We start from the raw sequence: 41,687 nt of genomic DNA on the forward strand, positions 1-41,687 counted from the left end.
GAATCACTCGATGCTCGGTATCATCCGCCTGAAACTGGTATAGCTTTACGAGAATCAAGCAACCATCGTGGCTAAAGGGGGCATGACTAAAGCCTTCAGAGTTTCGAAAATAGGTGCCTGCAGGGAAGTCGCCGGTCTGATCGGAAAAAACGCCCTGCAACACCAGAATCTCCTCCCCTTTGGGGTGCCCATGGGATGAAAAGGCCGCTCCCGGATCATAACGGACAATACTGGTCGCGTGCCCTTGTTCGGCTTCTTCCCGAGCCAACGGTTTTCGCCAGACACCCGCTTTCGGGCTAGCAACCCAAGACTGTAGGCGAGTCTCTATCGTGACTGACTGGGTTAAATCCATATTCAGCATAACGGCTCCGGAAATCATTTCAAAAACGGTCATGCAGTATACCTGAGAAAACATGGGGCGAATGCTATCACTCGCTTTGCTAATTAGGCCCCCAACAACTCTTATCGCATGAGTGCGATCGATGCATCAGCGGTGGACAGCGGCCTACTTTTCATTTTTTAATTGAATATCGTCCACAGTTTGATGATATTTGCTGGAGTTCATCTTGACTCTTGCAGCAACCAGCGTCACATTGAAGTTAATTAATAGACGAGCGCCGGTTAACATCATGCTTCACCTTGATACCCACGAAATAATCAAACAGCTTGCTGATCTGACAAGTGCATTGTCCACTGAAAAGGATCATATACTGCTGCTGGATCGGATTATTCTTGGCTGTATGTTTTTGACCAATGCCGACGGGGGAACGCTCTATACCGTTGATGAAGAAAACGAGAACCAACTTCATTTCACTATCCTCCATAACCGTTCACTAGGGATACATAGCAAACCAAAGCATCTACCCACCGTTGAGATCTATAATGCTCAAGGTCAAGCCTCTAAGCTTGTTGTCGCACAAACCTTTGTTTTGCAACAAACCATCAATATTGAAGACGTTTATCATTCGGAAAAATATGATTTTTCCGGTACCCGCAAATTCGACAAACAACTTAATTATCGCTCACAATCATTTCTTTGCGTGCCACTGGTGGATCACGAAGGTGAAATTATCGGTGTTCTTCAGCTGATCAACGCCATGGATGCCAATAATCAGGTGATGACCTTTCCTCAAGAGCAACAACACCTGGTGGAATCACTGGCCTCTCTTGCCGCTACGGTGTTGACAAAACGTCGGCTGATTGATGCTCAGCGAGAGCTGTTTGAGTCCTTCATTAAATTGATGGGGCGCGCCATTGACCATAAGTCACCCGTAACCGGCAAACACTGTGAGCAGGTACCCGAGATTGCTATGTTACTGGCTGAGGCGGTTAACAACAGTGATAAAAGCCGTTATTCAACCGTTCAGTTTAATGAGCAAGAGATGTATGAACTTCGTATTGCCGCTTGGCTACACGACTGCGGCAAAATAACCTCGCCCGAATACATTATCGACAAGGCCACTAAATTACATACGATGTTTGATCGTATTGCATTACTCGAATCACGCTTTCGTGAATATAAGCTGCAGCTACAGCTAAACCATTTCAGAACCCTTCCGACGCTCTCCGCCACCGAAGCGGATCTCGCGGAGCAACAGTTACAACAACACTGCCAGACACTCGATGACGATATCGCTTTTCTACGTCAAAGTAATACGGGCTCAGAGTTTATGATTGATGACGATGTGGCCCGTATACAGCAGATCGCCAAGATCACTTGGATCGATGATGACGGCCATACACGCTATATGTTGACCGAGGATGAAGTCGAAAACCTTTGTATCCGCAAAGGCACGTTACTGCAAAGTGAAATTCAGGTGATGCGCGACCATATCAAGGTCACCATCGATATGTTGGAGTCCCTACCTTACCCAAAGCACCTCGCTCAAGTACCTGAGATTGCTTGTAATCATCATGAACATTTGGATGGCAGCGGCTACCCTAGAGGGCTAAAAGCAGAGCAACTCTCCGTCCGCGCCAGAATTATGTGTATCGCGGATATATTTGAAGCACTGACCTCGCCAGACCGCCCCTATAAGAAAGGGATGTTACTCTCACAAGCGATGAATATTATCGGCAGAATGGTAGAGGATGAACACCTCGATGCCGATCTATTTAGCGTTTTTGTGGAAAGCGGTGCCTACATAGAATATGCCAACCGACATATGGCCCCACGACAGATTGATACGGTTGATATAACAACGCTTCCAGGGCTTATCCAGTCCGCTTGAAAGAACACTGTTATTTTTCCAAATGACTAAACACAGCATCCCAGCTTTCGCCCTCAGAACTATTCTCTAGGGCAGCAAGCCTATCGAGATACAGCTGCACGACACTGTCTTCAGGATTTTCCGCTAACCATTGTAAAAACAATCTCCTCGCTTCTTCCCAATGACGTTGCTGATAACTCATGACCGCTTGGTTAAACATCTCAACTTGATCCACGAAAGAGGACTCCGCCAAGGCTTGCTCCGCCATCGGCTGAAACAGCTCCACCGGTTCGGAACGTCCCTTTACTCGCACTCGATCAATATAGCGGTAGATATAACTGGGCGAGCGCGTCGCTAAATCACCACTGACCAACAGTGGACAACCATAATACTTCGTCAGAGACTCCAATCTTGATGCTAAATTCACCGCATCCCCCATCACGGTATAGGCCATCCGAAACTCAGATCCCATATTACCAACACTAACCGTACCGCAATGTAATCCAATACCAATTTTTACCGCCGGCAATCCCTCGGCCAACAACAACTGATTCACCTTTGGCAGCTGCGACAACATCTGCCAAGCCGTATCGAGACCATGCTTGGCATGCGCTTCATCCGGTAACGGGGCTCCCCAGAAAGCCATCACCGCATCACCAATATATTTATCCACGGTGCCGCGCTGTTGATGAATGATACGGGTCATCTCCGTCAGGTAGATATTCATCATTCGGGTCAACTGCTGTGGCGTCAATTGTTCTGATATCGGTGTAAAGCCCCTAATATCCGAGAAAAAAATGGTCATATCACGGGTTTCACCGCTAAGGTGAATAGCTTTATTTTGGCGACCTAACTCACGTACGATTTCAGGTGGAATATAGTGTCCAAACTGACCCGCCAACAGCTTCATATTTCGGGTTTCAAAGAAATAGCCGGTCGTTTGCTGAAACAGATAGAGAATGAAGATTAGAAACAGGGTGTATCCCAGTGGAATAACCCAGAGCAGACTCTGCCAAGCGTAGAGGTTAAAGCCGACCAAACTAGCACTCCAAACTAAGGTAATTAGCGTGGAAAACATCACCGAACTGCGGGGAATCAACAGCGATAGCAGAAGTCCGCTCATCAGTATCTGTATAATCTCAACCCCAAGGGTATAGTCTGGCTCACTGCTGATCCGATCATCCAATAACCCCGATAGAATATTGGCATGCACCTCGACACCGGGGTAACGACTGCTGACGGGAGTCACTCGCAAGTCGAGTAACCCCGCGGCACTGGTGCCAATCAGTATAATTGCTCCACTAAGTTGCTCTGGCTCAGCGAGTCCGTTCATCACATCCGTTGCAGAAATATAGGGAAAACTCCCCTGTCCCCCCCGATACGGCACCAACAACCCACTCGCACTATTCACGGGAATCTGCTGCCCCGCTGCATTAATGGCCACCAACGCTTGATGTTCACCGGTCATATCTGACTCAAACTCAGGTATCACCTGCTGCTCTTCAAACAGAGCAAGCCACATCGCTAAAGAGAGCGAGGGATAATACTGTCCTTGATAGCGTTGTAACATCGGCACCCAACGGTAGACACCGTCGCTATCCACCATCGGGTTATCAAAAAAACCACTGTAAGCTTGCTGACTTTGTAGCGCATCCACGCTGGCGATAACACCTTTCGCTTCAGGTATCGGTTGCTCATCCAATAGTTCATTTGGGCCAATGACAGATACACCCGGGGCGCCCACCCTCAGTTCACGGTCACTTCGATCAAACGCATAACCTAACACCACTGGACGATCATGCATCGCATCAGCAAGGCGCTGATCCGGATTAAGCTGCTGTAACAATGAATCCAGACTTAGGGTAGTTTTTGCATCCAGTAGTAACCGACTCAGTTGCTTTAGGTCAATCTCACTATCGGCTTCAGAAAACACCATATCAAAACCCACAATCGCCACACCGTAATGATCAAACAGTTGATCCAGCAATTGCGCCAGCTTAACCCTATTCCAGGGCCATCGCCCCTGTTCAGCAAGGCTTTTCTCATCCACATCGATGATAACGATACGCGGATCTTGATCACCCTTTGCAAAGTGTCTTAAGCGTAGGTCATAAAGATCATATTCTAGTTTTTGCAGCAAGGCGGGTCGATTGTTCTGAATGACGGGATACAACATCAGCAGTGTCAACATAATGCCTAGCAATGTCCGGATTCTACGCTGTTTCATAAGTCATTCCGATTGAGAATAATAAACCAAGACCTAGACACTAAAGTACCTCTTGGCCAGACATCGATAAGACACTTATCATAGCCTGCAAACACCTCAGGCCGTAACAATTCGTTCTTTTTATTCGATTAATAGAGTCAACGACTATAAGGATGCTGCTCCCTTGTGCTATAAACATACGATTGACGCTATTTAAATCAAACATAGACGTCAACGTAACCGGAGATGAAAGTGAAAATTGAAATTCTGGGCTGTAGCGGCGGTATCGGTCAAGGACTGAAAACCACCACCTTTTTGGTCGATGATACTCTGCTATTAGACGCTGGGACGGGGGTCGAACTATTAACCATGGAGCGGTTACTGAATATTCGCGATGTGGTGATTACCCACGGTCATCTCGATCATATTATTGGCTTACCGCTGATGATTTCAACGATTTTTGATCAACACCAAGCCCCCATCAATGTATATGCATTACCAGAGGTCATTACCGCCCTTAAAGAGCATATATTTAACTGGACCATCTGGCCTGACTTCACCACCCTGCCAGAAGAAAACCCGATTATCAGACTACATTCAGTCAATGTTGGCGACATCCTTAACCTGCAGGGTAAAGTCATTGAAGTGATACCGGCAACACATCCGACGCCGACAGCGGGTTACTTAATTAAAGAGACGGCGCACAGTTTTCTGTTTACCGGCGACAGCGGCCTTAACAAGACTCTTGCTACACTCCTGAACCAACATCAACCCGAGCTATTGATTATCGATGTTTCTTTCGCCGATGAGTCCACCCCTTTAGCTGAGCAGAGTGGTCACCTCACCCCGGCGATGTTAGCGCAGCAACTGATGTCACTTGAGTACACGCCTCGGATTGCCATTACTCACCTAAAACCTGGCGTTGAAGATCGCATCATACAACAGTGCCATCGATTACTACCCAATCAGCAGATAGACCGCCTAAAGCAGGGTGAGGTCATCACCCTGCGCTAGTTCATCCCTAACGTTTATCACGACTGAATGATTTAATGGTCCACGGGAACAGGTCCAGCAGCAACGGGGACAGGCCCAGCATCTTCCAATAAAGCAGTCCCCACCACAGTAATATTCTGATCCGCAGCGCTTGTGCCTGAAGCGCCATAACTGGTCACGGCCCCCTCCGCCTGAGAACCCACAAGGTCAAAGGTTAGCTGACCACTCATATTGGTATCGATACCATCCTCGGTACACTGACCACCGCTACAGCTACCTGCTAAGGTCAATTGACCTCCTTGAAGCACCGCATCTAAATCGGTCTTTACACCGGCCTCTTCCGTCAGGTTATAGATACGTATCCCCGCGCCATCATTGATTTCAGCATTAATATTCACCTGTTCAATCTGCTGAGCATCCCAATCAACCATCACATAGGTGCCGGAAGCATAGCGTCCCGCCAGCGCGTCGCCGGAATCAAATGCAACTAACGAACCGGTAGCCCCTGTATCAATCTGAGGAGCGGTTAAGCTGGTTGATTCACTCGTATGGATATACAGATAGGAACCACTGCGTGCTTTGACCAGCTCAGCCAGTTCTGCAGGGGTGGTTAAGCTATCACTGTACATAAAGTGAAAGTCACCAACCAAATCTTGCTCTTTACGATTTTCAGACAAATGAAAATCTGAATCCCAACGCCCCCAAGTCACATTGGCACCGCCTAACTCCAGTGTTCCATGTTCAGATAGAACATCAAGATCTTCTGTCGTACTCACTACACAGGGCGAACAGGCATGATTGGTAATGTTTGGCTGAGCCGCGAAATGTATAATATCGGTTACAATGTCACCACTCTCTGTACTGCTATCGATACGAATAGCCGAAGGTTTACGTGAAGTAACATCAGCGATGACCGAACCATTCCCCGCCGACACCCCTTTCGAATCACTATCTCGAGTAAACGCAACAGCCACTAAAGAGCCTTCCGGTGCACGACCAGTACTACCCACTAAATCATCGGCAAGCTGTTCGATAGTGGCTTCAATCTTCGTACTTCCCGTTGGTGTAGTGTTGTCATCTTCCTGAGCACTTTTATGTAACAGGTAATCGCCTGTACGTCCGCTAGCCACACTTTTCTTAATCGAGCCATCTGGCTTAATAGTGGCGCTTTCGCCTGCACTCACGAGCGCTTGCCCAACCGCTGTTTCAACCTCAATAGCGCCTTCAATGGTTTCGCAGTAGACCCCTTCTGGCGTATATTGCACGCCATAATGCGTACCGCGAATACCGATAGTCGCTACAGTGGTCTCAAGACGGTAGTTCTCCTGCTTCGATTTACCAATCTGACCAGAAATGGTGCGCATTCCACCTTTAAGCAACTTAAAGATCGCTTTCCCTTCTTCTGGCTGCTGTTGGTCAAACTGATAGGCAGCGATGTGAAACTCAGAGGACGGTTTCAATGCCAAGCGAGAATGGTCGCTAAATCGTAACTGCAACCGACCTTGATGCCCAGTCGTGAGCAAGTCATCGGCATAAATCTCAGAGTGCCGCTTCAACACGCGCTCACTGCCATCCGCCGCCTTAGCGATATTCTCACCAACACTTAAAATAACGCTGCCAACAACCTCTGCGGCACTGGCTAACCCCGAACAGAGAAGCAATACAACGGTAAAAAATAGAGATCTCATAGCCTACCTCACTTGAAGCTATAGCGTAGACCCAGCATAGTCTGCTGACGGTCATACTCATATAGCTCAATATTCGAATTGGCATGACTCAAACTATAGCCTGCCAATAGGGTCCAGTTGTTTTCAACGGCCCACTCAAGATTAAGATTGAAGAGGGTGTAGTCATCCTGTCGTCGCACCTTATACAACCAATCCTCTCCTTTATAACGACTCGACTGGTAGGTTAATGCCGGTGTTAATGTCAGGTGATCACTAAGAGTTAACTGTACGCCAAGGTTCGCTCCCCAAAAGAAACGATCTACTTGTGCATCTGCGAGTATTCCTGCGGTATCGGGCGTCTCCTGACCGACGAAGGTACCGGCAAACCAGAGCGGCTTCCAACGGCTATTACCTGATAGTAGATAGTTGCCTCCCAGATAATACTGGGTCCCATCCTTCCAATTTGAGTCAGCATAGTCCAGCGAGCTAACCCCACCGTATAAGCGCCACTGTGATTGTTTATCGAGTTGATGGGTCCAATGACCATTAACCCCCAGTAAATCACGATAGCCTTCATCATCACGGCTAAAATGCTGCCAATTTACACCGACACGATAGTGATTATTTTGCTGTGCCCAGCGATGCCCCACCGAAGCCGACAGAGTACTGTAATCCTGCTCTGTCTCGTCATCGTACGCACGGAAATTCCCACTCAGACTCACATCCAGCATGCGATTAGCAGCATATTGATGCTCAACGGACGTGCCTAGTTTCACTCGATTAAACAGATCGCCCTGCCCTAGAGCATCATCACTCAAGGTAACAATGTCAGTCTGGGATTCAGGACCGGAATTGATATTGCTATCATAACCGTGCCACACTTCGACGTACCCCTTCACCTCGGTAATGGGGTACTGCTGCTGGTCAATCAGATTAAGGTATTTAACAATCCGGATACGTGCATTATCCGGCGGATTACGCAGTAATACCGCCTCAAACAGCTCTTTAGACTTATCGAACTGCGCTAGCAGGTAGTATGCTCGGGCGAGTTCGAGTGATACGAGCGGGTTGTCGGGTTCGAGAAAAGCCACACGTTCTAGTGCGAAGATCCCTTCACTGATATTGCCACTATCGATCGCCGCGACCCCGTATTGAAAATCAAATACCGGATCGCCTTCTAAGTCATCGACATAACTTAGCGCCAGGTCATAAGCTTCGTTAGAACGTCCTGCTTCCAGTAAAGCTTTAACCTGTTCAGCCCCGCTAGCAGAAGCCACTCTATCTAAGGCATAGCTATGGCTGCAGGACAAAATCGTTAACAATGCAATGCCTGTCAGTTTAATCAAAGTAGCCTCTCCAAAATTCGGGCACCATAAACGTTAAACAACGACAATAGTCACTGTATAGCGATTAACTATAGAGAAAAAATAAAATAAATTAACCTTGTTTATGTGATTTCTAACTATTTTTCACACAAGCGGGCTTAGGCAGCTAAGCTAAAAGGACTGTCGTAGGCTAAAGGATGGGCCGATCAAGCCATTCATCAAAACCACGGAGCCAACCATGCAAGCCTCAGCCGATCATCGTTTAAGCCGTATAACAGATAACGGCGACACACCCTGCATACGCAATTGCTGCCTCAATGAACAGGACATCTGTCTAGGGTGCTATCGAACACTTCAAGAGATTTTAGCTTGGCATAATGCTAGCGCGACCGAAAAAGAAACTATTTTGGCCCACTGTCAGCATCGACGACAGCAGCGTCTACAGCGTTAATTGCTCTACCTTCTGACGAATATCCGCATACCGGAGCGCTTCGCAACAACCAAAACCACTCAACTGCCGTACTTTATTACGCGCAAACAACGGCACACTGATGCCCGCCAAAAAACGGCACTGAGTATCCAGCGTAAGATGAGTGGATAGGTGTTGGCGTAATCCTGCTAAGTCACTCATCAGCTGTTGATCGGACGGCCACTGTGGCGATTGCGAATATTCAAGCCTTACCGATTGGCCTCGACAAGAGGAACAATGACCGCACTGTTCAGCACTTTGATGATCATCAAAATAAAGCGCCAAACTACGACTCAAACAACGATCCAATTCAAAAAACTTCACTAATGCTGAAATTCGGGCGATCTCTTTATGTTCTTTATCAATAAAGTAATCATAGAGTTGCTGACCCAAAGCGGGCTCTGCTAACCGTTGTTCATTAACCTGAAAGACCTCGGTCACCTTTTTCGTTTCCAGCTCAAGCACTCCTTGCTCCTGCAGATAATCTAAGGCAGCCACCACCCGTTTGCGATCACAGTGATAGCCCTGAAATAGAGCCTCAAAGGCCAACGTACCCCACACTCGTTTGAACTGAGTATGGGCAAATACCGCGGTTAAAAATGCTTTTCGTTCACCATGAAAACGTTCGAGAATCTGCGCCTGCGGTTGCAACAGTTTATATTTGAAATCAGCAAAGTACGCATAGAGCGGCTGCACCACACCGAGTAATTCCAACTGCACCAACAGTGTTTTCATGGGTAGCTGACGGATATTACTGGCCGTCGATAGCGCGTTGAGTTGCAGCTCCCACTGTCCGTTTTGAGACTCGCGACGAATATTATTGAGGACAAACTCAATCCCCTCTAATTCAGGAGTATCACCATAAACAAAATTCTCTACCGTATTCAGACCGTCCAGATTGGCGAGCGTAATACAGTTGGATGGCAATCCATCGCGGCCCGCACGGCCGATCTCTTGACTGTAGTTTTCGATCGATTTAGGCAGATCATAATGAATAACAAAACGGATATTACTTTTATCGATCCCCATACCAAAGGCAATGGTCGCGACCACCACATCTAGGCTTCCAGCCATAAAGTCCGATTGAATCCGTTGCCGCTTTTGATCTTCAAAACCGGCATGATACGCCGATGCCCGTACCCCCTGTTGAACCAAAAAGTCAGCCACCTGCTCGGCACTGTGTTGCAAGGTAACGTAGACAATACCCGGCCCCTGCTGCTGTTTAATGAGTTCAATCAAGCGAGCATTTTTATCCACGCTGGCAACCGATAAAACAGTTAAATCAAGGTTAGGCCGATAAAAGCCGGTCTGAACAATATGATCTTCCGTTATGGCAAACTTATGGGCCATATCCAACTTTACCTGTTGCGTGGCCGTGGCCGTTAACAACAGCACCAGCGGAATATTCAAGGCTTCGCGGTAAGCCGGTAATTTCAGATAATCGGGCCGAAAGTTATGCCCCCATTCAGAAATACAGTGCGCCTCATCGACCACCAACATCGATACCGGGATCGATTGGATAAACTGACGGAAACGTTCATTTTTAAATCGCTCCACCGACACCATCAGGATTTTAGTGGTGCCATTGCGCACATCACTCATCACCTGCCGATTCTGTTCTGGCGTCAGGGTTGAATCAATACTCGCCGCGGGAATCCCTTTTTTGGCAAGAAAAGCTAATTGATCTTTCATCAACGCCAATAATGGCGACACCACTAAGGTTAAATGAGGCAGACAGGTTGCGGTAAGCTGATAACACAGTGACTTGCCTGAGCCGGTAGGGAAAATAGCCAGCGAAGACTCTCCTTGTAACAGCTGACGGATCGTCTGTTCCTGTCCGGGTCTGAATTGATCAAAACCAAACCATTGCTGCAAACTTTGCGACAAAGAATCGGGAAGCTGTGCTGACATAATCCGTTCCTGCTTTTACTGACGAAAGAAAAGTCTCAGAGTATACCCTTGATCATCGTAGATCGGTTTCTACAGCCAAACTATTTTCGTGATCACCGCTAGTAGCAAATGCAACAAACATAAAAAAGGGAGAGCATATAAATATGCCCTCCCAACAAGGTGATCCAGAAGGATCTGTGTTTCAAGACTAGACAGGCTTAGAGGAACCTGCCAAATAGAACTGAATCTCCTAGGCTAAAACGTTCAGCCCACAGGTAAAGCAATCAAACGGGCCAGCTCTCCACCCGTTCGACCATACAACTCATCACTCGTCCCTGTTAGGGATTAAGCGACAATCATGCCTTCACGGGTAACAAAGTCGAGCGTCTCATCCAACGCTTTACCCAGTTTCTCGACCATCTCATCGATCTGCGCTTCATTAACGATTAATGGTGGGCAGAATGCTAGAGAGTTACCGGCAACCGCCCGGGTAATCATGCCGTGGTTCTGACAGGCCTGTACCGCAAAGTAACCCGCCGCGCCATCATTGAAGGCTGCACCGGTTTTCTTATCGGCCACCATTTCCACGGCACCAACCATACCCGCACCGCGAACTTCACCTACCAGCGGATGATCTCGGAATTCACCCAGACGTTTCTGCATGTATTCACCGATCGTCGCCGCATGACCAAAGATATTATCTCGCTCATAAATCTCTAGCGTCTTCAGCGCAACGGCCGAAGCAACCGGATGACCGGAATAAGTAAAGCCATGACCAAAGGCACCCACTGCAGCGCTCGGTTCAATCATCGCCTCATACATATCACCGCGAATCGCCGCCGCACTGATCGGCATATAAGCAGACGATAACTGTTTCGCCATCGACATCATGTCAGGTTTTTCGATACCCACGGTGGTACAACCAAAGTCATTACCCGTACGGCCAAAACCGGTGATGACTTCATCGGCCCAGAACAGGATATCGTACTTATTCAGTACCGCCTGCACTTTCTGATAATAGCCTTTAGGTGGCACAATCACGCCGCTAGCGCCGGTAATCGGTTCTGCAATAAAGGCCGCAATCGTATTCGCGCCCTCTTTCAGTATCAGCTGTTCTAAGTTGTTAACGATACGGTCAACAAACTGCTCTTCAGATTCACCTGGCAGTGCACCACGGTAGTAATGCGGCGCATCCGTCCGCAGAATACCCAGCGCCTCGAACGGCAGATCAAAATAGGTATGGTTAGCATGCAAACCGGTCAGGCAAGCAGCCGCCAAGGTCACACCATGGTATGAACGTTCACGGGCAATAATCTTAAATTTTTCAGGCTTACCAATGGCGTTGTTGTAATACCGCAGCATCTTAATCTGACTATCATTGGCATCACTACCCGAGTTACCAAAGAATACTTTGGCATTCTCAACCGGCAGCATGGCGGTTAGCTTATCAGCCAGATCCATACCCACCTGATGGGTTTTACCACCAAACATATGGGAAAAAGACAGTTGCCCCATCTGCTCAGCGGCAGTGTCGATCAGCTCACGATTATTATAGCCAAGCGAGGTACACCACAGGCCAGCAAGACCTTCGAGGTACTGATTACCTTCACTATCATAAACATAAGCACCATCTCCCCGCTCCATCGTCAGCGTTTCAGTGGCTTTAAAATTGGTTGTTGGGTAGATCATATTACTCATAACGCGTCTCCACTATGCGCAGCTTATCGCTGTAATGCGCCAAAACAGATGTACTTAGTTTCCAGATAATCATCCAGACCATATTTAGAACCTTCACGGCCCTGACCAGACTCTTTAACACCACCGAAGGGAATGACTTCCGAACTGATCGCCGTTTCATTCACACCGACCATGCCGTAATCCACCGCTTCAGATACTCGCCAGCTACGCCCCATACTCTCGGTATAGACGTAAGCCGCTAAACCAAATTCCGTATCATTAGCCATCCGTATCGCATCCGCTTCAGTACTAAACTTAAAGACCGGCGCAACAGGGCCAAAGATCTCTTCGCGGAACACCCGCATATCCTCAGTCACATTGGTCAAGACGGTCGGCTGATAGAAACATGCGCCCTGTTCACCCGGCTGACCACCAATAACGACCGTCGCCCCCTCTTCAACGGCGTTTTGCACTTTAGAATGGATCTCTTTAGCCGCTTTCTCAGTAATCACCGGGCCGTGTGTTGTCGCAGCCTCAAAACCATTACCAATACGGAACTCACTGACGGCCGCACTGAATTTTTCCACGAAAGCATCATAGATACCTTCTTGCACTAACAGACGATTGGCACAGATACAGGTCTGGCCTGAGTTACGATATTTCGCTGTCAGGGCACCGGCAATCGCTAGATCGAGATCGGCATCATCAAAAATAATAACCGGCGCATTACCGCCCAGTTCCATCGAGGTACGCTTAACCGTATCGGCACACTGTTTCATCAGCAGCTTACCCACCGGTGTAGAGCCCGTGAACGTCACTTTCTTAACCGTGGGGTTAGAGGTCATCTCACCGCCAATCGCCGGTGCATCCATGCCGGGTAACACACTAAACAGTCCTGCTGGCAATCCAGCGCGGTTTGCTAGTTCCACCAGCGCCAGCGCCGATAGCGGTGTTTCCGCTGCAGGTTTCAATACGATAGCGCAACCAACCGCTAGGGCGGGTCCTGCTTTACGGGTAATCATGGCATTCGGGAAATTCCATGGCGTAATGGCTGCCACCACACCGACCGGTTGTTTTACCACCACACCGCGACGATCCGACGGCGTAGGAATAATATCGCCATAAACCCGCTTGCCCTCTTCGGCAAACCATTTAACGAAAGACGCACCATAGGCCACTTCACCACGGGATTCCGCCAGTGTTTTACCCTGCTCTGCAGTCATAATAACGGCCAGGTCTTCGGTATTATCAACAATCAGCTGATGCCACTTTTCCAACACATCACTGCGGCTCTTTGCCGGCAGCGCTTTCCATTCGATCATAGCGCGATCAGCTGCCGCGATAGCGCGACGGGTTTCATCGGCGCCCACGCTGGCAACATCAGCCAAATGCTGACCGGTAGCCGGATCTGTTACTGCAAATGTTTCACCCTTGTCACCATCAACCCACGCACCATCAATAAAGGCCTGAGTTTTGAGTAACGATGAATCTTTAAGTTGTATTGTCATGCTTTCTCTCCGGCAGGCAGTAGCTCAGCCAACTGCGTTATAGCTATATTTATAGATCGACAAGACTATTGCTTATATAATTACTTATAAATATTTACATTTGCATATACAAATGTAAAAAACATCACGATCAAAGGTCTTCATATGGGACGCAGAAAAGCAGCACTCACCGGTCAACTGGCCGATATGGATCTTCGCTTACTCAAAGTATTTAAAGCCGTGGTTGAGTGTGGCGGCTTTACCCCCGCAGAGATTCAATTGAATCTAGCCAACTCAACAATTTCTAATTACATCTCCGACTTAGAAAAACGTTTAGATATGCGTTTATGTGAACGAGGCCGCGCCGGATTCTCGCTGACCGAACAGGGCCAGACGGTGTATAGCGCAACCATGGAACTACTCAGCGCCATTGATCAATTCAAAAACACCATCAACCAAAGTCACAACCGCATTCTCGGCGACCTTCACCTCGGTTTTGCCGAACATATGCTCGGCGCGCATAACTCCTCAATCCTCAAAACCTTAAATCTCTTCTCGGATAAAGCGCCTGATGTGAAAATCCGTATTAGCACTATGAGTTCTGATGATGTGATCTCGGCATTATTCAATCAACAGGTCGATATCGGCATCACCGTCACCAGTCAACCCTACCCCGAACTGACCACCATGAAGTTGTTCGATGAAGAGATGCAGCTCTACTGCTCCCAAGACCACCCTCTATTTGAGCGGACCGATGAGATTGATCCCGCCGAGTTGCGCCAATACCGTTTTGTTGAATCCCCTAGACTGATGCCCGGTAGAGAGATACATCCCGACATGAAGCTCTGGAATAAACAGGCTAGAGCACACCACCAAGAAGCCCGGGCCACATTAATTCTCAGTGGCCACTATCTGGGCTTTCTGCCACGTCATTTGGTAAGCAATTGGCGACTCGAAAAAGAACTTCGCCCGCTGCTTACCGAGCGTTATAGCTACACCAACACCTTTCGCGCGCTATGGCGTAAGCGGCAACAGAATCAACTCATCATTCAGCTATTTACCGACTGCTTAGCCGCATCAACTATCTGACTCGTCTGTACGGACAATAAACACGGAACAAGGCGCATGACGCACTACCCGTTCGGCATTAGAACCGATAAAGTAACTGCTGATCCCCGGCTTACGGGCCATCATGACAATCACATCGGAATTCATCTGCTTGGCAGTAGCCAAAATTTGATCATGCGCCGTGCCATCACGATAGAGGGATTTAACCTGAATATTATCAGGCAGGTCACTCAGTAAGTTTTCCATCGCTTCAAGGGCTTCTTTGCGATGCCCCTGATGCACACTTTTATCAAATTGCGGATCACCGGCACCGTGAACAAAGCTCTGATCAACATAGAGCAGATTCAGCTGTGCAGGTTTTCCCTCTGCTAATTTCGTAGCAATCTGAGCTAACTCAACCACCTGCTCTTTATGCGACAGATCCAGCGGAATAAGAATATTTGTAAACATGTTGATACCTCACCCCATTACTAAATTAGGTAACCAAAGCACAATCTCTGGAAACACCATGCAAATAATCAATACGGTTAAATTCAGCAGGATAAACGGCGTCACCGATTTATAAATTTCCGACATACCGATACCCGCAGGCGCGATACCTTTAAGATAGAAAAGAGCAAAACCGTAGGGGGGCGTCTGAACGGCAATGAGAATATTTAGAATCATCAATACGCCAAACCAAATCGGGTCATAGCCCAGAGAAACAGCGATAGGCGTAAACAGTGGTGCGCACATCAATACAATGATGAACTCATCAATAATAAAGCCCAGTAACAGCATAATCAGCTGAAACATAATGATGATCATAATAGGCGGTAGATCTAACTGCCCAGTGAAGTCGGCCACCATACTCTGCACTCCCATCAATAGATGAAAGTTACTGAAGACTGACGCACCAAAAATAATCCACATCGCCACGCTGACCAAAGTCGCGGTCTGAAAGCCTGATTGTAAAAACATATCGACTTTAAAACGTTTAAACAGAATCGCCAGTACAATTGCACCAACCACACCAATAGCTCCCGACTCGGTCGGTGTCGCTATGCCGGTAATGATGCTGCCTAAGACCGCTACAATGAGCAGCATAGAGCACAAACCATCTCGGGCAATACGGAATTTAGCTTTACCTTCAAGCTTTACAATATCTTTGTTATCCATATCCCGTGGCGCACGCTCGGGAAACAGCCAACAGCTAATAGCCACATAAAGCACCATCATCACCACCGTTAGCAATGCGGGCACCATCGCGCCTAAAAACATCCGACCAACTGAATTCTGCGTTGAAGCGGCAAACATGATCATCGGAATACTGGGCGGAATCAGGATACCCAAACCACCACCGGCCATAATCACCCCAAGCGCTAAGCGTTGGTTATAGCCCCGCTCAAGCATCGGTCGTAGCGCAATACTACCGGACGTCATAATCCCTGCGCCGATAATGCCGACCATTGCCCCAATCATAGAGCAAACACCGATAACACTAATCGCCAATGACCCTCTCACGCGACCAATCAGCATCTGGCTGAAGTTAAACATTGCATCGCCAATACCAGACTTCGTTAACAACTGCCCCATATAAATATAAAGGGGAATTGCTAACAGAATAAAACTGAAATAAGTCGACTCAAGCGTGGTTGGTATAACATTAAAAATGCCATCGCCCCAGGTCATATAACCCACGGCCATCGCAATACCACCCAGTGACAAACCAACGGGGGCACCCAGTGCAAAAAACACCAAAATACATAACAGAAGAACTATGGTTAACAGCTCAATTCCCATCATTATTCTCCTCAATAAGCGCCTGACCAGTCAGAAGAAAATACAGCTCTGCCAACATATCTCTTACAAACTGGGCAATAAACAGACCACAGGCAACCATCATCATGACCCAGAAGTGAAACATTGGCGGAGCCCACTCACTCTGGCGGCGATAATCAAACTCAATCGCTTCTTCATACTTACCGATACTCATCATCACAATGATGACTAGGAAGAAAATAGCTAACGAAAACGAGATCAGATTAAATACACTGCGAGTTTTATGGGAAACTTTAAGATAAAGAATATCCACATTGATATGCGCACGCTGCTGTTGTGCATAAGCGCCACCTAAAGCGGCTAAATAACCAAACATAAACAACGATAGATCAAACGCCCAGACGGTTGGCTTACCCAACACGTAACGAGAGAAAACTTCGAAGGCGACAACCAAAGCCAACACCGGCATGATAAACGCCGCCGCTCGGCCTGCTTGCCGTACTATCCAATCGATAGACAGACAAAAATTTATCAGTATTGTTTTAAGCATGAAAATACCTGCAACAAAAAAGGGGCGCGATTGCCCCTTTTAACTTATTCAAAATGCCTTACTTGCGGGTTGCACGCAGGATATCGATCAGCTCTTTGCTGTACTTATCCTTTGCCGCATATTCATCCCACAAACCGGCACCGGCTTCAGTCCAGGCTGCTTTGTCAGCTTCACTTGGCTCAGGGCTCCATTTGAGACCTTTCGCTTCCATCTCAGTAACCGCTTCAGATTCCCATTGACGAGACAGACGCAGTTGATCAGCAGCATGTTGCTCTGTTGCTTTACGCACAACAGCCTGCAGATCTTCTGGTAGTTTTTTCCAAGCATTACGGTTAACAACAATTGGCAACACTTGAGCACCGGCTAACGGCAAGCGATACATGTACTTAGCCACCTCAACATGGTTACCATCACGGTGATCGATCATGTTACTACCGATAGAACCATCGATAACACCGGTGGCCAATGAGGTGTATATCTCACTCCAAGCGAGTGATACAGGTGATGCACCCAAGTTACGCAGGAATTTACCATAAGCACCCGGTGCACGAATTTTAAGGCCTTTAAAGTCGGCTACCGATTTAATTTCGCGCTTAGTTAAAACATATACAGGTGGCTGAATGTAAGGTTCAAGCCATACCAGTCCTTGAGAACCGTAGGCTTTAGTCAGCACTTTATCCCAACCTTTATCGTGGAACAGTGACTGCAGTTCAGCAGGATCATCCGTACCACCGGGCAGACCGATTTCAACCACACCGGCAGGCAACTCACCAGCATGCATAGACTGGAACGGTGCACCCATGGTGATCAGGCCGGACTTAACCGCCCCCAACAGACCGCTAGTGCCAACACCTTCGCCGGAGTAAAGTACCTGAACCTTAATACGCCCTTCAGAGCCTGTTTCGATATTCTTCGCTAGACTCTCATAAACATCACCAAAAGCGGTGCCACGACCATAAAGGTTACTAAAGCGCCAGTTATACTCTGCAGCGGAGACATCAGCAGCAAGCGTGCTAAGACCTAGCGTAACCGCTAAAGCCGATGTCGATAGTGCTTTCTTAAGGTTTTTAATCATTATTGACCCTTATGCTCAAATATTTATGTCACGCATTAAACGTTTTGTGGCGCCATTTTCACAAATTACGAGCATAGAATAAATCATAAAAATCCCACCTTTACGTTGAATTTTCTTTACGTAAAGCCTAGTATTAAATATAAGAAACAAAACCCAAATAAGATCAACTCAGCTGAACCTCGGTAAAATAACGAACATGACGAAATTTGCACTTGGACAGCTCGGCGATATTGAAATCAAACAACTCAAAATCTTTAAATCAGTGGTTGAGTGTGGTGGGTTTTCCGCCGCAGAAGCCGTGCTCAATATCAGCCGTCCAACGATTAGCAACCACATTGCAGCCCTTGAAAAACGCCTCAATATCACGCTGTGTAAACGGGGCCGAGCCGGTTTTAGTCTAACGTCTGAAGGTAAAGTCGTTTTTGATCAAACCACGCTCCTACTCCATAACTTAGAACAATTCAGAAGCACCATTAACAATCTCGGTGATCATCCGGCAGGAAGACTCAAAATAGCCCTAAGTGACACTTTCAGCACAGACCCACGTTTTAAGCTGGCTGAAATATTTCGTCACTTTTATCATCAAGCCCCGGATGTCGAACTTGAGGTCGAAGTCGATCACATGAGAATCATGGAAAAGCTCGTACTCAATAATCAACTCGACATTGCCATGATCCCCTACCACCGAAAGTTTGAAGGACTTAACTACATCCACCTCTTTACCGATGAAAACTACGTTTATTGCGGTAAAGACCACCCCTTGTTCACACTCCCTGAAGAACAGATAACAGAACAGGTTATCAACGGTTATAAACTCATTCATGCGGGACTCAAGCCTCATGAAGAGGTTTACCATCAACTCGCGCAGATGAATCTTGCGGGAGCGTCTTATCACTATGAATCGCGGATCGCGATGGTTCTTTCCGGCTGTTATATCAGCTTTCTGCCAGAAAATGTTGCGCAACCCTATATTGAACAGGGCCTGTTAAAAGCGGTGGCGAAAAAGAGTAAACATTTTCGTCTAGGCGTGGCCGTTATTACCAAAAAATCGGCTCAACCAAACCGTGCCAGAGACATGTTCCTGCACGCCATCAGAATGATTCACCAAGACACAGAAAACCCACCACCTTACTAACGCTCCTCTAACTTGTTCTGCCCCATCACCAGCTATCTATCCCCTGATAGGTATAGCGTACCGCCCCCGTAAACAATTATGGTAGATCCTTAATCAAAGCTGAGGCTGCATTGGCATGTCCTTAGTTATATCAGCAATACCCTCACTGGGTCCGTAATACAGGGTTTCTCTATGGCAGCTCCATCACACACCACGTCATACTATGCCGCTTCAGCAAACGACAAAGCGTTTCGGGCACCATTGAATAATCATATCAGTGCCGATATCTGTGTTATCGGCGCGGGTTTCACCGGCATGTCATCGGCCTTACATCTCGCTGAACAGGGCTTCAACGTTGTCGTTTTAGAAGCCAGCCGTATCGGCTTTGGTGCATCCGGTCGCAACGGTGGCCAGATTGTTCATAGCTATAGCCGTGATATAGATTTTATTGAAAAAAATTATGGCCATGACACCGGCCGTGAGATGGGCAAGATGGCCTTTGAGGGCGGACAGATCATCCGTCGGCTGGTACAGCAGTATCAGATCGACTGCGACCTTAAAGATGGCGGTGTGTTTGCAGCCTGCAATAGCAAACAGCTGCAAGAGATGGAACATAAAAAAGCCCTCTGGGAAGCCCATGGGCATACACAACTGGAAATGCTGACCGCTGACAGCATCCGTGACCATGTTGGCTCAAGCCGTTATGAAGGCGGTTTACTGGATAAGAGTGGCGGCCATTTCCATCCGCTTAATCTCGTACTCGGGGAAGCCGCGGCGCTAGAGAGCCTAGGTGGTGTGATCTACGAAGACTCCGCGGTTACCCGTGTCGAGGAAGGCGATAAAGCCGTCATTCATACGGAAAAAGGCTCGGTAACAGCCGACTTTGTGATTGTCGCTGGCAACGCTTACCTCGGTGGTTTAATTCCTAAATTAGAGCAAAAAGCGATGCCTTGTGGTACTCAGGTCATTACCACTGAGCCCCTGAGCGAAGCTCAACAACGCGAACTGTTACCACAAGACAACTGCGTTGAAGATTGTAATTACCTGTTGGATTATTTCCGCTTATCCGGTGATGGCCGACTGATCTATGGCGGTGGTGTCACCTATGGTGCTCGCGAGCCGGATAAGATCGAATCATTGATCGTTCCTAACATGCTGAAAACCTTCCCTCAGCTGAAAGGTGTTAAGGTCGATTATGCTTGGACCGGTAACTTCCTCCTGACCTTAATGCGCCTGCCTCAGTTTGGCCGTATCGGCAAGAACATCTACTACGCACAGGGCTACAGCGGCCACGGTGTCACCAGTTCGCACCTGGCGGGCAAAGTGCTTTGTGATGCTATTAAAGGCCAATCAGAACGCTTCGATATTTTTGCCGGTCTGCCACAATACCCCTTCCCCGGTGGACGGGCACTACGCATCCCTTATACCGCTATGGGCGCTTGGTATTACAACCTACGTGACAAACTGGGAATCTGATCCCACGTAAGCAGAGGTCTCAAGCTCCTATTGAAACCTCTGTTTAAACACTTGCACGTAATATTGCCATCATACCGACGTGTATGAGTGCTACAGCTGAATGACACAAAGGTTCTCGTCGGGTGAGGCGGTCAATCCTTGATCGGTTATCTCAGCATATTCCCATACAGCGATGCCTCGCAAAATACTGTATGACAGCTATTGGTCACACGTTGCAACAAGACATATACGATACATTTATAACGATAAAAAAGGTGCTATATGAGTACTGAGATCGCCCAAGCGAACATCATTAACAACCCCGAATTTCATCTCAAAACCCGAAGCCCACAGAAATGGCTGATTTTCTTTGCCGCAATCATGGCTTTTTTCACCTACCTCTCGACCCAACATGTCGATGGTGAATCCTATGGTTTTTACAGCCTATTACCTGCCATTCTGATTCTCTGCGTGGCCGTGATTACCAAAAAACCATTAGAATCTATTTTTGCCGGAATTATCGCCGGATTACTCCTGCTGGATCCCACCCATATCGTTAGCGGGCTCGGCGACTTATCGATGTCGGTGGTGATGGATGAGACTATCGCTTGGATTGTCTTGGTATGCGGCATGATGGGCGGTCTGATCAATATGTTAGAACGGGGCGGCAGCGTACTCAGCTTTGGCGAGATACTCGCCAAACGAATTACCACTAAACGCGGTACTATGCTGACGACCTGTACATTGGGCATCATGGTGTTTATCGATGATTATCTGAACTCTCTTGCGGTATCGGCATCGATGAAAAACCTAACCGATCGCTATAAAATCTCCCGTGAAAAACTGGCCTTTCTGGTCGACTCTACCGCAGCACCGGTCTGCATTCTGGTACCGGTTTCAACTTGGGCCGTTTACTTCGCCGCCCTACTAGAAGAAAACGGAGCGGTTGCCGAGGGCAAAGGGATGTCCCTCTATATCGAATCGATTCCTTATATGGTTTACGGCTGGGCCGCGTTACTGGTTGTTTTTTTAGTCGCGATGGGTGTGCTCGGCGATTTCGGTGAGATGAAAAAAGCGGAACAACGTGCCCAAGCCGGTCAACCCATTCCCGATGGTATTCAGCAAGATGGCTTCGATACCTCCGCCTTAAAAAAGACTACTCCCGTCATCGGTTTGCTCAATTTCTTACTCCCCATGACGGTGTTGGTGGCTGCCAGTGTTTATTACGGTATCGATCTATTACTCGGTGCGCTAGTGGCATCAATGTTCACCATGGTGCTGTATTTCTGGCAGCGCTTGCTGTCATTTGATCAGCTAGTCAACTCCATGCTCGACGGCTTTAAAGTGATGCTGCACCCTATCGCGGTGGTGTGCGCCGGTTTCATGGTGAAAGAGATCAATGATCAGCTCGGCATGACCCCCTATATCATCGATTCTCTGACGCCCTACCTATCAAAAGAGATGTTGCCCGCACTCGTGTTTGCCTCTATGGCGATGGTTGTGTTTGCCACCGGTTCGAGCTGGGGAGTTTTTGTCGTTTCGCTACCCATCGTTATTCCCATGGCAATTAGCATGGATATGTCGATGCCACTCACCGTAGGCGCGCTACTCTCCGCCTCGGCCTTTGGTAGTCACGCCTGTTTTTTCAGTGACTCTACCGTACTCTCCTCTCAAGGATCCGGTTGTACGCCGATGCAACACGCGTTAACCCAGATCCCCTATGCACTGATTGGCGCGGCAATGGCTTTTCTATCCTTGGTCGCCCTAGGGTTTATGCTCGCCTAAACAATGGCACCATTAAATAGCAGTATATAAACATGGAGGCCTCGGTCTCCATTTAAGTGTCAACCGAAACGCTGCACCACTATATTGACAAGGATTTCCAATGCTTATTCGATCATCACGTACAGCGCAGCTGCTACTACTGTTAGTCTGTTTTATCTGGGGCGCTGAATTTGTACTGATCGATCTCGCCATAGAAGAGATACCCACTCATACCTTTAATGCCATCCGTTTTCTATTAGCGGGAGTATCGCTGATTCCCCTGCTTTGGTTTAACCGGCAACAACTCATCAACATCCGCTGGTTACCACTCTGTGGGGCCAGTGCCCTGCTTGGTTTTTTACTCTTTATCAGCTTCTACGCCCAGACAGAGGGGATGCATTACACCTCGGTATCCAATGCGGGCTTTATCACAGGGTTGAACGTGCCCTTAGTTCCCTTATTGGGCTTTCTGCTGTTTCGCATCAAGGCCTCCATGGCTGTGTGGATCGGTATGATTATCGCTACGGCGGGGCTTTATCTGTTAACCATGGGTGATAAATTGGAGTTCAATCAAGGTGATACGCTGGTACTGGTATGTGCCTTTGGCTTTGCCGTTCATATCTTGCTAACCGGCCGCTTTGTTGATTCGCTGCCGGTGATCCCCTTGAGTATCCTGCAGTTACTCGCCGTAGCACTGTATAGCAGCATTGCCGCTTGGGTTAGCCCTGAGCCTGCATTTTATCATTCAGGTACAACGCCCCTGAGTTGGCAGGATCTGGCGACGAACCCTCTCATTATCAGTGCGGTGCTGATTACCGGCCTTCTGGGCACCGCCTATGCCTACTGGGCACAATCTGCCTGTCAGCAGATACTCGCGTCTCATCAGGTGGCGCTGATCTTTGCCACCGAACCGGTATTTGCCTGCCTCTCCGCCTGGTTATTCTTGAATGAACAACTCGGCACACTGGGGTTGATCGGTGCGGGCATGATTATTGCCGCGATGCTGATCTCTGAACTCGGTGATCGCCGAGGTCGTGTAACGTTAGAGCCGCTCGATCAAAGTACCTCGATAGCACCAAAATCATAACAAACAGATATACTGGCACATCAATAAAGATCGAGCGCTGCCCTCTGAGCTGGAGCTATCGATCTTGTATCACGTCGCATCAGATAATATCTTCGTTTCACGGAGGTTCAGGTATTCCTCATGCTATTGCGCCGGCATCGTCTCCCCTTGTCGGCCCTGAACGATGCCAGAACTCCATTTTTCCGCCGAGTTATTCAACACTTTTTGCAGCCGATCAAAGAATATCTCGAGTTCAGCGGCCTTCAAGGTTTGGCTTTTAATCTGAAACATCAACTCACGTCTTAAATCACACAGGGTGTAATAGGTTGTCCGCTCATGAATCCAAAGCTCATCGGCCTTACGCAGCCCCTCTAGGGACGCGAGAATACCCGCAGTGCCTGAAAAAACCAGAATAGCGACATTCAGATGGGTAGCATAGGCGGGTAGGTAAAGCGCTAATCCAGACAGCAATGACAACATGCCCGTCAAACCAAAAGAGCCATAACGCAATCGTCGATGCAACGTCTTATGCGCTTTAGAATTATGCCGAAACATCTCAATTTTTTTATCGAGTTCATCCACTAGAAACTGTTGCTGCTCCATTGCGCTTACCCCCTAGGGCTGGTTGTAAAAACAGGCTTATTGAACCTCAGTGAAACAATTATCTAACAGGCTGCCATGCGTATTTAAAAACACCTTAGGGTTTCACGCCCAAGCTGATCAAAAATCGAACAGTAGCTTAATAATAGTTCAGAGTTGAATAACCGGCCTGTCAATTCAAAAATAAGCGTGGCTCAACGGGTGGGTTTCATCGTCACTTACTCAGCAGAGAGTTGCAGTAAAAGAAAGTACAGTCATCAGTGTTTGTCGGCATACAATTGATCTAGGTGACTAATCTCACGACTCATCTCGCGCGTGATGTTGATCAGGAATATCATAAACATCTCAGGGTATTGCTCGCAGAGCTTATGAAATAGCTCAGTACTGATCTCAAGCAGATAACCTTCTTTTTCCACCACGGCATCACCTCGGCGAGTATGTAACCCGATCATACCAACAAAGCCGATCTGCTCACCCTCGTCATAAAGACGTATCGGTATACTCACATCATCTTCAGGGCGATGTTGATAGAACCGTACCGCGCCTTTAATAATAATGTAAAACTGATCAGACAGATCATCGATACTAAATAACCGATCCCCCGGTTTCACCGATAAAAGCGTCCCCTGCTGCAGTAAGAACTGCAAACTCTCTTCAGATAGAGCGCCAAACATCGATAGTTTACGACAGAAATCTTGCGGATATTCCCGTTCAAGCTCAGCAAGCGAAACGGCCTTCATAATATGTGTCCGTAATCATTGGGCTGCCACGAATATGGCAACCGTAAATAGTCAGGTCATTATAGAATAGAAAACCAGCCGAGAAGATACCTATGAGGTGATAAGCAATGAAAAAATTAGATTAAAAACAGCAAAAACGATGACAAGAACAGCCGATATAGCATAAGCACTAGGGCTCACGCCTCGGCCTGATCAGCTTTATCTTACTGGCCTTATGACCGACCTTACTCACTACCTTATTAATTACCCTATCGCGTCGACTTGATCGACCGTTTCAATCAACAATTTCAGCATCTTACCAATGTTGGCCTCACTGATCTCTCCCATTAACGAGGGGTTTGCCAGCGCATAGACATAATCTTCAATCGCTTCAGCATGAATATCGGCGCGACAGTCGATAAACAGTGCCCACTCTTCAAGATCATCTGCGGTAATTTCAGCGGCCAGATATTTGCCCAGCACAAGGGTCAAATGCTGTTCGGTGGCCACCACCGGCTGGCTGTCCGCCTTCGACATTGCGGCTAAACAGGAAAATGCCTGCTCTCTGCGTTCGCCGAAACTGAGAATCTGATGCAATGATTCAATGCTGTTCATTAATTGTCCATATCCCCGTTACAAAATGTCTCTTCATGGCTGACGAACCCGCATAAAACTGGCGAAACGAGGCACGCCCTTTGCGCTCACGCCAGTGTACTTATAGGTAACGATACTGCCAATCGCCGGTGGGTTCTTCCGTTGTTGATCGGTAAAACCACTGCCGAGTTTAAAACGAATACCCGTTGGCGTTTCAACCAATAACGCCCCCAACATACCGGTATACTTCCCCTTACCGGGCTGATGCCCAATCACCTTCGCCTCTGCATCTTGCCAGAGTTTCAGCTTGAGCAGATCGGTACTACGTCCCTCTCTATAAAGCGCATCTTGATGATGCAACATCAACCCTTCGCCGCCCTCGGCAACGACCTGTTCCAACCAAGCCATTAAGGCACTATCACTGCTAACTCGGCGCTGTTTTATCAGTTGAATCCAGTCTTGGTCAACCGCTTGCACAATATTCCTGAGTTGCCGTAAGCGCTGCGTAAATGTCCCTGATGCATGGGGCAGATCAAACAACATAAATTTCACCTGACGCCAGCTATCTACCTGCCGTTTATTTACCTGACGTGTATTCCCTTGGCTTAGTTGGTCATCTTTCGATCCACTTCTGACCAGCGCAGACACGGCTTCAAACTGCCCTCGCCTCATCCACAACTCACCATCCAAAGGCTGTGCTGGCAAGCGCGCAGTAAACCATGCCGGCGCATCAATGGGATACCCCTGTCGAGATAATAACCGTTTACCATCCCAATACCCCCGCACCCCATCCAACTTTTCACTCACCCAATAGTCAGTGATAGCAAGACCCTTATGGTAGACCGTTGCCAATTGTAGTTTAGGTTTATCGGCAAAGCTTTTATCAGCCAAACCAAGAGAAGTTACCAATAGACCGATGAGCAGCAGCCCATGAAAAGAGATAAAGCGATTACGGTTTAACGTGAAGCCCGAGGGCCATCCGGTGCGCTTACAATTGAGAGGGAAAGCAATAGCTTGGCATCGCTTGCCAATGAGAGGAAAGTTCATGCGGTACATCCTTGTACTGTGTTTTTAAGCAGTTTTTCATAAAGCAAAAAACGATGCAAATAGCGAACTAGAGATTAACTAAACATCCCTCGGCAAACGAATCCCAAGCTTTTTCATGCGTCTATAAACCGTTGGCCGAGATATCCCTGATTGTTTAGCAACAGCAGAAATGTTCCACCGCTGCTGACGGAGCATATTAATCAGTATTTGCTGCTCGGATTTAGCATCGGCCTTTTCTAACAAAGGATCTGACAAAGTCTCTGGCGACAACGTTGCTGTGTAACTCGGGTTTAATACTTGCATGGGTAAAGCAAAAGTTGGTTTATCCAATCGACCAGCAATGCACTCTTCCGGTAAATGGTAGACGGTGATCTCTCCCTCTTTGCAAATGGCTTCGGCAAACGTCAGCGTGTTAACTAACTGCCTGATATTACCTGGCCATGCGTAGGCCAGTAACGCGCTCATCGCATCGGCACGTAGTCGTGCGGCGGGATTAATACGTTTTAATAACAACTTGATTAGATAGTGCTTGTCGACTCGCGCTTTTAAAGCGGGTAGTTTTAAAGTTTCACCGTTTAGCCGGTAGTAAAGGTCTTCTCTAAACAATCCGTCAGTAATGAGCTGCGTCAAATTACAATGCGTGGCCGCAAGTACACGGATATCAATATTCACCGGCTGCGATGCGCCAAGGGGTAATACTTGCCCTTCGGCTAATACCCGTAATAAACGACTTTGTAACTGTAACGGCATATCACCTATTTCATCTAAAAAGAGCGTACCGCCATTGGCCTCTTGAATGAGGCCTTTTGCTCCTTTCACTCGCCCCCCAGTAAAGGTTCCCGGCGCATAACCAAACAGCTCACTTTCGATTAATGATTCAGGAATAGCGGCGCAGTTAACGGCCATAAAAGGCTGATCTGACCGATGGCTTGTGGCATGAATGGCTTTCGCGAGCACCTCTTTACCCGTGCCCGTTTCACCTAAAATAAGCAGGCTAACATCACGATGGCGTAATCGCTTAGCTAAGCTAATCGTTTGCCGCATGGCGGGATCATCGGCACATAGCTTATCTAACGGTGGGACTGACTCGTCTTGCGAAGCGATAACGTCTGATACATTCAATTGGCTTGAGGTCTTCGTCCTTGGCTCAATCAAAATGCCGTATAACATCTGCTGAGTGCACGATACCCGAAACGCACGTACGCCATCTTTACTTTCGTAAGTGATGGATAAGATATCCCGCCACTGGCACGCCAATAAATCGGGTAACGAAATCGAATCTTTTGAGATGGGCTGATATTGCGCCAGCAAAGCACGACCCGCGGTATTAGCCGCAAGGATATTCCCTTGCTCATCTAAGGCAAACAATAACTGGCCATTGACCTGAACCAGCTCACGGGATTGATCACACTTAAAGATTAAACTGTGGCGATAGCGCCGCAAGAAGTAGGCATCTTCAATCAGACGTGCATACAGCTGCGTTAGGTGTAAGGCAAAGTTTTGGCTTTCAGGCGTACGGGAGGAGTTTAAGGCGGAGATATCCAATACCGCCAATAACTGTCCGGATGGATCTTTGATCGGTGCTGCCGTGCAGGTTAGGCCGATATGCGAGCTATCGAAGTGATCAACGCGGTGGCAAGTCAGTGCTTGTTGCTCTTGTATACAGGTACCTACCGCCGAGGTACCCGCGTATTGCTCACTCCAATCAGCACCCAAATAAAGCCCAGCTTTATGTAAGCGGTCGTCATCATGCTTATTACCTAAAAATTGAACGGTAATCCCCCGATGATCGCTTAACAACAGTACGTATCCAAGGCCAGAAATTTGCGTGTAGAGCTGTTCGACACCCGCACGCGCGACGTTCAAAAACTCATCTACCGAATCTTGATGCTCACGCAATGTTTGATGTGTGACGATACGCGCCGGTCTGGGCTGACTGGGATCTAAACCATATTCTGTTAAACATCGCTGCCACGAACGCCCAATCAACTCATGAGTGGGCGAGTAACTTTTATTCGTTGTCTGGTGCCCGCCATAGCTGAGTATGGTATCTATATGACGACGCTGACTTGCGTTATTCATGCCTATTCCTTAGCCCGTGACTGTTATTTTTATTTCACGATCCCACCGAGTCTACCGTTGAAAAGAGGCATTTTCTATACTTCTTTCAGGGGTGTATCTAGCCTCACCTTCGGTCGCCAAATGCACTCAATTGTGTGGTGTAAGCAGCAGAAAATCGTTAACTGAACAGGTTTACAACTGTAACGTTCATTATCATCACGCGTTACAGCTGTTAGGTGTTCGCATTACAGCTGTAACACTCGGCGAGAATCTCAAATTTAACTTATCTCACTCAAAACATATCCAACAAAGAAAAATTAAACATATAAATCAAACAGTTATCTCACATTAAAATAAGCATTGCTGATACTGGCACGCTTGCTGCTATATCTCCTAAGTCAACGCAGCACAAAAAAAACAAACTGCACTGGAGATAGTTATGACCAATACTGCACTAACCGCTACTCATAAACCCACCCTTGACGCTGTCGCATGGGTAGAACAGTTAGCCGCTACACTCAGCTCTACTTCACCCGCTGACGCCGCCTCTTTATTTGAAGAAGATGGATTCTGGCGCGACCTAGTTGCCTTTACATGGAACATTAAAACCATGGAAGGCCGTAACGCTATCAGCGACATGCTCGCCGCCACTATGACCGACGCGGCACCCAGCAACTGGAAAGTTGAAGAAGACGCCACCGAAACCGATGGCGTAGTCGAGGCATGGATCACCTTCGAAACGAACATAGCGAAAGGTCGTGCCTATGTGCGGTTACGTGATGGTCTCGCATGGACCTTCCTTACCACCATGACTGAGCTAAAAGATTTTCCGGAAAAACGTAACAAGCTGCGCCCTAAAGGCGCTGAACACGGCGCGAATAAAAACCGCCAAACGTGGCTCGAAAAACGTCAGCATGAAGAGGCTAATTTAGGTTACACCGAACAGCCCTACTGTTTAATTATTGGTGGCGGCCAAGGTGGGATCGGGTTAGGCGCACGCCTTCGCCAATTAGAAGTGCCCACCATCGTGATTGATGCGTTACCTAAGCCGGGTGATACATGGCGTAATCGTTATAAGTCACTCTCGCTACACGATCCTATTTGGTATGACCACATGCCTTACCTCCCCTTTCCTGAAAACTGGCCCGTATTTACCCCTAAAGACAAGGTGGGTGATTGGCTAGAAATGTACACCAAGGTCATGGAGCTAAATTACTGGGGATCAACCCGCTGCACACATGCAAAATATGATGAGGATAAGCAAGAGTGGACGGTAGAAGTCGATCGCAATGGCGAAAAATTAACGCTGCACCCTAAACAGCTGGTACTGGCAACCGGTATGTCAGGCATTCCCAACATGCCAGATATTCCGGGTATGGATACCTTTGAAGGCGAGCAACATCACTCTAGCCAGCATCCCGGTGGCGAAGCCTATAAAGGTAAAAAATGCATCGTGCTGGGCGGTAACAATTCAGCCCATGATATCTGCTGTGCTCTCTGGGAAAACGATGCCGATGTGACCATGATTCAACGCTCATCGACACATATCATCAAATCAGATTCGTTGATGGAGCTGGTGCTAGGTGGTTTGTACTCTGAAGAAGCGGTTGAAAATGGTATGACGACCTACAAAGCCGACCTCACCTTTGGCTCGGTTCCGTTCAAGATCATGCCGCAGTTTCATATTCCTGCCTATGAAGCCGTTGCAGAGCGCGATGCCGAATTTTACCAACGCCTAACCGATGCGGGTTTCTTACTCGACTTTGGTGAAGACGGCTCAGGCCTATTCATGAAATACCTACGTCGTGGATCGGGTTATTACATCGATGTAGGTGCATCCGATCTCGTTGCCGACGGTGAAATCAAACTCAAATCCGGTGTGTCGATTGCCGAAGTAAAACCGAAATCGGTTGTTCTTACCGATGGTACAGAGCTAGAAGCAGATTTGATCGTGTACGCGACCGGTTACGGATCGATGAACGGCTGGGCCGCTAAAATCATATCCCAAGAAGTCGCCGACAAAGTGGGTAAATGCTGGGGCTTAGGCTCCGATACCGCGAAAGACCCAGGCCCATGGGAGGGTGAGCTACGCAACATGTGGAAGCCAACTCAGCAGGAAGCACTGTGGTTCCACGGCGGCAATTTACACCAGTCCCGCCACTACTCACAGTACCTATCACTGCAAATCAAAGCCCGCATGGAAGGCATCGATACGCCGGTTTACGGGCTGCAAGAGGTGCACCATCTAAGCTAATCCTTGTGACACTTTGGCAGCGGTAATCGCTGCCTTTTTAATTAAGCCGCGGCTCTAGCAAAACCTCAGTAAACCAACCCAGCGCAAGCACTTGATCGCCTGATGAAATCGTGAATATCCGTGAACAATTCAATATGTCACGAGGTGTATTTGCACGCTTGCTTCACACCCCATCTCGTACCCTAGAAAACGGGGAACAAGGGCTAAGTGGTCAACTAAAACGCTAACTGCAAGTTAAATCGACAGTGATTATTTTGTTTTTTTAGCTTGATCAATAAAATCATTTAAGTAGTCAATATGCTGTTCGTTGTTACGCACACCGACAAAGATCTGTTTATGAATACCCTCCTCACCAAAACGAATGCTCTTAATAGGCATTGATTTTGAGTACTCATCCACGAGCCAACCCGGCAAAGCACAAACACCTCGGCCTGCAGCGACCATTTGCAGCATGATTTCAGTTGTTTCAATGTTTTTGTGTTTTTTGACTGAACACTTGGCTGGATTAAGAAATTGACTGAAAATATCAAGCCTTAGCGGCTCAACAGGATAACTAAATAACACTTCTTCGCTTAGCTGCTCGGGTAATACAAACGCTTGCTGAGCTAGTTTGTGAGATGCAGAAACGACGAGCCTATGTTCATAATCAAATACAGGAATATAGTCTATATTAGGTTTAAAAAGCGGATCGGGTGTAATAAGCACATCAATTTCGTAACTCAGTAATGCGCCTAAAGCGCCAAACTGAAACGCCTGCTTTACGTCAATATCGATGTCTGGCCAATGCACTAAATATGGCTCAATGACTCTCAGTAGCCATTGATAACAAGGATGACACTCCATGCCTATACGTAGCGACCCCAGTTCACCCTTGGCAATTTGATTGAGTAATAATTCAGTATGAACAAACTGGGGTAATACTCGATTGGCAAGCGTTTGAATGTGCTCTCCCGCAGCGGTAAGACGCAAATTTCGACCATCTATTTTCCAGATAGGCGTAGACACTTGGTTTTCTAATTTTTTGATACTGTGACTTAACGCAGATTGCGATAAGTGCAACGAATTTGCCGCCTTGGTTAGGGTGCCATGTTCTTTTATGGCGGTGAGTATTTCTAAGTGGATCCTTTCCAACACAGGCTAGTTCCTATCTTTCATTTAGCTTTAATGATGATCAATATTCATTGGTTGATGAAATCATATCATTTTATCAATCAAACACCTTTATTTACTATCAGGTTGGAAATGACTAATTATAACAATACGTTAGCTTAGATTCAGCTAAAGCTGAATTTATCAGGTAGGCTAGCGCGGTTGTTTTACTTAGAAACCTAAAACGGAGGTTGTAATGACCTCGTAAATTGACTGAAAGGTCTTTGTTGTGATCAAAAATAGAAGTAATAATGAATGAATACCATTGAATTTATAACCAGTAATATCTCTACTTTATTGGCTCTCGTTGCCACCGGTGTATTTGCAGGCATTTTAGCGGGCTTACTCGGCGTCGGTGGCGGGATTGTCATTGTACCGGTGTTGTTTTTTTTGTTTCAGGGTTTTGGCGTATCCCCAGAATCTGCGATGCTCGTGGCGACAGCAACCTCTTTGGCCACCATAGTGCCAACCTCTATTAGCTCAATTCGTTCTCACAATCAAAAAGGCAATGTGGACTTTAACCTGCTTAAACGTTGGGCTGTATTTATTCTGATAGGCGTATTACTGGGGAGTTGGTTAGTCACCCGCGTTGATGGCAGTATGCTCACTCTATTGTTTGGGCTGATCGCGGTCTTATCAGCACTCAATATGCTGTTCAGAACCGGAAAGTCAGCGTTGTATGAAAAACTGCCGGGTGCAACAGGCCAAACCGTTATGGGGACATCCGTCGGCTTTTTCAGTTCGATGGTGGGTATCGGTGGCGGCACTATTTCGGTTCCACTACTCACCCTGTATAACTACCCTGCCCACAAGGCCGTGGGTACTGCCGCAGCAATAGGGTTAATTATTTCATTACCGGGTGCACTCACCATGTTGATATTGGGTAGTACGCCCATTGATGCTCCAGCGGGTACATTTGGCTTAGTCAATCTATTCGGCTTTGCGTGTATTGTGCCGCTAACGGTATTATTCGCACCGGTAGGGGCGTCATTCGCAGCCAAACTCGATGCCGCAAAACTGAAAAAAATCTTTGCCTTTGTCCTCCTGTTTACGGGCTTACGCATGTTAGCGCAACTTTTCCTATAGGCTTTATTGTTTATTCCGTTAAACAGTAAAGGCTAGTAAGGATTCATATACTCAGTGCAACGGGAGTTAAACCTCATGCCACAGGTAACCAGACTAAATAGGGTGTTTAGCTCATTACCTGTGGCTGCTATTGATAACGCTACTGTCTAACTATTGCTTAGCTATTGCTTTAGTTACGCTGCGAGCTCTTTAGCGATCAGCTCTTGGCGGATGATCTCTGCACCCGCACTGAGCGCAGCTAACTTAGCGTTTGCGACATTACGCGCTAAAGGAGCCATACCACAGTTAGTACATGGGTAGAGTTTGTCAGCATCAACATACTTGAGCGCTTCTCGTAAGGTATTAGCGACCTCTTCTGGGGTTTCAATAACATCGGTTGCCACATCTATGGCGCCCACCATCACTTTTTTACCACGGATAAGCTCAAGCAGTTCCATTGGCACATGAGAGTTATGACACTCTAACGAGATAATATCGATATTCGACTTTTGCAGTTTTGGAAACACTTCTTCATATTGTCGCCACTCAGAACCTAAGGTTTTTTTCCAGTCCGTATTGGCTTTAATGCCATAGCCGTAGCAAATATGTACAACCGTTTCACATTTTAGTCCCTCAATGGCTCGCTCTAAACAAGCGATACCCCAATCATTAACCTCTTCAAAAAACACATTAAATGCGGGCTCATCAAATTGGATAATATCAACCCCTGCAGCCTCTAGCTCCTTGGCCTCTTGATTGAGGATTTTGGCGAATTCCCAAGCCAGTTTTTCACGACTTTTATAATGATCATCATAAAGCGTATCGATCATAGTCATGGGGCCAGGCAAAGCCCATTTTATCGGCTTATTGGTTTGCTGGCGTAAGAACTTAGCATCGTCAACAAACACCGGTTTTTGACGAGAGACGGGACCGAACACAGTAGGAACACTGGCCTCATAGCGATCACGAATTTTCACGGTTTCACGCTTTTCAAAATCAACACCGTCGAGGTGTTCAATAAAGGTAGTGACAAAGTGTTGTCGCGTTTGCTCGCCATCACTGACAATATCAATACCGGCATGCTGCTGTTCTTGTAAGGCGACCCGTAAAGCATCTTGTTTACCTTCAATTAACTCCTCACCTTGCAATTTCCAGGGAGACCAAAGTGTTTCCGGTTGAGCAAGCCAAATAGGTTTAGGTAAACTACCCGCAGTTGAGGTAGGTAATAATTTTTTCATAATAAATAATGCCGTCTATTTAGGTTGATGATTGAACGTATTTCTTAAGCGTAGTTAGCAGACCATTGTTCAAGCACAGTTTGGTATGGCTTAATTAAGTTCTCTTCAGTAAATTTTCCCTGCTCATTAGCCAGCTGACTACGCTCTTCTCGATCATAAATAATGTGAGTGACTGAATGATCTAGGTTATTCAAATTAGGTTTATAAAGCTTTCCCGCAGGCGCATTGGCATTATAAATCTCAGGACGATAGATTTTTTGGAATGTCTCCATCGTACAGATGGTGCTTATCAGCTCAAGATTAGTGTAATCATTCAATAAGTCACCAAAGAAGAAAAATGACAAAGGCGCTACACTGTTTGGTGGCATAAAGTAGCGAACATTTAAGCCCATTTTTTTGAAATACTGCTCAGTCAAAGAGGATTCACTTGGCAGGTATTCAATACCTAATATCGGGTGCTGATTTTCAGTTTGATGATACGTCTTGTTATCCGACACACTGAGACAGATAACCGGTAGTTTATTAAAGTTTTGTTTATAAACATTTGAATTAACAAAATGCTGAAAGAGCTTGCCATGCAGTTCGCCAAAGCCATCAGGAATACTAAATTCAGGCTGGTTTTTATTATGATTTCGCAGTAATACACTAAAATCATAATCGCGTACATAAGAGGAAAAGTTATTCCCCACCATACCTTCTATACGTTTGTTCGTTTTATGATCAACAATAATTGTTTTCAATATTTCGATCGATGGGAAAGTATCGCCACTGCCTTTAATGTCCAGATCAACCGAAATGATTTCAAGTTCAACCGAGTAACGATCTCCTTTGACGTTATCCCAATTTGCTAAAGCATTAAAACGATTATTAATCATCTTTAAGGCGTTGCGTAAGTTTGCTTCACGGTAGCTTCCTCTCGCCAAATTAGCAAAGTTCGTCGTAAGGCGCGTATCGTCTGAAGGCTGATAGCTTTCATCAAAAGAAGTGCTCTTAATCGTAAATTCAAAGTCTTTTTTCATGATTACCTAGTATCCATTTATGTAATAAGGCTGAGTTTATTGCTTAACGCTTGGGGCCTTCTGATTGTCCCTGTCAGCAGTCATCACAGTATTTTGCGGTTTATACCTAAAGACTTATTCAAACCACGTGTCGTACTGTCTAAAGGTCAAAGCAGAATGTATTTTATACTTGGTTGTTAATATGAATAAAATTGATTTGATTTCATTAACGTATGATATATGTTCATATATTGCTTTTACTTGTCCGTTTTACTGCATTCCTAAGGCATATAAGAACAAGCCCCACGAATTAAGCGGGTTGAACAAATGCGGATATCGGCCATTCCATCCCTACTCGCTTTCTGCGCCGGGCTACGTTCTCCGGAACCGGCGCACTGACCTTCGATTCTGACCATCGGCCCTACTCTGGGTATATTCGCCAGCACAAACAGCATCGCCAGCTTGCTGTTACTTTTCGACCAGTCAATATGGGAAGTGCATAATCAAGGAGTAATCAGGGAGCGCATTGTCGAGTGACAAGCGTGTAAACAGTTGCGTAACAGAGATCGGTACAGAGTAACGTCCCTTTTAGGTTGCTCATGCTGCACGACGCCGCCCAAAGTAAGCGTGCCAAGCATCATCAGCAAAGAGTATGGATGCGCCAGTCTCTCGCCTAAAGCGATAACCTAACACCAGAGCCTAAACCCCCAGTAAAAACCCATCAGACACAAAAAACCGGTAGACGCGTAAACGGCTACCGGTAAATCGAAGATCATCAAGAGGCGCTGTATAGAGCCGCCTCTTTGATAAGCGAGTCAGCAGGATTGCCCTGCTGGTTCAGTCTTAGCTTGGGAAGGCGAACGAAACACCTTCACGGACACCACTGGAAGGCCAGCGCTGTGTGATCGTCTTACGCTTGGTGTAGAAACGTACCGCATCCGGACCATAGGCGTGCAAATCACCGAACAGTGAACGCTTCCAACCACCAAAGCTGTGGTAAGCAACGGGCACTGGCAATGGTACGTTAATACCGACCATACCCACCTGAATATTGTCTGAGAAGTAACGTGCCGCTTCACCATCACGGGTAAAGATACAGGTACCGTTACCATACTCATGATCATTGATCAGTTGCATCGCGTCTTCCATGGTATTAACACGGACAATCTGCAATACAGGGCCAAAGATCTCAGCCTGATAGCTTTCCATATCCGGCGTAACCCCATCAATCAGCGTTGCGCCGACAAAGAAGCCATTATCATAACCTTCAACCACAGGGTTACGACCATCTACGACAATCTTAGCGCCATCCGCTTCAGCACTATCGATAAAACCATTAACTTTAAGCTGATGGGCACGGGTAATGACTGGTCCAAAATCGTTATCACTGTTGCTGAATGCACCCACTTTCAACGGCGCCATCGCAGCCTGCATTTTAGCAACGAGTGTATCTGCCGCTTTATCGCCAACAGCGACGGCTACCGACAGTGCCATGCAACGCTCACCGGAGGAGCCAAACGCAGCACCCAACAGTTGATTGACCGCGTTATCCATATCCGCATCTTGCATCACGATCGCATGGTTCTTAGCACCACCCAAAGCCTGACAACGCTTACCGTTGGCATTAGCTGTGCTATAGATATATTCCGCAATCGGCGTAGAACCGACAAAGCTCACCGCTTTTACTCGGCTATCGGTCAGCAGCACATCAACCGCTTCTTTATCGCCGTTAACCACGTTGATCACGCCTTTAGGCAGACCCGCTTCTTCTAGCAACTGAGCGATAAACAGAGTGGACGATGGATCACGCTCAGACGGCTTCAGGATAAAGGTGTTACCGCAGACTATCGCCATAGGATACATCCACAGCGGCACCATGGCTGGGAAGTTAAACGGCGTAATACCCGCCACTACACCCAATGGTTGAAACTCACTCCAAGAATCAATACCTGGGCCAACATTGCGGCTGTGCTCGCCTTTTAGTAGTTCTGGTGCACCACACGCATACTCGACATTTTCAATACCGCGCTGTAACTCACCCGCCGCGTCATGGGAAATTTTACCGTGCTCTTCACCGATCATTTCACAGATTTTAGCGGCGTTTTCTTCTAGCAGCATTTTGAAACGGAACATCACCTGCGCCCGTTTTGCCGGCGTGGTATTACGCCATGCCGGATACGCTTGCTCTGCGGCAGCAATCGCCTCTTCAACGGTGGCAACAGAGGCCAGTGCAACCTGCTTACTTTCTTCCCCTGTTGATGGATTATATATTGCCTGTGTACGAGCAGCGTCAGTGCGCATCTCGCCGTTAATTAGGTGACCTACAACTGTCATAATTTTGTCTCTTTATTCTTTATACGCTGCACAGTGCGTGCAGCGATATTAGGTTAGAAAATGGCGTTAGCTTAATTCTTGTATTGACTCACCCAATGCATTAATCAACCCATCAATCTCTTCTACCTCAACGGTAAATGGCAGACCCAATTGGATGGTATCGCCGCCATGGCGGACATAGTAGCCTTTTTCCCAACACTTCATGGCGATCTGATGCGGACGTAAAGCGGGTTCACCCGGTGCCGCTTCAATGGTCAGTCCTGCCGCCAAACCGTAGTTGCGAATATCCGCTATGTACTGAGTACCCTTCAGACTATGCACCATCTCTTGGAACTTAGGCGCCATCGATTTCGACCGTTCAATCAGCTTATCATTCGTCAAAATATCCAGTGATGCCAGACCTGCAGCACAAGCAACCGGATGGGCTGAATAAGTATAACCGTGAGGAAGTTCCAGCATATATTCAGGGCCAGCATCCGCCATGAAAGTATCGTAGATCTCCTGCTTAGCAACCACAGCACCCATCGGAATCACACCATTGGTCAACTGTTTTGCCACCGTCATAAGATCCGGCGTTACGCCAAACGCTTCTGCACCGGTATTCGCGCCCATACGGCCAAAGGCAGTAATAACTTCATCAAAAATCAGCAAGATATTGTGTTTATCACAGATTTCACGCAATCGCTTCAGGTAACCAACCGGTGGTGGAATAACGCCGGTAGAACCTGCCATCGGCTCAACAATCACCGCAGCAATATTAGACGCATCATGGATAGCAATCTGCGCTTCTAACTCATCCGCTAGATAAGCACCGGTTGCTGGCATTCCCTGAGTAAACAGGTTTTCTTTCAACATCGTGTGAGGGATATGGGTCGCATCGATCCCCTGACCGTAGATTGCTCGGTTCCCGCCAATACCGCCGACACTGATACCACCAAAGTTAACCCCATGATAGCCCCGTGCACGACCGATCAGACGCGTTTTGCTCGCCTGACCTTTCTTGCGCCAATAGGCGCGGGAAATTTTCAATGCCGTCTCAACTGATTCTGAGCCTGAACCGGTAAAGAATACCCGATTCAAACCTGCTGGCATAAACTCAGTTACTCGGTGAGCCAATTCAAATGATTTCGGATGACCAAATTGAAACGCAGGGGCATAATCCAGTTCTTTAACTTGCTTGCTTACCGCTTCAGTAATTTCCGGACGGCTATGGCCAGCACCGCAGTTCCACAAACCCGATAGGCCATCGAAAATCTTACGACCGTCTGCAGAGGTATAGTAATTACCCTCGGCAGCGACAATCAGTCGAGGATCTTTTTTGAAGCTTCGGTTGGCCGTAAAAGGCATCCAATGGGCGTCAAGTTGTTCTTGAGAAAGCCCACAACGATTCTGATTATCAGTCATATTTTTCATCTCAGGTTATTCACTTGTTGACTCTATTATCGCCAAGGATTAAGTTTATTAAATCTACAAATATTTATTTAAAGTTAACCATAAGATTACCTAAAAATGAGCCGTTCAGAAAACCTGTTACCCCGCCAACTCGGTGATGCCCATATTCGTTTGCTGCGTATCTATAAGGCCGTGGTTGAAAGCGGTGGCTTTTCTGCCGCCGAAGTCGAGTTGAATATCAGCCGTCCCGCCATCAGTCTGGCCATATCAGAACTCGAAAGCCTCTTGAATATGCGCCTGTGTAATCGGGGTCGTGCCGGATTTGCTCTTACCGAACAGGGCGAAGAAGCCTATGACGCCACACTGCAGTTGTTTGGTGACTTAGAAAATTTTCGCGCACGGATCAACGCAATCAATACCGAACTCAAAGGTGAGCTCAATATCGGTATCACCGACAATATGGTCACCGTGCCACAAATGCGCATCACTCGCGCACTAGCGACCCTCAAAGCGCGGGGCCCAGACGTTATTATCAATATTCGTATGATCCCACCTAAAGATATTGAATCTGGTGTACTGGATGGTCAGTTATTGGTCGGCGTGGTATCAGAACAGCGCTCCCTGCCTGGCCTTAATTACTTGCCGCTCTATGATGAACAGTCACTACTGTATTGCAGCGATAAACATTCGCTATTTACCCAAGAAAACGATCCGCTAACAGATGAACAGCTTACCCAATACGATGCGGTGCTGCCCGCCTACCCACAATCGGCGGAAATCAAACAGCAGCAAGCGATACTCAAAGCTAGCGCCAGCTCAACCGACCGGGAAGGTATTGCCTTTCTGATTCTCAGCGGTAGCTACATCGGTTTTTTACCAACCCACTATGCACAGCAGTGGGTTCGAGAGGGCCGTCTCAAAGCGATTCAGCCTGAGCAACGCAGCTTTACGACTCACTACTCGGTCATCACCCGTAAAGGCGCCCGTAACAATCTGATCCGTGATGCCTTTATCGAAGAGCTAGAAAAGCAATCATTAAGCACCATTTAAACATCGACAACCGGAAGGACTGGCTGTGAACCGAATCGCGATTTTTGCTGATGTGCAAAACATTTACTACACCACACGGCAAGCCTATGGGCGGCAGTTTAACTACCGTAAACTATGGCAAAAGATCAGCCAGCAGGGTGAGATTGTTGCAGCCACTGCCTATGCGATTCATCGTGGTGATGACAACCAACTGAAATTTCAAAACGCCCTGAAACATATTGGCTTCGATATCAAACTCAAGCCCTATATCCAACGCAGTGATGGCTCGGCCAAAGGCGACTGGGATGTAGGGATTGCCATCGACGTGATGGATACCGCCCCCGAGGTGGATACTGTGGTTTTACTATCGGGAGATGGCGATTTTGATCTATTGCTAGAAAGGGTAAAACGCAAATATAGCGTCGATGCCGTGGTTTATGGCGTGCCGGCATTAACAGCAAATTCACTGATCAATTCAGCCAGTGAGTTTTTTCCTATCGATCAAGATCTATTGCTTTAACCGTAAGAAACTCACGGCCCTTCAGCTCAAAACGCTGACGAGCCGTTTTGTCAGCTAGGCGAGCGGAGTCACTTCAAAATAACCCACCTCGCAACCCTCTTCGGCGGCGCACTGTGTTTGTTCAGATTGCGTGCGAACCGGATAGCCTAAACTCTCAGCAACCTGATCCAGCGCACCGGCAAACCAACCGGTAAACATATAATCCACCTTGCGATTCACCTTGCCGTACTGATAAACGAAGCAAGAGTTTTCTAACCGAACGGTGGCCGTGCCCGCTTCAACATCCAGCGCTTCAGTGATAAAAAATCCCCAACCCCGCTGAGACAGACGTTTCAGGTAGTGATGCCAGATATCCGCACCTTCGAGACCATGCTCTTCGGCTTCTTTTTCACACCAGTAATAAGCTGATTTATAACCGGCTTTATAAAGGATATCGGCATAACGTTCGGCGCCGATCTCCTCTTCTATGCCCATATGATTGTTAACAAAGAAGTGACGCGGCACATACAGCATCGGCAGTGCGTCGGTGGTCCATACACCGGTTTCATCATCAACAACTATTGGCATTTCGGGTGCGTGTCCACTCATGATTCTCTACCTCAAAACTCTCTATCGATTCTGTTTATCTCAGCCGATCAAATCGGCTGAAAAGTCTAATAATGGTGTCGATTGGGTAAGGTCAGCCGATGGCTAACCTTGGATACAATTACTCGCCCCACACATCTTTCAGCAGTGTCACCCAGTTCTCGCCCATAATCTTGCGTACTTGGGTTTCAGAGAAACCGTGGCGCAACAACGCTTCAGTCAGATTAGGAAACTCACCCACGGTGCGAATACCCTTCGGATTAACGATTTCGCCAAAGCGAGTCAAACGACGGGCATAGCCTTTATCGTGGGTTAGGTATTCAAA

General features: G+C 47.3%; 35 protein-coding genes (1 of these 35 running past the window's edge). 12 read left to right on the top strand and 23 right to left on the bottom strand.

What is annotated here, in order from left to right:
- Positions 1-394 carry the 5' portion of a cupin domain-containing protein gene (locus KO512_RS08970; RefSeq protein WP_252734937.1) on the bottom strand. It extends 281 nt beyond the left edge of the window, so only the first 394 of its 675 coding nucleotides appear in the window; it begins with the start codon at positions 392-394; its stop codon lies off the left edge, out of view.
- A gap of 172 nt (positions 395-566) precedes the next feature.
- Here KO512_RS08970 and KO512_RS08975 point away from each other — a divergent pair, with 172 nt between their 5' ends.
- Complete coding sequence (locus KO512_RS08975) at positions 567-2,231, top strand: HD domain-containing phosphohydrolase (RefSeq protein WP_252734938.1); 1,665 nt, start codon at positions 567-569, stop codon at positions 2,229-2,231.
- A 10-nt stretch (positions 2,232-2,241) separates the two neighbouring features.
- Here KO512_RS08975 and KO512_RS08980 read toward each other — a convergent pair whose 3' ends face one another.
- Complete coding sequence (locus KO512_RS08980; protein WP_215951993.1) at positions 2,242-4,437, bottom strand: CHASE2 domain-containing protein; 2,196 nt, start codon at positions 4,435-4,437, stop codon at positions 2,242-2,244.
- Between the two features lie 231 nt (positions 4,438-4,668).
- On the opposite strand from KO512_RS08980, the gene KO512_RS08985 reads away from it, so the two are divergent.
- A complete protein-coding gene (locus tag KO512_RS08985; RefSeq protein ID WP_215951994.1) occupies positions 4,669-5,430 on the top strand; it encodes an MBL fold metallo-hydrolase in 762 nt (253 codons plus the stop codon).
- 32 nt (positions 5,431-5,462) lie between these two features.
- Here KO512_RS08985 and KO512_RS08990 read toward each other — a convergent pair whose 3' ends face one another.
- Together KO512_RS08990 and KO512_RS08995 are read right to left on the bottom strand one after the other, a co-directional pair.
- Positions 5,463-7,097, bottom strand: coding sequence for a FecR family protein (locus KO512_RS08990; RefSeq protein WP_215951995.1), 1,635 nt, complete (start codon positions 7,095-7,097; stop codon positions 5,463-5,465).
- 8 nt (positions 7,098-7,105) lie between these two features.
- Complete coding sequence (locus tag KO512_RS08995) at positions 7,106-8,422, bottom strand: porin family protein (protein WP_215951996.1); 1,317 nt, start codon at positions 8,420-8,422, stop codon at positions 7,106-7,108.
- Between the two features lie 217 nt (positions 8,423-8,639).
- Between KO512_RS08995 and KO512_RS09000 the strand changes: the two genes are divergently transcribed.
- On the top strand, positions 8,640-8,852 hold the full coding sequence (locus tag KO512_RS09000; RefSeq protein ID WP_215951997.1) for a DUF1289 domain-containing protein: 213 nt from the start codon (positions 8,640-8,642) through the stop codon (positions 8,850-8,852).
- Here KO512_RS09000 and KO512_RS09005 read toward each other — a convergent pair.
- The 3 genes from KO512_RS09005 to KO512_RS09015 form a co-directional block, all read right to left on the bottom strand.
- Complete coding sequence (locus KO512_RS09005; RefSeq protein WP_215951998.1) at positions 8,841-10,781, bottom strand: RecQ family ATP-dependent DNA helicase; 1,941 nt, start codon at positions 10,779-10,781, stop codon at positions 8,841-8,843. The two genes, KO512_RS09000 and KO512_RS09005, sit on opposite strands and share 12 nt — an antisense overlap.
- 324 nt (positions 10,782-11,105) lie before the next feature.
- Positions 11,106-12,458 carry an aminotransferase gene (locus KO512_RS09010; protein WP_215951999.1) on the bottom strand — a complete coding sequence of 451 codons (1,353 nt, stop codon included), beginning with the start codon at positions 12,456-12,458 and terminating at the stop codon, positions 11,106-11,108.
- Between the two features lie 23 nt (positions 12,459-12,481).
- Positions 12,482-13,945 carry an NAD-dependent succinate-semialdehyde dehydrogenase gene (locus KO512_RS09015; protein ID WP_215952000.1) on the bottom strand — a complete coding sequence of 488 codons (1,464 nt, stop codon included), beginning with the start codon at positions 13,943-13,945 and terminating at the stop codon, positions 12,482-12,484.
- A gap of 144 nt (positions 13,946-14,089) precedes the next feature.
- Between KO512_RS09015 and KO512_RS09020 the strand changes: the two genes are divergently transcribed.
- On the top strand, positions 14,090-15,013 hold the full coding sequence (locus KO512_RS09020; RefSeq protein ID WP_215952001.1) for a LysR family transcriptional regulator: 924 nt from the start codon (positions 14,090-14,092) through the stop codon (positions 15,011-15,013).
- Here the strand turns inward: KO512_RS09020 and KO512_RS09025 are convergent.
- From KO512_RS09025 to KO512_RS09040, 4 genes are read right to left on the bottom strand one after another with little or no spacing between them, the layout of a single operon-like run.
- Positions 15,002-15,442 carry a universal stress protein gene (locus KO512_RS09025; RefSeq protein ID WP_215952002.1) on the bottom strand — a complete coding sequence of 147 codons (441 nt, stop codon included), beginning with the start codon at positions 15,440-15,442 and terminating at the stop codon, positions 15,002-15,004. The genes KO512_RS09020 and KO512_RS09025 overlap by 12 nt on opposite strands.
- A 9-nt stretch (positions 15,443-15,451) precedes the next feature.
- On the bottom strand, positions 15,452-16,774 hold the full coding sequence (locus tag KO512_RS09030) for a TRAP transporter large permease (protein WP_215952040.1): 1,323 nt from the start codon (positions 16,772-16,774) through the stop codon (positions 15,452-15,454).
- A complete protein-coding gene (locus KO512_RS09035) occupies positions 16,764-17,303 on the bottom strand; it encodes a TRAP transporter small permease subunit (RefSeq protein ID WP_215952003.1) in 540 nt (179 codons plus the stop codon). Before KO512_RS09035 ends, KO512_RS09030 begins: the two co-directional genes overlap by 11 nt.
- Before the next feature lie 58 nt (positions 17,304-17,361).
- Positions 17,362-18,378: a TRAP transporter substrate-binding protein gene (locus KO512_RS09040; RefSeq protein ID WP_215952004.1), complete on the bottom strand. Its 1,017-nt coding sequence runs from the start codon at positions 18,376-18,378 to the stop codon at positions 17,362-17,364.
- Between the two features lie 196 nt (positions 18,379-18,574).
- On the opposite strand from KO512_RS09040, the gene KO512_RS09045 reads away from it, so the two are divergent.
- The 4 genes from KO512_RS09045 to KO512_RS09060 all read left to right on the top strand — a co-directional run bounded on the left by KO512_RS09045 (position 18,575) and on the right by KO512_RS09060 (position 23,798).
- Positions 18,575-19,513, top strand: a complete 939-nt coding sequence (locus KO512_RS09045; protein ID WP_215952005.1) for a LysR family transcriptional regulator — start codon at positions 18,575-18,577, stop codon at positions 19,511-19,513.
- A 171-nt stretch (positions 19,514-19,684) separates the two neighbouring features.
- Positions 19,685-20,968: an NAD(P)/FAD-dependent oxidoreductase gene (locus KO512_RS09050; protein WP_215952006.1), complete on the top strand. Its 1,284-nt coding sequence runs from the start codon at positions 19,685-19,687 to the stop codon at positions 20,966-20,968.
- 261 nt (positions 20,969-21,229) lie between these two features.
- Entirely contained in the window at positions 21,230-22,732 is a 1,503-nt protein-coding gene (locus tag KO512_RS09055; RefSeq protein ID WP_215952007.1) for a Na+/H+ antiporter NhaC family protein, read from the top strand.
- A gap of 100 nt (positions 22,733-22,832) precedes the next feature.
- On the top strand, positions 22,833-23,798 hold the full coding sequence (locus KO512_RS09060) for a DMT family transporter (RefSeq protein WP_215952008.1): 966 nt from the start codon (positions 22,833-22,835) through the stop codon (positions 23,796-23,798).
- Positions 23,799-23,921: 123 nt separating this feature from the next.
- On the opposite strand, the gene KO512_RS09065 is transcribed toward KO512_RS09060, so the two are convergent.
- From KO512_RS09065 to KO512_RS09085, 5 genes are all read right to left on the bottom strand, one after another.
- The gene (locus KO512_RS09065; protein WP_215952009.1) at positions 23,922-24,380 is read right to left on the bottom strand and encodes an SLATT domain-containing protein; all 459 of its coding nucleotides are present in this window, start codon (positions 24,378-24,380) and stop codon (positions 23,922-23,924) included.
- A 254-nt stretch (positions 24,381-24,634) separates the two neighbouring features.
- A complete protein-coding gene (locus KO512_RS09070; protein ID WP_215952010.1) occupies positions 24,635-25,117 on the bottom strand; it encodes a Crp/Fnr family transcriptional regulator in 483 nt (160 codons plus the stop codon).
- Between the two features lie 243 nt (positions 25,118-25,360).
- Positions 25,361-25,711: a hypothetical protein gene (locus KO512_RS09075; protein WP_215952011.1), complete on the bottom strand. Its 351-nt coding sequence runs from the start codon at positions 25,709-25,711 to the stop codon at positions 25,361-25,363.
- Positions 25,712-25,744: 33 nt separating this feature from the next.
- Positions 25,745-26,737 carry a DNA ligase gene (locus KO512_RS09080; protein ID WP_215952012.1) on the bottom strand — a complete coding sequence of 331 codons (993 nt, stop codon included), beginning with the start codon at positions 26,735-26,737 and terminating at the stop codon, positions 25,745-25,747.
- Positions 26,738-26,815: 78 nt separating this feature from the next.
- On the bottom strand, positions 26,816-28,819 hold the full coding sequence (locus tag KO512_RS09085; protein ID WP_215952013.1) for a sigma-54-dependent Fis family transcriptional regulator: 2,004 nt from the start codon (positions 28,817-28,819) through the stop codon (positions 26,816-26,818).
- A 418-nt stretch (positions 28,820-29,237) separates the two neighbouring features.
- On the opposite strand from KO512_RS09085, the gene KO512_RS09090 reads away from it, so the two are divergent.
- Complete coding sequence (locus KO512_RS09090) at positions 29,238-31,052, top strand: NAD(P)/FAD-dependent oxidoreductase (RefSeq protein WP_215952014.1); 1,815 nt, start codon at positions 29,238-29,240, stop codon at positions 31,050-31,052.
- Positions 31,053-31,301: 249 nt separating this feature from the next.
- Here the strand turns inward: KO512_RS09090 and KO512_RS09095 are convergent, their stop codons facing one another.
- Entirely contained in the window at positions 31,302-32,186 is an 885-nt protein-coding gene (locus tag KO512_RS09095) for a LysR family transcriptional regulator (protein ID WP_215952015.1), read from the bottom strand.
- 270 nt (positions 32,187-32,456) lie between these two features.
- On the opposite strand from KO512_RS09095, the gene KO512_RS09100 reads away from it, so the two are divergent.
- The gene (locus KO512_RS09100; RefSeq protein WP_215952016.1) at positions 32,457-33,287 is read left to right on the top strand and encodes a sulfite exporter TauE/SafE family protein; all 831 of its coding nucleotides are present in this window, start codon (positions 32,457-32,459) and stop codon (positions 33,285-33,287) included.
- Between the two features lie 173 nt (positions 33,288-33,460).
- On the opposite strand, the gene KO512_RS09105 is transcribed toward KO512_RS09100, so the two are convergent.
- The 4 genes from KO512_RS09105 to KO512_RS09120 form a co-directional block, all read right to left on the bottom strand.
- Positions 33,461-34,504 (bottom strand): methionine synthase, encoded by a 1,044-nt coding sequence (locus tag KO512_RS09105; protein WP_215952017.1) that lies wholly within the window; start codon positions 34,502-34,504, stop codon positions 33,461-33,463.
- A 44-nt stretch (positions 34,505-34,548) separates the two neighbouring features.
- Positions 34,549-35,523 (bottom strand): DUF1852 domain-containing protein, encoded by a 975-nt coding sequence (locus KO512_RS09110; RefSeq protein ID WP_215952018.1) that lies wholly within the window; start codon positions 35,521-35,523, stop codon positions 34,549-34,551.
- Positions 35,524-36,345: 822 nt separating this feature from the next.
- A complete protein-coding gene (locus KO512_RS09115; protein WP_215952019.1) occupies positions 36,346-37,836 on the bottom strand; it encodes a CoA-acylating methylmalonate-semialdehyde dehydrogenase in 1,491 nt (496 codons plus the stop codon).
- A 66-nt stretch (positions 37,837-37,902) separates the two neighbouring features.
- Complete coding sequence (locus KO512_RS09120; RefSeq protein WP_215952020.1) at positions 37,903-39,240, bottom strand: aspartate aminotransferase family protein; 1,338 nt, start codon at positions 39,238-39,240, stop codon at positions 37,903-37,905.
- 105 nt (positions 39,241-39,345) lie between these two features.
- Between KO512_RS09120 and KO512_RS09125 the strand changes: the two genes are divergently transcribed.
- Both KO512_RS09125 and KO512_RS09130 read left to right on the top strand, forming a co-directional pair.
- Positions 39,346-40,278, top strand: coding sequence for a LysR family transcriptional regulator (locus tag KO512_RS09125; RefSeq protein WP_215952021.1), 933 nt, complete (start codon positions 39,346-39,348; stop codon positions 40,276-40,278).
- 25 nt (positions 40,279-40,303) lie between these two features.
- Positions 40,304-40,777 (top strand): LabA-like NYN domain-containing protein, encoded by a 474-nt coding sequence (locus tag KO512_RS09130; protein ID WP_215952022.1) that lies wholly within the window; start codon positions 40,304-40,306, stop codon positions 40,775-40,777.
- A gap of 54 nt (positions 40,778-40,831) precedes the next feature.
- Here the strand turns inward: KO512_RS09130 and KO512_RS09135 are convergent, their stop codons facing one another.
- Together KO512_RS09135 and KO512_RS09140 are read right to left on the bottom strand one after the other, a co-directional pair.
- A complete protein-coding gene (locus tag KO512_RS09135; RefSeq protein ID WP_215952023.1) occupies positions 40,832-41,365 on the bottom strand; it encodes a 4-vinyl reductase in 534 nt (177 codons plus the stop codon).
- A gap of 118 nt (positions 41,366-41,483) precedes the next feature.
- A partial coding sequence (locus KO512_RS09140; protein WP_215952024.1) for a membrane dipeptidase occupies positions 41,484-41,687 on the bottom strand: 204 nt, incomplete at its 5' end.

It is taken from the genome of Amphritea atlantica, assembly GCF_018860855.1.
GTDB lineage: Bacteria > Pseudomonadota > Gammaproteobacteria > Pseudomonadales > Balneatricaceae > Amphritea > Amphritea atlantica_A.

What these genes read in the sequence shown, in the direction of transcription:
- KO512_RS08980 (WP_215951993.1), bottom strand. Translation starts at nt 4,437, where the DNA reads ATGAAACAGCGTAGAATCCGGACATTGCTAGGCATTATGTTGACACTG.
- KO512_RS08990 (WP_215951995.1), bottom strand. Translation starts at nt 7,097, where the DNA reads ATGAGATCTCTATTTTTTACCGTTGTATTGCTTCTCTGTTCGGGGTTA.
- KO512_RS09000 (WP_215951997.1), top strand. Translation starts at nt 8,640, where the DNA reads ATGCAAGCCTCAGCCGATCATCGTTTAAGCCGTATAACAGATAACGGC.
- KO512_RS09005 (WP_215951998.1), bottom strand. Translation starts at nt 10,781, where the DNA reads ATGTCAGCACAGCTTCCCGATTCTTTGTCGCAAAGTTTGCAGCAATGG.
- KO512_RS09010 (WP_215951999.1), bottom strand. Translation starts at nt 12,458, where the DNA reads ATGAGTAATATGATCTACCCAACAACCAATTTTAAAGCCACTGAAACG.
- KO512_RS09015 (WP_215952000.1), bottom strand. Translation starts at nt 13,945, where the DNA reads ATGACAATACAACTTAAAGATTCATCGTTACTCAAAACTCAGGCCTTT.
- KO512_RS09020 (WP_215952001.1), top strand. Translation starts at nt 14,090, where the DNA reads ATGGGACGCAGAAAAGCAGCACTCACCGGTCAACTGGCCGATATGGAT.
- KO512_RS09025 (WP_215952002.1), bottom strand. Translation starts at nt 15,442, where the DNA reads ATGTTTACAAATATTCTTATTCCGCTGGATCTGTCGCATAAAGAGCAG.
- KO512_RS09030 (WP_215952040.1), bottom strand. Translation starts at nt 16,774, where the DNA reads ATGGGAATTGAGCTGTTAACCATAGTTCTTCTGTTATGTATTTTGGTG.
- KO512_RS09035 (WP_215952003.1), bottom strand. Translation starts at nt 17,303, where the DNA reads ATGCTTAAAACAATACTGATAAATTTTTGTCTGTCTATCGATTGGATA.
- KO512_RS09040 (WP_215952004.1), bottom strand. Translation starts at nt 18,378, where the DNA reads ATGATTAAAAACCTTAAGAAAGCACTATCGACATCGGCTTTAGCGGTT.
- KO512_RS09045 (WP_215952005.1), top strand. Translation starts at nt 18,575, where the DNA reads ATGACGAAATTTGCACTTGGACAGCTCGGCGATATTGAAATCAAACAA.
- KO512_RS09050 (WP_215952006.1), top strand. Translation starts at nt 19,685, where the DNA reads ATGGCAGCTCCATCACACACCACGTCATACTATGCCGCTTCAGCAAAC.
- KO512_RS09055 (WP_215952007.1), top strand. Translation starts at nt 21,230, where the DNA reads ATGAGTACTGAGATCGCCCAAGCGAACATCATTAACAACCCCGAATTT.
- KO512_RS09060 (WP_215952008.1), top strand. Translation starts at nt 22,833, where the DNA reads ATGCTTATTCGATCATCACGTACAGCGCAGCTGCTACTACTGTTAGTC.
- KO512_RS09065 (WP_215952009.1), bottom strand. Translation starts at nt 24,380, where the DNA reads ATGGAGCAGCAACAGTTTCTAGTGGATGAACTCGATAAAAAAATTGAG.
- KO512_RS09070 (WP_215952010.1), bottom strand. Translation starts at nt 25,117, where the DNA reads ATGAAGGCCGTTTCGCTTGCTGAGCTTGAACGGGAATATCCGCAAGAT.
- KO512_RS09075 (WP_215952011.1), bottom strand. Translation starts at nt 25,711, where the DNA reads ATGAACAGCATTGAATCATTGCATCAGATTCTCAGTTTCGGCGAACGC.
- KO512_RS09080 (WP_215952012.1), bottom strand. Translation starts at nt 26,737, where the DNA reads ATGAACTTTCCTCTCATTGGCAAGCGATGCCAAGCTATTGCTTTCCCT.
- KO512_RS09085 (WP_215952013.1), bottom strand. Translation starts at nt 28,819, where the DNA reads ATGAATAACGCAAGTCAGCGTCGTCATATAGATACCATACTCAGCTAT.
- KO512_RS09090 (WP_215952014.1), top strand. Translation starts at nt 29,238, where the DNA reads ATGACCAATACTGCACTAACCGCTACTCATAAACCCACCCTTGACGCT.
- KO512_RS09100 (WP_215952016.1), top strand. Translation starts at nt 32,457, where the DNA reads ATGAATACCATTGAATTTATAACCAGTAATATCTCTACTTTATTGGCT.
- KO512_RS09105 (WP_215952017.1), bottom strand. Translation starts at nt 34,504, where the DNA reads ATGAAAAAATTATTACCTACCTCAACTGCGGGTAGTTTACCTAAACCT.
- KO512_RS09110 (WP_215952018.1), bottom strand. Translation starts at nt 35,523, where the DNA reads ATGAAAAAAGACTTTGAATTTACGATTAAGAGCACTTCTTTTGATGAA.
- KO512_RS09115 (WP_215952019.1), bottom strand. Translation starts at nt 37,836, where the DNA reads ATGACAGTTGTAGGTCACCTAATTAACGGCGAGATGCGCACTGACGCT.
- KO512_RS09120 (WP_215952020.1), bottom strand. Translation starts at nt 39,240, where the DNA reads ATGACTGATAATCAGAATCGTTGTGGGCTTTCTCAAGAACAACTTGAC.
- KO512_RS09125 (WP_215952021.1), top strand. Translation starts at nt 39,346, where the DNA reads ATGAGCCGTTCAGAAAACCTGTTACCCCGCCAACTCGGTGATGCCCAT.
- KO512_RS09135 (WP_215952023.1), bottom strand. Translation starts at nt 41,365, where the DNA reads ATGAGTGGACACGCACCCGAAATGCCAATAGTTGTTGATGATGAAACC.